The sequence below is a fragment of the Streptomyces sp. NPDC086787 genome (genome assembly GCF_044745865.1).
Classification (GTDB): Bacteria; Actinomycetota; Actinomycetes; order Streptomycetales; family Streptomycetaceae; genus Streptomyces.
Map to the genome: position 1 here is coordinate 454,593 of NZ_JBIVBC010000003.1, position 56,525 is coordinate 511,117.

The 56,525-nt window shown below is 71.5% G+C and carries 50 protein-coding genes and 1 tRNA gene (2 of these 51 cut by a window edge); 30 read left to right on the forward strand and 21 right to left on the reverse strand.

The window, feature by feature from the left end; genetic code table 11:
* The 3 genes from ACIPK3_RS11685 to ACIPK3_RS11695 all read left to right on the forward strand — a co-directional run.
* Positions 1 to 816 carry the 3' portion of a DNA polymerase III subunit delta' gene (locus tag ACIPK3_RS11685; protein WP_402568488.1) on the forward strand. Its footprint begins 390 nt before the window's first position, so only the last 816 of its 1,206 coding nucleotides appear in the window; its start codon lies beyond the left edge, outside the window; its stop codon occupies positions 814 to 816.
* A 90-nt stretch (positions 817 to 906) separates the two neighbouring features.
* Entirely contained in the window at positions 907 to 2,511 is a 1,605-nt protein-coding gene (locus ACIPK3_RS11690; protein WP_402568490.1) for an alpha/beta hydrolase, read from the forward strand.
* Positions 2,512 to 2,596: 85 nt separating this feature from the next.
* Positions 2,597 to 2,670 (forward strand) — tRNA-Thr (locus ACIPK3_RS11695).
* Between the two features lie 81 nt (positions 2,671 to 2,751).
* Here ACIPK3_RS11695 and ACIPK3_RS11700 read toward each other — a convergent pair.
* A complete protein-coding gene (locus ACIPK3_RS11700; RefSeq protein ID WP_402568492.1) occupies positions 2,752 to 3,036 on the reverse strand; it encodes a hypothetical protein in 285 nt (94 codons plus the stop codon).
* A 165-nt stretch (positions 3,037 to 3,201) separates the two neighbouring features.
* On the opposite strand from ACIPK3_RS11700, the gene ACIPK3_RS11705 reads away from it, so the two are divergent.
* From ACIPK3_RS11705 to ACIPK3_RS11715, 3 genes are all read left to right on the forward strand, one after another.
* Positions 3,202 to 3,825, forward strand: coding sequence for an ArsR/SmtB family transcription factor (locus ACIPK3_RS11705; RefSeq protein WP_402568494.1), 624 nt, complete (start codon positions 3,202 to 3,204; stop codon positions 3,823 to 3,825).
* 337 nt (positions 3,826 to 4,162) lie between these two features.
* Positions 4,163 to 5,056, forward strand: a complete 894-nt coding sequence (locus ACIPK3_RS11710) for a glycosyltransferase family 2 protein (RefSeq protein WP_402568496.1) — start codon at positions 4,163 to 4,165, stop codon at positions 5,054 to 5,056.
* Between the two features lie 417 nt (positions 5,057 to 5,473).
* Entirely contained in the window at positions 5,474 to 8,875 is a 3,402-nt protein-coding gene (locus ACIPK3_RS11715) for a BTAD domain-containing putative transcriptional regulator (protein ID WP_402568498.1), read from the forward strand.
* 43 nt (positions 8,876 to 8,918) lie between these two features.
* Here ACIPK3_RS11715 and ACIPK3_RS11720 read toward each other — a convergent pair whose 3' ends face one another.
* Positions 8,919 to 10,604 (reverse strand): bifunctional 3'-5' exonuclease/DNA polymerase, encoded by a 1,686-nt coding sequence (locus ACIPK3_RS11720; protein WP_402568500.1) that lies wholly within the window; start codon positions 10,602 to 10,604, stop codon positions 8,919 to 8,921.
* Between the two features lie 49 nt (positions 10,605 to 10,653).
* On the reverse strand, positions 10,654 to 11,403 hold the full coding sequence (locus ACIPK3_RS11725; RefSeq protein ID WP_402568502.1) for a Clp protease N-terminal domain-containing protein: 750 nt from the start codon (positions 11,401 to 11,403) through the stop codon (positions 10,654 to 10,656).
* Positions 11,404 to 11,561: 158 nt separating this feature from the next.
* Between ACIPK3_RS11725 and ACIPK3_RS11730 the strand changes: the two genes are divergently transcribed.
* Positions 11,562 to 12,743 carry a DUF2786 domain-containing protein gene (locus ACIPK3_RS11730; protein WP_402568504.1) on the forward strand — a complete coding sequence of 394 codons (1,182 nt, stop codon included), beginning with the start codon at positions 11,562 to 11,564 and terminating at the stop codon, positions 12,741 to 12,743.
* A 29-nt stretch (positions 12,744 to 12,772) separates the two neighbouring features.
* Here the strand turns inward: ACIPK3_RS11730 and ACIPK3_RS11735 are convergent, their stop codons facing one another.
* Both ACIPK3_RS11735 and ACIPK3_RS11740 read right to left on the reverse strand, forming a co-directional pair.
* Positions 12,773 to 13,300 carry a DUF4232 domain-containing protein gene (locus tag ACIPK3_RS11735; protein WP_402568506.1) on the reverse strand — a complete coding sequence of 176 codons (528 nt, stop codon included), beginning with the start codon at positions 13,298 to 13,300 and terminating at the stop codon, positions 12,773 to 12,775.
* Between the two features lie 223 nt (positions 13,301 to 13,523).
* Positions 13,524 to 14,027: a hypothetical protein gene (locus ACIPK3_RS11740; RefSeq protein ID WP_402568508.1), complete on the reverse strand. Its 504-nt coding sequence runs from the start codon at positions 14,025 to 14,027 to the stop codon at positions 13,524 to 13,526.
* A gap of 425 nt (positions 14,028 to 14,452) precedes the next feature.
* On the opposite strand from ACIPK3_RS11740, the gene ACIPK3_RS11745 reads away from it, so the two are divergent.
* Positions 14,453 to 14,671, forward strand: coding sequence for a DUF397 domain-containing protein (locus ACIPK3_RS11745; RefSeq protein WP_402568682.1), 219 nt, complete (start codon positions 14,453 to 14,455; stop codon positions 14,669 to 14,671).
* 135 nt (positions 14,672 to 14,806) lie between these two features.
* Here the strand turns inward: ACIPK3_RS11745 and ACIPK3_RS11750 are convergent, their stop codons facing one another.
* Positions 14,807 to 15,304: an ATP-binding protein gene (locus ACIPK3_RS11750; RefSeq protein WP_402568510.1), complete on the reverse strand. Its 498-nt coding sequence runs from the start codon at positions 15,302 to 15,304 to the stop codon at positions 14,807 to 14,809.
* A gap of 333 nt (positions 15,305 to 15,637) precedes the next feature.
* On the opposite strand from ACIPK3_RS11750, the gene ACIPK3_RS11755 reads away from it, so the two are divergent.
* From ACIPK3_RS11755 to ACIPK3_RS11765, 3 genes are all read left to right on the forward strand, one after another.
* Entirely contained in the window at positions 15,638 to 16,462 is an 825-nt protein-coding gene (locus tag ACIPK3_RS11755; RefSeq protein WP_402568512.1) for a helix-turn-helix domain-containing protein, read from the forward strand.
* A gap of 136 nt (positions 16,463 to 16,598) precedes the next feature.
* Complete coding sequence (locus ACIPK3_RS11760) at positions 16,599 to 18,059, forward strand: aldehyde dehydrogenase family protein (RefSeq protein WP_402568514.1); 1,461 nt, start codon at positions 16,599 to 16,601, stop codon at positions 18,057 to 18,059.
* Between the two features lie 119 nt (positions 18,060 to 18,178).
* Entirely contained in the window at positions 18,179 to 18,751 is a 573-nt protein-coding gene (locus ACIPK3_RS11765; protein WP_402568516.1) for a DinB family protein, read from the forward strand.
* 1 nt (position 18,752) lies between these two features.
* On the opposite strand, the gene ACIPK3_RS11770 is transcribed toward ACIPK3_RS11765, so the two are convergent.
* Together ACIPK3_RS11770 and ACIPK3_RS11775 are read right to left on the reverse strand one after the other, a co-directional pair.
* Positions 18,753 to 20,165: a glutamate decarboxylase gene (locus ACIPK3_RS11770; protein WP_402568518.1), complete on the reverse strand. Its 1,413-nt coding sequence runs from the start codon at positions 20,163 to 20,165 to the stop codon at positions 18,753 to 18,755.
* Between the two features lie 75 nt (positions 20,166 to 20,240).
* Positions 20,241 to 21,530: an ion channel protein gene (locus ACIPK3_RS11775; RefSeq protein ID WP_402568520.1), complete on the reverse strand. Its 1,290-nt coding sequence runs from the start codon at positions 21,528 to 21,530 to the stop codon at positions 20,241 to 20,243.
* Positions 21,531 to 21,690: 160 nt separating this feature from the next.
* Here ACIPK3_RS11775 and ACIPK3_RS11780 point away from each other — a divergent pair, with 160 nt between their 5' ends.
* Entirely contained in the window at positions 21,691 to 22,461 is a 771-nt protein-coding gene (locus ACIPK3_RS11780) for a MerR family transcriptional regulator (protein WP_402568522.1), read from the forward strand.
* 139 nt (positions 22,462 to 22,600) lie between these two features.
* Positions 22,601 to 23,533 carry a VTT domain-containing protein gene (locus ACIPK3_RS11785; RefSeq protein WP_402568524.1) on the forward strand — a complete coding sequence of 311 codons (933 nt, stop codon included), beginning with the start codon at positions 22,601 to 22,603 and terminating at the stop codon, positions 23,531 to 23,533.
* A 6-nt stretch (positions 23,534 to 23,539) separates the two neighbouring features.
* Here the strand turns inward: ACIPK3_RS11785 and ACIPK3_RS11790 are convergent, their stop codons facing one another.
* Positions 23,540 to 25,201: a threonine/serine exporter ThrE family protein gene (locus ACIPK3_RS11790; RefSeq protein WP_402568526.1), complete on the reverse strand. Its 1,662-nt coding sequence runs from the start codon at positions 25,199 to 25,201 to the stop codon at positions 23,540 to 23,542.
* Between the two features lie 113 nt (positions 25,202 to 25,314).
* Positions 25,315 to 25,806, reverse strand: a complete 492-nt coding sequence (locus ACIPK3_RS11795) for an inorganic diphosphatase (RefSeq protein ID WP_402568684.1) — start codon at positions 25,804 to 25,806, stop codon at positions 25,315 to 25,317.
* A 79-nt stretch (positions 25,807 to 25,885) separates the two neighbouring features.
* Between ACIPK3_RS11795 and dacB the strand changes: the two genes are divergently transcribed.
* The 6 genes from dacB to folE all read left to right on the forward strand — a co-directional run bounded on the left by dacB (position 25,886) and on the right by folE (position 33,518).
* Positions 25,886 to 27,433: a D-alanyl-D-alanine carboxypeptidase/D-alanyl-D-alanine-endopeptidase gene (gene dacB, locus ACIPK3_RS11800; protein WP_402568528.1), complete on the forward strand. Its 1,548-nt coding sequence runs from the start codon at positions 25,886 to 25,888 to the stop codon at positions 27,431 to 27,433.
* 118 nt (positions 27,434 to 27,551) lie between these two features.
* Positions 27,552 to 28,682 carry a zinc-dependent metalloprotease gene (locus ACIPK3_RS11805; RefSeq protein WP_402568530.1) on the forward strand — a complete coding sequence of 377 codons (1,131 nt, stop codon included), beginning with the start codon at positions 27,552 to 27,554 and terminating at the stop codon, positions 28,680 to 28,682.
* 192 nt (positions 28,683 to 28,874) lie between these two features.
* On the forward strand, positions 28,875 to 29,900 hold the full coding sequence (gene tilS, locus ACIPK3_RS11810) for a tRNA lysidine(34) synthetase TilS (protein ID WP_402568532.1): 1,026 nt from the start codon (positions 28,875 to 28,877) through the stop codon (positions 29,898 to 29,900).
* A gap of 97 nt (positions 29,901 to 29,997) precedes the next feature.
* Positions 29,998 to 30,558 carry a hypoxanthine phosphoribosyltransferase gene (gene hpt, locus ACIPK3_RS11815; RefSeq protein WP_402568685.1) on the forward strand — a complete coding sequence of 187 codons (561 nt, stop codon included), beginning with the start codon at positions 29,998 to 30,000 and terminating at the stop codon, positions 30,556 to 30,558.
* 187 nt (positions 30,559 to 30,745) lie between these two features.
* A complete protein-coding gene (ftsH, locus tag ACIPK3_RS11820; protein ID WP_402568534.1) occupies positions 30,746 to 32,785 on the forward strand; it encodes an ATP-dependent zinc metalloprotease FtsH in 2,040 nt (679 codons plus the stop codon).
* A gap of 127 nt (positions 32,786 to 32,912) precedes the next feature.
* Positions 32,913 to 33,518, forward strand: a complete 606-nt coding sequence (gene folE / locus ACIPK3_RS11825) for a GTP cyclohydrolase I FolE (protein ID WP_402568536.1) — start codon at positions 32,913 to 32,915, stop codon at positions 33,516 to 33,518.
* A gap of 3 nt (positions 33,519 to 33,521) precedes the next feature.
* Here folE and ACIPK3_RS11830 read toward each other — a convergent pair whose 3' ends face one another.
* The 6 genes from ACIPK3_RS11830 to ACIPK3_RS11855 form a co-directional block, all read right to left on the reverse strand.
* On the reverse strand, positions 33,522 to 34,010 hold the full coding sequence (locus tag ACIPK3_RS11830; RefSeq protein WP_402568538.1) for a DUF3180 domain-containing protein: 489 nt from the start codon (positions 34,008 to 34,010) through the stop codon (positions 33,522 to 33,524).
* Positions 34,011 to 34,080: 70 nt separating this feature from the next.
* Positions 34,081 to 34,692: a 2-amino-4-hydroxy-6-hydroxymethyldihydropteridine diphosphokinase gene (folK, locus tag ACIPK3_RS11835; RefSeq protein WP_402568539.1), complete on the reverse strand. Its 612-nt coding sequence runs from the start codon at positions 34,690 to 34,692 to the stop codon at positions 34,081 to 34,083.
* Positions 34,689 to 35,048 (reverse strand): dihydroneopterin aldolase, encoded by a 360-nt coding sequence (gene folB / locus ACIPK3_RS11840; protein WP_402568541.1) that lies wholly within the window; start codon positions 35,046 to 35,048, stop codon positions 34,689 to 34,691. Before folB ends, folK begins: the two co-directional genes overlap by 4 nt.
* A 247-nt stretch (positions 35,049 to 35,295) precedes the next feature.
* Positions 35,296 to 35,799 (reverse strand): nuclear transport factor 2 family protein, encoded by a 504-nt coding sequence (locus ACIPK3_RS11845; RefSeq protein WP_402568543.1) that lies wholly within the window; start codon positions 35,797 to 35,799, stop codon positions 35,296 to 35,298.
* A complete protein-coding gene (gene folP, locus ACIPK3_RS11850; protein WP_402568545.1) occupies positions 35,796 to 36,716 on the reverse strand; it encodes a dihydropteroate synthase in 921 nt (306 codons plus the stop codon). The genes ACIPK3_RS11845 and folP overlap by 4 nt, the downstream gene beginning before the upstream one ends.
* Before the next feature lie 52 nt (positions 36,717 to 36,768).
* Complete coding sequence (locus ACIPK3_RS11855) at positions 36,769 to 38,580, reverse strand: phosphatidylglycerol lysyltransferase domain-containing protein (RefSeq protein ID WP_402568547.1); 1,812 nt, start codon at positions 38,578 to 38,580, stop codon at positions 36,769 to 36,771.
* Positions 38,581 to 38,805: 225 nt separating this feature from the next.
* Between ACIPK3_RS11855 and ACIPK3_RS11860 the strand changes: the two genes are divergently transcribed.
* Both ACIPK3_RS11860 and ACIPK3_RS11865 read left to right on the forward strand, forming a co-directional pair.
* Entirely contained in the window at positions 38,806 to 39,930 is a 1,125-nt protein-coding gene (locus tag ACIPK3_RS11860; RefSeq protein WP_402568549.1) for an alpha/beta hydrolase, read from the forward strand.
* Positions 39,931 to 40,032: 102 nt separating this feature from the next.
* Positions 40,033 to 41,145: a hypothetical protein gene (locus tag ACIPK3_RS11865; protein ID WP_402568551.1), complete on the forward strand. Its 1,113-nt coding sequence runs from the start codon at positions 40,033 to 40,035 to the stop codon at positions 41,143 to 41,145.
* Positions 41,146 to 41,206: 61 nt separating this feature from the next.
* Here ACIPK3_RS11865 and ACIPK3_RS11870 read toward each other — a convergent pair whose 3' ends face one another.
* Together ACIPK3_RS11870 and ACIPK3_RS11875 are read right to left on the reverse strand one after the other, a co-directional pair.
* On the reverse strand, positions 41,207 to 42,541 hold the full coding sequence (locus tag ACIPK3_RS11870; RefSeq protein WP_402568553.1) for a PH domain-containing protein: 1,335 nt from the start codon (positions 42,539 to 42,541) through the stop codon (positions 41,207 to 41,209).
* Positions 42,538 to 43,047: a PH domain-containing protein gene (locus ACIPK3_RS11875; RefSeq protein WP_402568554.1), complete on the reverse strand. Its 510-nt coding sequence runs from the start codon at positions 43,045 to 43,047 to the stop codon at positions 42,538 to 42,540. Before ACIPK3_RS11875 ends, ACIPK3_RS11870 begins: the two co-directional genes overlap by 4 nt.
* Before the next feature lie 7 nt (positions 43,048 to 43,054).
* Here ACIPK3_RS11875 and ACIPK3_RS11880 point away from each other — a divergent pair, with 7 nt between their 5' ends.
* Positions 43,055 to 44,206, forward strand: a complete 1,152-nt coding sequence (locus ACIPK3_RS11880) for an NADH-quinone oxidoreductase subunit D (RefSeq protein WP_402568687.1) — start codon at positions 43,055 to 43,057, stop codon at positions 44,204 to 44,206.
* A 33-nt stretch (positions 44,207 to 44,239) separates the two neighbouring features.
* Here ACIPK3_RS11880 and ACIPK3_RS11885 read toward each other — a convergent pair whose 3' ends face one another.
* Positions 44,240 to 45,301, reverse strand: a complete 1,062-nt coding sequence (locus ACIPK3_RS11885) for an SAM-dependent methyltransferase (RefSeq protein WP_402568556.1) — start codon at positions 45,299 to 45,301, stop codon at positions 44,240 to 44,242.
* 118 nt (positions 45,302 to 45,419) lie between these two features.
* On the opposite strand from ACIPK3_RS11885, the gene ACIPK3_RS11890 reads away from it, so the two are divergent.
* Positions 45,420 to 46,625 carry a sensor histidine kinase gene (locus ACIPK3_RS11890; protein ID WP_402568557.1) on the forward strand — a complete coding sequence of 402 codons (1,206 nt, stop codon included), beginning with the start codon at positions 45,420 to 45,422 and terminating at the stop codon, positions 46,623 to 46,625.
* Between the two features lie 59 nt (positions 46,626 to 46,684).
* Positions 46,685 to 47,353, forward strand: coding sequence for a response regulator (locus ACIPK3_RS11895; protein ID WP_402568559.1), 669 nt, complete (start codon positions 46,685 to 46,687; stop codon positions 47,351 to 47,353).
* 34 nt (positions 47,354 to 47,387) lie between these two features.
* Here the strand turns inward: ACIPK3_RS11895 and ACIPK3_RS11900 are convergent, their stop codons facing one another.
* Together ACIPK3_RS11900 and ACIPK3_RS11905 are read right to left on the reverse strand one after the other, a co-directional pair.
* A complete protein-coding gene (locus ACIPK3_RS11900) occupies positions 47,388 to 49,058 on the reverse strand; it encodes an arylsulfotransferase family protein (RefSeq protein ID WP_402568561.1) in 1,671 nt (556 codons plus the stop codon).
* Between the two features lie 108 nt (positions 49,059 to 49,166).
* Positions 49,167 to 50,354, reverse strand: a complete 1,188-nt coding sequence (locus ACIPK3_RS11905; RefSeq protein WP_402568563.1) for a threonine aldolase family protein — start codon at positions 50,352 to 50,354, stop codon at positions 49,167 to 49,169.
* 171 nt (positions 50,355 to 50,525) lie between these two features.
* Between ACIPK3_RS11905 and ACIPK3_RS11910 the strand changes: the two genes are divergently transcribed.
* The 6 genes from ACIPK3_RS11910 to ACIPK3_RS11935 all read left to right on the forward strand — a co-directional run.
* Complete coding sequence (locus ACIPK3_RS11910) at positions 50,526 to 51,479, forward strand: Rossmann-like and DUF2520 domain-containing protein (RefSeq protein WP_402568565.1); 954 nt, start codon at positions 50,526 to 50,528, stop codon at positions 51,477 to 51,479.
* On the forward strand, positions 51,479 to 52,489 hold the full coding sequence (panC, locus tag ACIPK3_RS11915) for a pantoate--beta-alanine ligase (protein WP_402568567.1): 1,011 nt from the start codon (positions 51,479 to 51,481) through the stop codon (positions 52,487 to 52,489). The genes ACIPK3_RS11910 and panC overlap by 1 nt, the downstream gene beginning before the upstream one ends.
* Complete coding sequence (locus ACIPK3_RS11920; protein WP_402568569.1) at positions 52,486 to 54,216, forward strand: L-aspartate oxidase; 1,731 nt, start codon at positions 52,486 to 52,488, stop codon at positions 54,214 to 54,216. Before panC ends, ACIPK3_RS11920 begins: the two co-directional genes overlap by 4 nt.
* Complete coding sequence (gene nadC / locus ACIPK3_RS11925) at positions 54,213 to 55,214, forward strand: carboxylating nicotinate-nucleotide diphosphorylase (RefSeq protein WP_402568570.1); 1,002 nt, start codon at positions 54,213 to 54,215, stop codon at positions 55,212 to 55,214. Before ACIPK3_RS11920 ends, nadC begins: the two co-directional genes overlap by 4 nt.
* A gap of 5 nt (positions 55,215 to 55,219) precedes the next feature.
* The gene (locus ACIPK3_RS11930; RefSeq protein ID WP_402568572.1) at positions 55,220 to 56,017 is read left to right on the forward strand and encodes a type III pantothenate kinase; all 798 of its coding nucleotides are present in this window, start codon (positions 55,220 to 55,222) and stop codon (positions 56,015 to 56,017) included.
* A gap of 148 nt (positions 56,018 to 56,165) precedes the next feature.
* Positions 56,166 to 56,525 carry the 5' portion of a hypothetical protein gene (locus tag ACIPK3_RS11935; RefSeq protein WP_402568689.1) on the forward strand. The gene runs 267 nt beyond the window's last position, so only the first 360 of its 627 coding nucleotides appear in the window; the start codon lies at positions 56,166 to 56,168; its stop codon lies beyond the right edge, outside the window.

Genomic DNA, 56,525 nt, shown 5'->3' on the forward strand with positions numbered 1-56,525 from the left:
TGGCAGATCATCCTGGTCGAGGACGCCGAGCGGCTGAACGAGAAGTCCGCCAACGCGGTCCTCAAGGCAGTGGAGGAGCCCGCCCCCCGCACGGTCTGGCTGCTGTGCGCCCCCTCGCTCGAAGACGTGCTGCCCACCATCCGCTCCCGCTGCCGCCACCTCAACCTGCGCACGCCCTCGGTCGACGCCGTCGCCGACATGCTCGTACGACGCGAGGGCATCGAGCCCGCCGTGGCGGCCGCCGCCGCACGCGCCACCCAGGGGCACGTGGACCGGGCCCGCCGTCTCGCCACCGACCCGGCCGCCCGCGAGCGCCGCGCCGCCGTACTGAAACTGCCACTGCGCCTCGACGAGGTCGGCGCCTGCCTCCGGGCCGCCCAGGAGCTGGTCGACGCGGCCGGCGAGGACGCCAAGCAGCTCGCCGAGGAGATGGACGCCAGGGAGACCGAGGAACTGAAGGCAGCCCTTGGCGCGGCCCAGGGCGGACGTCTGCCGCGCGGCACGGCGGGCGTCATGAAGGATCTGGAGGACATGCAGAAGCGTCGTAGAACGCGTACGCAGCGCGACAGCCTCGATCTCGCCCTGACCGACCTCACGGCGTTCTACCGTGACGTCCTCGCCCTCCAGCTCGGCTCCCGCGTGGCCATCGCCAACATGGACGCCGAGGAAGCGCTGGAGCGGCTGGCGCACGGCAGCACCCCCGAGTCGACACTGCGCCGCATCGAGGCGATCTCCGACTGCCGGGAGGCCCTCGACCGCAACGTGGCCCCGCTGCTGGCGGTGGAGGCGATGACGATGGCACTGAGAGCGGGCTGAACGACCGCCCCAGGTTGACGGCGTCATCCGTACGGGCCGTGCGTGCGCACGCACGGCACCCGGCACGTCGCTCAACGTTAGGCTCGAACAATGCACACCAGGCGAACCCCGCGCCGGACGCGGTCCACGGCCCACGCCTCGGCGGCCTTCCTCGCGGCCGCCGCCCTGCTCGTCACCGGCTGCTCCGCGGAGAGCCCGGCCAGGACGACGGCGGCCACACGGGCCGGTGAGGCGGCGCAGGTCGCGCTGGCCGCGCTGCCAAACTCCACGCCCTCCGCGCTGGAGCCGTACTACCGGCAGAAGATCGCCTGGCGCGACTGCGGCGTCCCCGGCTTCGAGTGCGCGACGATGAAGGCCCCGCTCGACTACGGCAAACCGGGTGGGGGCGACGTCCGGCTCGCCGTCGCCCGCAAGAAGGCCACCGGCAAGGGCAGGCCGATCGGCTCGCTCCTGGTCAACCCGGGCGGACCGGGCGGCTCGGCGATCGCCTACCTCCAGCAGTACGCCGGAATCGGCTACCCGGCGGATGTCCGCGCCCACTACGACATGGTCGCGATGGACCCCCGGGGCGTCGCCCGCAGCGAGCCCGTCGAATGCCTCGACGGGCGCCAGATGGACACGTACACGCAGACGGACGTCACGCCCGACGACAAGAAGGAGACCGACGGCCTCGTCGCGGGGTACAAGAAGTTCGCGGAGTCGTGCGGGGCGCACTCGGCGGCTCTGCTCCGCCATGTCTCCACCGCCGAGGCGGCCCGGGACATGGACATCGCGCGAGCGGTCCTCGGCGACGCGAAGCTGAACTACGTCGGCGCGTCCTACGGGACGTTCCTGGGGGCGACGTACGCCGGGCTGTTCCCGAAGCGGGTGGGCCGTGTCGTCCTGGACGGCGCGCTGGACCCGTCGCTGGACGCCCGCAAGCTCAACCTGGACCAGACGGCGGGCTTCGAGACCGCCTTCCAGTCCTTCGCGAAGGACTGCGTCCGGCACACCGACTGCCCGCTCGGCGGCAAGGGCACGCCGCCCGCGCAGGTCGGCGACCGCCTCAAGGCGTTCTTCCGCAAGCTCGACGCCCACCCGATCCCGGCCGGCGACCAGGACGGCCGGAAACTCGGTGAGGCCCTCGCCACCACCGGGGTCATCGCGGCGATGTACGACGAGACGTCCTGGCCGCAGCTGCGTGGCGCGCTGTCGGCGGCGATGAAGAAGAACGACGGCGCTGGGCTGCTCGCGCTCTCCGACAGCTACTACGAGCGCGGCGGCAACGGCCACTACACGAACCTGATGTCGGCCAACGCCGCCGTGAACTGCCTGGACAACCCCCCGGCCTTCGCCACTCCCGACGGGGTGAAGAAGTCCCTGCCCGCCTTCGAGAAGGCGTCCCCCGTCTTCGGCGCAGGCCTGGCCTGGTCCTCCCTGAACTGCACCTACTGGCCGGTGGCCGCCACGGGCGAACCGCACCGCATCGAGGCGAAAGGGGCGGCCCCCATCGTGGTCGTCGGCACCACCCGCGACCCGGCCACCCCCTACAGCTGGGCCCAGTCCCTCTCCCGCCAGCTCTCCTCCGCCCGCCTCCTCACCTACGCCGGCGACGGCCACACCGCCTACGGCCGCGGCAGCGCTTGCATCGACACCGCGATCAACACCTACCTCCTGCACGTCACCCCACCGACCCAGGGAAAACGCTGCTCATAACGGCCCCTCGGGGCCTGGTCGGAGCACCACCAGAAACTGTGTAGACTTACCGACGTTGCCGACCGCACCCTAGTGTGATCGGCGCGCCGCCTTAGCTCAGATGGCCAGAGCAACGCACTCGTAATGCGTAGGTCTCGGGTTCGAATCCCGAAGGCGGCTCATCTGGAACCCCAGGTCACGCGATACGTGATCTGGGGTTTTCTGCTTCCTGAGATCAACAGGCGAGCGTGGGAGGCTCCTTCAGGAGCGCTTCAGGGGCTGCTGAGCGGTCAGCAGCCAAGCCACGTCAACGAAGGCGATGGCACCCCAGATCCAGCAGGCGACCGGGACCGTGTTCGGCGCCAAGGCCGTGGCGAGGACGCCCAGGCCGATCGTGCCGAGCACCAGCCACGCGCTGCGCCTGGCGGCCAGTGCGGTACGCAGGGGGCCCGGTTCGGTCAGGCGGTCCGCCAGGTACGCGTCGAGTGCCTCGGCGACCTGGTCGTCGATCTCGTCACGCATCCGCGCATTCAGTGAGTCAGACACGGCTGGCCCCCTCCAGTCCGAAAGCTGTCCAAGCGGTGGCCGCCAACTGCGGTGTGGCCGCAGCCGCGAGCACCCTCATCGCCTTCACCCTAATCATGGCAGAGAGTTTCTGCAAAAAATCTCTGCAAAGGTGCTGCAGAGAGTCTCTGCCGTAGGGTGGGCGGCATGCCTGAGCGTCCCGAGACGAGAGTGCTGACCGGCCCGGACCTCAAGGCCTTCTACAAGGCGTTGTCCAACCCGGTGCGCCGCGACATCCTGAGCTACCTCGGCGAGCACGGTGAAGCCAACTCCACCAGCGTCGCCAAGGCGCTTGGCGAGAGCACCGGCACGACCAGCTACCACCTGCGCAAACTCGCCGATCTCAATCTGATCGCGGAGATCGAGGAGCGCTCCCAAGGCCGGGAGCGCTGGTGGAAGTCGCTGATGACGGACATTTTCACGCCCCCGGGACTGGAGATGACAGCCGACGAACGCGAGGCCGCACTGAAGATCGGCGCGCTCAAGATGACGCAGGATCTGAGCCTGCTCGTCAAGGCGTATGCCGGGTACGACACTTCGGAGGGCTGGAACCAGATCTACCGTGCCGGCCTTTGGATGACGAAGGATCAGGTAGCTGCATTCGCGGAGGAATACCAGAGCTTGCTGCGCAAGTACGTGACGGAGCCGGGCGACCGCACCGCCGACGCTCGTCGCATGGCCGTACGTCTGGTTGCGGTGCCGGACGAGGGCTCCGGCCCGGCCCTGCCCGAGGACGCGGACACGCGGCAAGCCGGAGCCGATCCGGAGTGATCGCCTCCGCCGCATGAGCGGAGCCACGTCGACATCGCCCCGCGCGGAGATGTCGCGTTGCGTGGGATCATCCACCCACTCGGCGTGCCTGGTGCAAGGGTCGACGCCTCATCACCGTCGGGCGAGCCCGAACGTGAATCGGTGCTCGGTGGCCGTTGGCGCTCGCCTGGACGGAGCAGGTATGTATCCGACCTCTGTCGAACAAAACCGGAGCAAAGCTCCAACAAAGTGATCCGGCGCAACCGCAACCGGCCGGTCCGAAGCAACATCTTGGGGAACGGCGGGCGCCGCTCGGTAGGGACGTGGACGTCGCCGTACTCCGGATGAGGTGAGGGACTTGAGCCTGCCGAGGATCGCCGTCGCCGTGGTGACCATGGGGAACCGGCCCGCCGAGGTCGACGCGCTGCTGGAGTCCGTGGCCAAGCAGGACCTGGCCCCGGTCCGGATCGTGATCGTCGGCAACGGCTGCCGACTGCCCGAGTTCGCGCGGCGGCTGTCGCTGCCCGGCGACGTCACGGGCATCGACGTCGAGGAGAACCTCGGCTGCCCCGGCGGCCGCAACGTGGCCCTCGCCCGGCTCCGCGAGTTCGGCGACGTCGACGTCGTGGTGGAACTGGACGACGACGGGCTGCTGGTGGACCCCGATGTGCTGCGCCGCGTGGCGGATCTGTACGCCGCCGACCCGCGCCTCGGCATCGTCGGTTTCCGCATCGCCGACGAGTACGGGCAGACCCAGCAGCGGCACGTTCCCCGCGTCGGGTCCGCCGATCCCATGCGGGGCGGCTATGTGACCGGGTTCCTCGGTGGCGGGCACGCCCTGCGCATGGACATGCTGGCGGAAACGGGGGACTGGCCCGCCGAGTTCTTCTTCGCCCACGAGGAGACCGACCTGGCCTGGCGGGCAGCCGACGCCGACTGGAAGATCCTCTACGCGCCCGAGCTGCTGCTTCAGCACCCGAGGACCTCGCCCGCCCGGCACGCGATCTACCACCGGGTGACCGCCCGCAACCGGGTCTGGCTGGTCCGGCGCAGGCTGCCGCTGCCGCTGATCCCGGTCCACCTCGCGATCTGGACGCTGCTCACCCTCGCGCGCACCCGCTCGCTGGGCGGACTGCGGGCCTGGTTCGGCGGGTTCGCGGAAGGCGTCCGGGAGCGGGCCGGGGAGCGACGGCCCATGCGCTGGCGGACCGTGTGGCGGCTGACCCGACTCGGCCGGCCGCCCGTCATCTGACCCGCACGAGGGCCGCACGAAAGAGGAAGGGCACGAGAACCCCAGTCGTTCACCTCCGCCGACCGGGGTCCTCTTGCGCCCCCGAATCCGGCCCGCGGCGACACTCCCCCGAGTTGCGCGTCATACGCGCGCACCGTACGGCCAGATCCGATGCATTGATCACATCAGCCTGCGCCAACGGATCGCTAACATGTGGCCAACGGTTCTCCCGAGGATCGCGAGGCTGTTGGCGAGAAGCCGACGCAACCCGAGGGGAGTGGCCCGGAATCCAGCGGATTCCGGCCCGGACCGGCAAGGGCGAAGGTGGCGGGAAACCGCCTTGGACAGGGCGGGAACCCGCCAGGGACGGCGGTGGCAACCGTCGTGGAGCGAGGGCGGAAGGTAGGAAGGGGCCGTGCGGAAAGCCAGTGGAAGGGCATGACGCGGCGGTATGGACTGCGGTTCGGACTGCTGGGACCACCCGTTCTGTACGACCGGGCGAGGTACGGTACTTCGTACGACGGTGAGCACGTCGCGTACGACGGCGATCCGGATGACCGCGACGGACGCGAGGTCGTTGTCCGCACCATCGGCAGCCCCAAGGTGCGCACGCTGCTGGCCGCGCTGCTGCTGGAGGCCGGCCGGGTCGTCCCGGTCGAGTCGCTCAAGGACGCGCTGTGGGACGGCGCGCCGCCCGCGTCCGCGCGTGCCTCGCTGCACAACCACGTCACCCGGCTGCGCCGGCTCCTCGACGACCCCGAGCGGCTGCGGGCCGTACCGCCGGGGTATCTGCTGCGGGTCGACGACGGTGAACTGGACGTCCATGTCTTCGACACCCGGGTCGCCGAGGCGCGGACCGCGCACGCCCGCCGGGACTGGACCGGGGTACTGCACGCCTGCGCGGCGGCGCTCGCGCTGTGGCGTGGCTCGCCGCTGACCGGACTGCCCGTGGAGTTCGGCGGATACGCCTTCACGCAGCGTCTGGAGGAAGCGCGGCTGCTGCTCATCGAGTGGCGGTACGAAGCCGAACTCGCCGTCGCCGGAACCCGGCTGCCCGGTCTGGTGCCCGAACTGGCGGCGCTGGTGGCCGAGCATCCACTGCGCGAGGCGTACCACCGTCAGCTGATGCTCGCCCTGCACCGCACCGGGCGCCAGGCCGAGGCCCTCGCCGTCCACCGTGACCTGCGTACGCGACTGGTCGAGGAACTCGGCGTCGAACCCGGCCCGGCCGTCCGGCGGGCCCACGCCGAAGTGCTCCGCGGGGACCCGGCGGCGGTCGGCGAGGAGGCGGAGCGCGTGGCGGAGGCCCGGGCGCGGTCGTACGACGACTCCCCGGTGGACATGACCGGTCCCACCGGTCCAGGCAGGCGTTCCGGTCCTGCCGGGCCCACCGGTCCTGCCGGGCCCACCGGTCCTGCCGGGCCCACCGGTTCCGCCGGGCCCACCGGTTCCGCCAGGCCCAACGGCCCTGCCACGTACACCGGTCTCGCCAGGACTTCCGGCGAGGACGAATCCGGGGACGCGGGGGAGAGCTCCACCCGCGCGGACGCCGACGAGCACCCCCCGGCGCACGGCACCGGCACGCCCCCGCCCCCCGCCTCCACCCCGGTCCCGTCGGCCGGGCGCGGAACGGCCGCCCGGCGCCCCTCGCCCGCCCAGCTCCCCCCGCCGCCCGCGCACTTCATCGGCCGCGCCGCCGAACTGCACGACCTGCGCCGGAACCTCGCCGACGTGTGCACCCCGGCCGTCGCCGTGATCTCCGGCATGGCGGGCGTGGGCAAGAGCGCCCTGGCGCTGCACGCCGCGCACGAACTGCGAGAGTGCTTCCCCGACGGCCAGCTCTACGTCAACCTGCACGGCGCGACCCCCGGCGTGGCCCCGCTCGCCCCCGCCCAGGCGCTGGCCGCGCTGCTTCGCGACCTCGGTGTGGAACCCCGCAACATCCCCGACCAGCCGGACGAGGCCGCCGCGTTGCTGCGCTCCACGCTCGCGCCGACCCGCACCCTGATGGTCCTGGACGACGCCGCGAACGCCGCGCAGGTACGGCCGCTGCTGCCTGCCGGGGCCGGTTGCGCGGTGATCGTCACCAGCCGTTCGCCGCTGACCGCCCTCGACGGTGCCCGCCGCTTCCCGCTCGGCCCGCTCACCGGTGAGGACAGCGCGGCGCTGCTACGCGCGGTGAGTGGGCGCGCCGGGCTCGACGCCGGGCACCCGCTCATCGGTCTCACCGGCCGGCTGCCGCTCGCGCTGCGTGTGGTCGCCGCCCGGCTCGCCGCCCGCACCGCGCTCACCCCGGATGTGCTGGCCGTGCAGCTGACCGCGAGGGGCGGGCGGTTGCGCCAGCTGGAGTACGACGATCTGAGCGTCCGCAGCTCCCTGGCGGTCGCCCATGACGCGCTCGCCGCCTCCGAACGGCCGACCGACCGGGACGCGGCGCGCGCCCTGCGCCGCATCGGGGCGCTCGACCTCCCGGCCTACGGCGCACCCCTGATCGCCCGCCTCACCGGTACCGACGAGCGCCGAGCCGAGGCCGCCCTGGACCGTCTGGTCGACGTGGCGCTGCTGGAGGAGAGGTCGTACGGCCGTTACGCGCCGCACGACCTGGTCCGCGACTTCGCTCGCGAACTCGCCAGCACCGAGGCCGCCATCGGCACCGGCAGGCCCGACGGAACGGACGCCATCGTCGCCGCCCTGCGCTGGTACGCCGCCGTCGCCGACCGCGTCCTGACCGCGATCGTCGAACCCGGTCTCGACCAGGACGACCGCCGCCACCCGACGGAGGCGCAGCCGCCCGAGCACTCGGCAGCCGTCGCGTCCGTACCCCCCTTCGACTGCTCCGAGTACGCCTTCGCCTGGGCCGACGCGGAACTGGCCAACATCGTCGCCCTGGTCGAGCGGTGCGCGGACGCGCCCGAGCCGACGCGGTCGGCCGACCGCGCGTCCGGTGACCGCCTGGCCGCTCATCTCTCCACGCTCGTCCGCCTCCTCTTCCCGTACGTCAAGCGCAGCGGCCGCGTCGCCGAGATGGAGGCACTCGGCCGGGCCGCCCTGGACGCGGCGCGGCGCCTCGGGGACCGGGCCGCCGAGGCATACGCGCTGGGCGACCTCGCGGCACTGCACTTCATGACCGGCCGGCAGAGCGACGCGTTCACGTTCAACGACCAGGCGCTGGCGATCTGGCGGCGGCTCGGCAGAGCGTCCTGGATCCGCCGCTGCCTCAACAACCGGGGCCTGCTCCTTCAGGGGCTCGGACGGCACGCCGAGTCCGAGGAGGCCCTGCGCTACAGCCTCGACTACTCGCGGCAGCTGGACGACCCCTACGGCGAGGCCGTCACCCACAGCCACCTGGGCAACCTCTACGAGCACACCGACCCGCGTGCCGCCATCGAGCAGCACCGGCGCTCGCTGGCGATCGGGAACGAGATCGGCGCCCGCATCCTGCGGTACTCGGCGCACTGCAACATCGGTTACGCCCATCTCACCCTTGGTGAACCGGCCGCCGCCGCCACCCACTTCGAGGAGAGCCTGCGCGTCCTCGGCGGTCACGGCGACTGGCACGGCGAGTCCCAGACCCGGCTGGGCCTGGTCCGCGCGCTGCGGCAGCTGGGCCGTGCCGAGCGCGCCGGGCTCGAGTGCGCTGAGCTGCTGCGCCGTGCGGACGACCGCGCCGACGGCTACATGGGTGCTCTCGCCCGCCACCAGCACGGGCTCCTGCTGCGCGAGTGGGCGCGGCCCGAGGAGGCTCGTACGCAGTGGCGCGCCGCCCTCGCCGCGCTGGACGGCACGGACGACAAGGCGGTCGTGGCGGAGCTGCGCGAACTGCTCGGCGAGAGCCGCTGACCGCGAGGACCGGCCTGCCGAGGGGAGCAGCCTGCCCCGGGGGTCACTTGGCGTCCGCGTAGCACTTCACCACCGCCGTGGTGAACGGGAACCGGACCGGGGTCTCTCCGAAGGTCAGCCGTCCCGCCAGGCCGGACGCCTCACGGATGGCCGCCACCACGGCCTCGGCCTCCTCCGCCGGACAGTGCACGATCACCTCGTCATGCTGGAAGAACACCAGTTCGGCCGCCATGTCCGCGCAGGTCCGGCGCAGCGCGGCGAGCAGCAGCAGGGCCCAGTCGGCGGCGCTGCCCTGGACGACGAAGTTACGTGCGAAACGCCCCCGGGCGCGTGCGTTGGTGGAGGCGTAGCCGGGAGTCCAGCCCTGGGCGTCGGGCTCGCCGTCCCCGGAGGGGATGCCGGCCTCCTCCGTCGCGTCCTCGCCGGCGCCCGCCGCCGGGGGGCAGGTCCGCCCCAGCCAGGTTCTGACGAGCCGTCCCTCCTCTCCGGCCCGCGCGGCCTCGTCGACATACGCCACCGCCTGCGGGAAGCGGCGTCTGAGCGCGGCGAGGTTCTTCAGTCCGTCGCCGGAGGTCTGGCCGTAGACCGCGCCGAGGACGGCGAGCTTGGCCTGGGCGCGGTCGCCGGAGAAGGCGCGGTCGGAGACGGACTGGTACAGGTCGGTCTCCCGGCCGGCCACCTCCATCAGCCCGGGGTCACGGGAGATCGCGGCCAGCACACGCGGCTCCATCTGATCGGCGTCGGCCACCACCAGCCGCCAGCCGGGGTCGGCGACCACGGCCCGCCGGATCACTTTGGGGATCTGCAACGCGCCCCCGCCGTTGGTCACCCAGCGCCCGGTGACCGTCCCGCCCGCGAGGAACTCCGGCCGGAACCGGCCGTCCCGGACCCAGTCCTGGAGCCAGGACCAGCCGTGCGCGACCCAGATCCGGTACAGCTTCTTGTACTCGAGGAGTGGTTCGACGGCCGGATGTTCGATGGAGGCGATTTCCCAGCGGCGGGTGGACTTCACCTTGATCCCGGCCTGGGCGAAGGCCTTGACCACGTCGGCGGGCAGATCGGGCCGCACCCGGCGGCCGAACGCGGCCGACACCTCGTCCGCGAGCTCGGCAAGCCGACGGGGTTCGCCGCCGCCCGCATAACGCTCGCCGAGGAGTTCGCGCAGCAGACTCCGGTGGAGGTCCGCGCTCCAGGGCAGGCCCGCGCGGTTCATCTCGGCGGCCACCAGCATCCCCGCCGACTCGGCGGCGGTCAGCAGCCGCATCCGGTCGGGGTGGGCGGTCGCGTCGTGCCGCCGCTGTTGGTCGGCGTAGACCGCGAGCAGGTCGGTGAGCGGCAGCCGGGAACCCGACGGCTCGAACAGCGGGGACTGCGCGCCCGGTTCGGCGGAGCGCGGCGGCGGGTCGGGCGGTACGGGGCCGTTGCGCAGCCGGGCCAGGGCGGCGGCGGCCGAGCGTGGCTCGCCGTGCCGCCCCTCGTGGCCCAGCAGGAGTGTCTCGGCGTCCTCGATGTCGTAGCACCGCTCCACTCGCACCCCCGTGGCGAGCAGACGCGGGTAGACCTCGGGGGTCGACCGCCACACCCAGCGCGTCACCTCCGGTCGGCTCCGCACCGCCCCGGCGAGATCGTCCTCCCGCCGCACCGGACCGACGGGCAGCCCGTCCGGGCCGAGGGGGGCGAGCTCCGCGCCGCCGTCCTCGGCCGGGGCGAGTGCCCAGCGGTCGGTCATGGTCGCGAGTGTGGCAGGCACCACTGACAATCCACGCCGACCTGCGCTTTCAGTCCCCCGACTGCTCCGGCGCCCGGGTCGGTGTGAACTGCGCGAGCACCTCGGTGACGTACCGCTCGGTGTCCGCCTTGCCGACGCCCAGACCGCTGAGGACGCCCTCGCCGTTCTCGTATTCCAGCAGCGCGAGCAGGAGATGCTCGGTGCCGACGTAGTTGTGGCCCAGGCGCAGGGCCTCGCGGAAGGTGAGTTCCAGGGGCTTCTTGGCGGCGGCGCCGTACGGGATCAGCTCGGGAACGTCCTCGGCTGCCGTCGGCGGCGGCAGCGCGGCTCCGGCGGCGGCGCGGACGGCGTCGAAGGAGACGCCCTGGGCGGCGAGTGCCTTCGCGGCGAGGCTCTCGGGCTCGGCGAGCAGGCCCAGGACGAGGTGGTCGGGCAGTACTTCGGTGTTGCGGGCGGCCTTGGCCTCCTGGTGCGCGGCCATGACCACGTTCTGCGCGCGCGGCGTGTAGCGGCTGAATCCCTGAGCGGGGTCGAGGTCGACGGACTCCTTGGGCACGAAGCGCTTCTGCGCCGCCTGCCGGGTGACCCCCATGCTTTTGCCGATGTCCGTCCAGGAGGCCCCCGAGCGCCGCGCCTGATCCACGAAGTGGCCGATCAGGTGGTCGGCGACGTCGCCCAGGTGATCGGCGGCGATCACCGCGTCCTGAAGCTGGTCGAGCGGCTCGTGGTGCACCTTCTTGATGGCGTGGATGAGGTCGTCGAGGCGTACGGATGCCGTTCCGGGAGAGTTCGTCGTCATGTGTCAACCGTAGGTTGACAAGGGGAGGGTGTCAACCGGGAGTTGACATCCGAGGCGCCCTGAAAGGTCCTCACTGCGGCCGCAAGGGTCGAAAGAGTTTGTCCACAGGCTGTGGACAACTTTCCGTGACTGTCGGCGGTCCATGGCACGATCGACGGGTGAGCACCACCAGCACTGTCGAGCGGGCTTTCCGGGCCGCCCTCTACAACGACACCGACACCGGCCTCGATGCGGGTGCGTCCCTGCTCGCCGCCGATTCCGCCGCCGACGCCGAACTCGCGTGGCGCGGCCAGGAGTTCACGGCGGCCGCCTGGCGGCGCGGCTGGCAGCCGGCCGACGTGGTCCGGCTCGTGCGGCGCGAGTTGGACGGCGTGCACGTGCAGCTCGCGGCGGAACTGATCCGGGCACAGGCGCCGCAGGACCGTCCGCGCGGCCCCCGCTGGGCCGCCCAGTTGGGCGACCTCCCCGCACCGGACGGCGCCGCGCGCGCGGCAGACCGCTTCTCGCACGCGACCGCCGTACTGGAGCTCTACCGCCTGCTGCTGCGGCTGCCCGCGCTGGAGCCCCTGGAGGACGCGCCGCGGGAGGCGGGCCGGGGGACGGGACGGGGGACGGCGCAGGGGGCAGGGTCGGGGGCGGGGCCAGGGGTGAGCAAGGAGCACCGGTCCGAGGCCTCCCGCATGCTCAACCGCATTCGCGCGCTGCTGGCCAAGGCGGAGGCCACCGGCTACCCGGAGGAGGCGGAGGCGTTGAGCGCCAAGGCGCAGGAGCTGATGGCCCGGCACAGCATCGACGAGGCACTGCTCGCGGCCGACGCTCCCGCGCCGGACGCGCCCGGCGCCTGCCGGATCGGGGTCGAGCCGCCGTACGAGCAGGCGAAGGCGGTCCTGCTGGACGCGGTCGCCACCGCCAACCACTGCCGCGCCGTGTGGAACGAACCTCTGGGCTTCACCACGGTCGTCGGCTTCGAGCCCGACCTGGAGGTGGTCGAGCTCCTCTACACCTCGCTGCTGGTGCAGGCCACGCACGCGATGGCGAAGGCCGAGGCGGCGCAGCGCGCGGGCGGCCGCAAGCGGACCAAGACTTTCCGGCAGTCCTTCCTGGCGGCTTACGCCCACCGCGTGGGCGACCGGCTCGCGACCGCCGCCGGAACCCAGGTCACCCGGGAGCTGCTCCCGGTCCTCGCCACCCGGGACATAGCCGTGGCCGGACGCCTGGAGCGGATGTTCCCGCAGACGACGACCACCCGGCTGCGCGGGGTGAGCGACGAGGCCGGCTGGACGGAGGGCGCCCGTGCGGCGGACCGGGCGCAGGTCGGGACCCGGCCCCGGCTCGGCTGAAGCCCGTCGGCGCGTCGCCCGGCCGCCGGTCAGTCGCCGGCCTGCTGGAAGCCGCTGACCGAGGCGTCGGGTCCACTGCCGCCGCCCTTCGCGGCGATGGGACCGTACTTCCAGGGGAAGCTCTGGGAGGTGCCGGAGCCGGGCAGCCCGATCTTCACGGACTGTGCCGCCAGCCCCGCCGTGTCGCCGTCCTTGCCTCGCACATAGCTGATGGTGAAGGACGCCGAGTCGCCCTTGGCGAGCTTCAGCTTCTGCCCCGTGGCGCCCTCCAGCGCGGGAACCTTCTCCGAGGTGCCGTCCGCCCGGAGCTCGACACCGGCGAAACCGTCCAGGGTGCAGGCGGCGCTCTGATTGGTGATGCTGACGGGCACCTCGCCGCTGTCCCCGGCGGCCGGGGCCATGCTCGCCGACCCGATCTGCACGGAGACCTCGCCGATCCGGCAGGCCGAGCTGTTCGTGCTCTTGTCGCCGCCGGTGCCGCCACCACCGCCGTCGTCGCAGGCGGTCAGGGCGAGGGCGGCGGCGACCGCGGTGACGGTGAGCGTGATGGCGCGCATGAGTGGATCCTGTCGAGGTCGGGTCGGTGCCCCAGCATCATCCCGCCCGGCGCGGGCGAGTCGTCGCGCGCCCCTCCGCTCGGGCGTGCCGTTGCCGTTCGTCGCCCTTTCAGCAGCCGGGGCGTGCCGTTGCCGTCCGTCGCCTTTTCAGGACTCGGGGCGTGCCGTTGCCGTCCGTCGCCTTTTCAGTAGCCGAGGCCCGCCGTTGCCGTCCGGCGTCCCTTCAGGACCCGAGGCCCGCCGTCGGCAGACCCGACGGCAGCTTTCCGCCCTCGGCCTTGGTGTAGGTCTCCTGGCCCGCCTTGCCCGACCAGGTCACCTTCATCTCCGTCTTACTGACCGGGCCGACCATCCCGGTGCCCCGGTCCTTGTTGCCGTCGGTGCAGGTCAGATGGATCATCTGCATGCCCGACTCCTCGCCCGCGGTGCCGCTGCACACGGTCCCGCCGGTCTCGAAGAGCGCGGCCCGCTTGTCGGTGACGACCAAGGCGACGGCTTTGCCGTCGGTCGTGGCGAGCCAGCTCCCCTGGAGCGAGCCGGAGGACGACGTGACGCCGCCCGTTCCACCGCCGCCCGCCGACGGTGCGGCGGAGGCGGAGGTGCTCGGGCCGGAGGACGAGTCGTCCGTGGATCCGCCACTGCACGCGGTCAGCGCGAGCACGCCCGCCAGTCCCGCGGCCGCCGTGGCCGTGATCCGCACCCTCGTAGTCGCCGAAGCCGAAGTCACTGGAAGCTCCCAAGCTGTAGCCGGTCGGCCGTCCGGATTGGCCGCAACGCCCGCAGCAAGCTACCAGCACCCCCTTTGTGCGCTCAGGGCCTGTCGTCGCCTGTCGTTTGGATCACGTCTGGATCGCGCCGCGGACCCGGGGTCCAAGTGTCCGGGGATGTTCAGGCGGAAGACGGAACATCGAAGCCCTGCCGTACGTCTGTCTCCAGTGAGGGGTATTTCGGCAGAGCGGTCGCCGGAGGCTGTAACCGGAGAACCACCCCGCGTGCACGTGCATCTGCTCATGCAGCTGCACGTGAACAGGGCTATGATCCGGGACAGTTGACCACAGCATCTATGGCCACACCAGCCAGTGCACCAACGGGGAGCGACCTGTGGACCGCGACTTTGATGGCGTGTGCGGGGGGTACGACGTGTACAACGGCATGGCTGCCGCGCAGCTGGACGGAGTGGCCTGGCAGAAGAGCAGGCACAGCAATTCGCAGGGCACCTGCGTGGAGTTCGCCCGGCTCCCGGGCGGTGACGTGGCCGTACGCAACTCGCGCTTTCCGGACGGTCCCGCCCTCGTCTACACCAGGGCGGAGATCGAGGCCATGCTCCTCGGGGTCAAGGACGGCGAGTTCGACCACCTGATCGCGAGCTGACGCCACCGCCCCGCGCGCACCGCGGGGTGGCGGCGGACCTCACTCATGCGCAACGCGCGTAGACCCCGCTCGGGAACGCACGGAAACGGTTCGCAATGCGCGTAGACGAGCGGCGTCGGACGACGCCGCTCGCCGTCATTCGGCGGTTCGGAGCCGGAACAGCGCCCAGACGACCTTGCCGCTGAGGGTCCCCGCGAGCGGGTGCCAGCCCCAGCTGTCGCTGAAGGAGTCGACCAGGAACAGCCCCCGGCCGGACTCCGCCGAGAAGTCGTCCGCGTCGCGGGTGACCGGGGTGTCGTGGCTGGGGTCGCGCACCGCGCACACCAGCCGCTCGGTCCACCGCATCAGGTGCAGCCGTACGGCCGGATGCGGTTCCGCGCCGCGGCAGGTGTCGTTCGGCAGCGCGTGCCGCAGGGCGTTCGTGACGAGTTCCGAGACGACCAGGCATATGTCGTCGAAGCGGTCACCCACATCCCACTGGTCCAGCGTGCCGCGGGTGAACAGGCGGGCCTCGCGCACCGCTTCGTACCGGGCCGGCAGGGCGCAGGAGGCCGCGTTCGACACGGCCGAGGGGTCCAGTGGTGGAAGGCCCTGCCGTAACGGCTTGAGCATGGTCGATCCATTCGTCCCCATGCGAGGCACTCCCGGGAATTCGCGGTCGTTGCGATGCAGCGGTGGCGCGAGACCATGCTTTCGGATGCGTACAGCAGATGCAAGGGCAGATGCACGTGCAGCCGACCGAATTGCGCACTCCCGTACCGCTTCTTGGTCATTTTTTCCGCCAACTCCGGCTTCCCCGTTCCTCGTTGGCTTGCGTGTTCCTGTGCGGAATCTTTGGCCTCTTTCCGTTTCCGTAACCGGACGAGTACTGCTCGAAGTGATTTAGTGGCAGACTGCGGCCCCTGAAGACGGTTGGGGAGGCTGGCGAACGTGAGCGCGGGAGAGCCCGGATCGGTGGTGCGACGCATGCTGCTTGGCTCGCAACTCAGGCGACTGCGAGAATCACGGGGGATCACGCGTGAGGCGGCGGGCTATTCGATCCGCGCCTCCGAATCGAAGATCAGCCGGATGGAGCTGGGCCGGGTGAGCTTCAAGACGCGAGACGTCGAAGACCTGTTGACGCTCTACGGCATCACGGACGAGACCGAGCGCCAATCGCTGCTGTCCCTCGCCCGGGAGGCCAATGTCGCGGGTTGGTGGCACAGTTACTCGGACGTGCTGCCCAGCTGGTTCCCCACATATGTGGGGTTGGAGGGCGCGGCCTCGCTGATCCGGGCGTACGAGGTGCAGTTCGTGCACGGACTGCTCCAGACCGAGAACTACGCCCGCGCGGTCGTCCGGCGCGGCATGAGGGGCGCGAGCGTCGCCGACGTGGAACGGCGCGTGGCGCTGCGCCTGGAGCGGCAGAAACACCTCGTGTCCGAGAACGCGCCGGAATTCCACGTCGTCCTCGACGAAGCCGCCCTGCGCCGCCCGTACGGCGACCGTGAGGTGATGCGCGAGCAGCTCCAGCACCTCATCGAGATCTCCGAGCGGCCCAATGTGCGGCTCCAGGTGGTGCCGTTCAGTCTCGGCGGCCACTCCGGGGAGAGCGGGGCCTTCACCATTCTCGGCTTCCCGGAGTCCGACCTGTCCGACGTGGTCTATCTGGAGCAGCTCACCAGCGCGCTGTACCTGGACAAGCGCGAGGACGTCGCCCAGTACGAGCACGCCCTCAAGGAACTCCAGCAGGACAGCCCGGGCCCGGACGAGAGCCGGGATCTGCTGCGCGGGTTGCTCCAGCTCTCCTGACCCAACTCATCGTCAACACAAGTACGATGACGCATGATCAGTCCTAACCGGACCGATCGGTACGTGAATCGATCGGGTGTCCGTCTCGACTGCTTCGGCAGCAAGGGGATCGAGAGCAAGGGGATCGAGGGATCACATGTTGTCCGGCTTCACCGACCTGGCTCAGCAGTACATCGACGGTGAGTGGCGCCCGGGTACGGGGTCCTGGGACATCATCGACTTCAACCCGTACGACGGCGAGAAGCTGGCCTCGATCACCATCGCCACCGTCGACGAGGTCGACGACGCCTACCGGGCGGCCGCCCGCGCCCAGCGCGAGTGGGCCGAGACCAACCCCTACACCCGCCGTGCGCTCTTCGAGAAGGTCCTGCGTCTGGTCGAGGAGCGGGAGGGCGAGATCACCGAGATGATCATCGCCGAGCTCGGCGGCACGCGCATGAAGGCCGGGCTGGAGCTGCGGCTCGCCAAGGAGTTCCTGCGCGAGGCCGCCCACCTGGCGCTGAGCTCCGAGGGCAGGTTCCTCCCCTCACCGGTCGACGGCAAGGAGAACCGCCTCTACCGCGTCCCGGTGGGCGTGGTGGGCGTGATCAGCCCCTTCAACTTCCCGTTCCTGCTGTCGGTCAAGCCGGTCGCCGCGGCCCTCGCCCTCGGTAACGCGGTCGTGCTCAAGCCCCACCAGGACACCCCGGTCTGCGGCGGCACGCTGATCGCGAAGCTCTTCGAGGACGCGGGACTGCCGGCCGGCCTGCTGAACGTCGTACTCACCGACATCGCCGAGATAGGCGATGCCTTCATCGAGCACCCGGTCCCGAGGCTCATCTCCTTCACCGGCTCCGACAAGGTCGGTCGGCACATCGCCACCGTCTGCGCCGCGCAGCTCAAGCGCACGGTCCTCGAACTGGGCGGCAACAGCGCGCTGGTGGTGCTCGACGACGCGGACGTCGACTACGCGGTCGACGCGGCCGTCTTCAGCCGGTACGCCGACCAGGGCCAGGTCTGCATGGGCGCCAACCGGGTCCTGGTGGACCGCTCGGTCGCGGACGAGTTCACCGAGAAGTTCGTGGCGAAGGTCAGGACGCTGAAGACCGGCGACCCGAGCGACCCGCACACGGTCATCGGGCCGGTCATCAACTCCCTTCAGGCGAACACCATCTCGGCGGTCATCGAGCAGGCGGTGTCGGAGGGGGCGACGGTGCTCGTGCGCGGTGCGACGGCCGACAACCTGGTCGAGCCGTCCGTCCTGACGGATGTGCCGGCCGGATCCTCCCTGCTGCACCGGGAGATCTTCGGTCCCGTCGCGCTGCTGGTCCCGTTCGACGGCGAGGAGGAGGCCGTACGCATCGTCAACGACACCCCGTACGGTCTGAGCGGTGCCGTGCACACCACCGACATCGAGCGGGGCGTGGCCTTCGCCAAGCGGGTCGACACCGGCATGTTCCACGTGAACGACGGCACCATCCACGACGAGCCGCTGGTCCCGTTCGGCGGTGAGAAGCACTCCGGCATCGGCCGCCTCAACGGCGAGACCACCCTGGACGCCTTCACCACGCTGAAGTGGATCTCGGTACAGCACGGCAGGACGGCGTTCCCTTTCTGATTCCGACGCCCTTCCGGATCCCGGACAGGATCCGATCCGCATCGCGGACAGGATCCGACCTAATTCGCCCGTAGCGTCGTTGGTGTCGGAGAAACGGAACCGCTGGAAAGGGGCCGATCATGGTCACTCACGTACGAGCCGAGGCGCGGGGCGACGAGCGGGGGGCGCTGCTGGCCTTCCTCGCGGAGCAGCGCGGCGGTATCCGGCGGGCGGTGCTGGGGCTGACGCAGGAGCAGGCCGTCGCCCGGCCCAGCGCCAGCGGACTCTCCCTGGGCGGACTGCTCAAGCACGTCGCCGAGGTCGAGCAGGGCTGGCTGGCCCGTGCCAAGGGTGAGCAGCCGCCCGTCCGGCGGGACGAGTCGAACTGGCACGAGTGCTTCGAACTGGCCGCGGGCGAGACGGTCGCCCAGCAACTCGCCCACTGGGAACAGGTGGCCGCCGAGACGGAGAAGTTCATCCGCTCCGCCCCCGGCCTCGACGACACCTTTCCCCTCCCGAACGACCCCTGGTTCCCGCCGGACGAGGCCGTTTCCCTGCGCTGGCTCCTGCTGCACCTGATCCGTGAGACGGCCCGCCACGCGGGTCACGCCGACATCATCCGGGAGTCCCTGGACGGGAAGACGGCGTTCGAGCTGGTGGCTCTCGCGGACGCGGAGAAGGATCAGGAGCAGGACGGGCAGCAGCCGGCCTGACTCAGTGGTGGAAGCTCGTCGCCGCCTGCTTGTCGTGAGTGAGCGGATGCGACTGGCGGCGCAGGTCCGGGAGGAGGCGGCCGAGGTCCTCCACGAACAGGTCGGCGAGGTCCAGTGAGAAGCCGTTGCGGCAGACCACCCGGAGCACCGACAGGTCCTCCCGGTTCGGCGGGAAGGTGTACGCGGGGACCAGCCAGCCGCTCTCGCGCAGGCGCCGGGAGACGTCGAAGACGTCGTACGACGTGACGTCCGGGGCGGTGGTGAAGGCGAACACCGGTAGCTCGTCGCCCTGGGTCAGCAGCCGGAAGTCGCCCAGTTCCTCGATCCGTTTGGCCAGCCCGGTCGCCACGTCCCGCGTGGTCTGCTGTACGGCCCGGTAGCCGTCGCGGCCCAGCCGCAGGAACGTGTAGTACTGGGCGACCACCTGCGCGCCCGGCCGGGAGAAGTTCAGCGCGAAGGTCGGCATGTCGCCGCCCAGGTAGTTGACCCGGAAGACGAGTTCCTCGGGCAGCGCCTCCTTGTTCCGCCACAGTGCCCAGCCGACCCCCGGGTAGACCAGGCCGTACTTGTGGCCGGAGGTGTTGATCGAGGCCACCCGCGGCAGCCGGAAGTCCCAGACCAGGTCCTCGTCCAGGAAGGGCGCGACCATGGCGCCGGACGCGCCGTCCACATGCACCGGGACGTCGATGCCCGTGCGCTGTTGGAGGTCGTCCAGCGCCGCGCACAGGTCCGCGATCGGCTCGTACGACCCGTCGAAGGTGGAGCCGAGGATGCCCACCACGCCGATGGTGTTCTCGTCGCAGAGTTCGGCCGCCGCCTGCGGATCGAGGTGGTACCGCTCGCCGTCCATCGGGACCAGCCTCGGCTCCACCTCCCAGAAGTTGCAGAACTTGTCCCAGCACACCTGGACGTTGACGCCCATGACGAGGTTGGGCCGCACGTCGCGTGAGGGGTAGCGGTCGGCGTTGCGCTGCATCCAGCGCCGCTTGAGCGCCATTCCGGACAGCATGCACGCCTCGCTGGAACCGGTCGTGGAACAGCCCACGGTGGCCGCCGGGTCGGGTGCCTTCCACAGGTCGGCGAGCATCGCCACACAGCGCTTCTCGAGTTCGGCGGTGCGCGGGTACTCGTCCTTGTCGATCATGTTCTTGTCACGGCACTCGGCCATCAGCACGCCGGCCTGCGGCTCCATCCAGGTGGTGACGAACGTGGCCAGGTTCAGCCGGGAGTTGCCGTCCAGCATCAGCTCGTCGTGCACCAGCTGGTACGCCGTGTTCGGCGGCAACGGGTTCTCCGGCAGCCGGTGCGTGGGCGGCGCCTCGGTCATGCCGACGACCGGATTGGCCTCCCCGTAGAACGGGTTGATGGACGCGGTCCGGCCGTCCTGCTTCTGCGAACCCTTGTGCAGCGGCATGGTCTTCACTCCTCGGGAGGTGGATGGCAGCAAGGGGAACAACAAGGGGGCAGGGGGTGGGCGACGGACGGCCGCTCATCGGACCGCCGTCCCGTCCGGCCGCACCTGCATCTTCGGCCGCCCCGTCACCAGCAGCCAGGCCGGCAGCGAGGCCATGCACATCAGGGCGAGGATCGAGGGCGAGGCGACCAAGACCGCGGCGGTGAACAGGCTCACCCAGCCCTGCCGGGTGATCGCCAGGAGCATGCCCAGCACCCCCGACGCCACGCCCACGGCGGGCGGGATCCCGGGCACCAGGGCGTGGGCGCACAGGCCGAGCGCGGAGCCCACGAACACCGAGGGGAAGATCCGGCCGCCGCGGAAGCCGCAGGACGCGGCGACGAGCAGGGCGGCCAGCTTCACCACCGTCATCGTGGCGAACTGCCCGGCCGACCAGCCGTCCGGGTCGCCCGCCAGCTCCGAGACCTCGTTCAGGCCCTTGAAGAGCGTCAGCGGGCCGCCCAGCACCCCCAGTGCCCCGAGTACGGCCCCGCCCGCGGGAAGCATCAGCATCGGGTGGCGCAACTGCCGGAAGGCGCGATGGACGTACGGGAAGGCGTAGACGGCGCAGATGCCGAGCAGCGCGCCGACACTGGCCACGGCGAGCGACCCCACCACGTCGACCACGCCCGGCCGGCCGATCGGCGCCAGGTGGAGGTCGAAGGAGGCGTGGTGGACCAGGTCGGTCGTGAGGGCACCGGCCGCGGCGGCGGCCAGCGGCGCGAAGAGGTGGTCCCAGAGCAGCACCCCTCTGATCCGCTGCCCGGCCAGCGCCTCCGAGATCGCCAGGGCCGCGCCGACCGGAGTGCCGAACAGCGCGCCGAGCGTCGCCGCCTCCGCGAGCTCCTTCCACTGCTCGCCCTCCAGCCGGGCGTAACACCGGCCGCCCAGCCACACCGCCAGCCCGGCGTTCACGGCGATGAGTGGATTCTCCGGGCCGAGGCTCGGGCCGCCCGCGAGCATCAGGGCGGCCGCCAGCAGCAGGCCCGGCAGGACGACCGGTGGCATCACGGGTGCGCTCAGGCCCATGGAGGCCGGGTCGGGGCCCGCGTGGCCCGGCACCTTCCACACCACGAGGCCAACCGCCACGCCGGTCGCGATCAGCACGGTGAAGATCCATGGCGCGGAGTACCGGCCGATCCCCAGCGCGTCCGGCAGGTTCTGCCACAGCACGCCCTGGAGCTTCTCGGCCGCCACGCTCACCCCGACGAACAGCAGGCTCGACACCACGCCGACCAGGAGAGCGGGCAGGATCAGCGGCAGCAGGGCGCGCGCGGGGGCCGCGTGAGCGGTGGTGGGCGCCTGCTGCGCGGAGTCCTCGGCCACGGGCTCACCATAAGCTGACCAAGCGGACTAAACGGGCGCAACATCCAAAGTGGGGCGAAGCGGTGCACCGGGAAAACGGGCGTGCACGGGCGGGTACGGGCTTGCACCTCACGCCGCGTGAGGGGGCACCGTGGACGGCGTACCGACAGAAGGAGCGGAAGTGAGCTACTCGGTGGGGCAGGTCGCCGGCTTCGCCGGAGTGACCGTGCGCACCCTGCACCACTACGACGAGATAGGCCTGCTCGCCCCGGGCGAGCGCAGCCACGCGGGCCACCGGCGCTACAGCGACGCCGACCTCGACCGGCTGCAGCAGATCCTGTTCTACCGGGAGCTCGGCTTTCCGCTCGACGAGGTCGCGGTCCTGCTCGACGACCCGGACGCGGATCCGCGCAGCCACCTGCGCCGTCAGCACGAACTGCTGACCGCCCGGATCGAGAGGCTCCAGAGGATGGCCGCGGCCGTGGAGCACGCCATGGAGGCACGCACGATGGGCATCAACCTCACCCCCGAGGAACGGTTCGAGGTCTTCGGGGAGAACGACCCCGAGCAGTACGCCGAGGAGGCCGAGCGGCGCTGGGGCGGCACCGCCGCCCACGCCGAGTCCCGGCGCCGGGCCGCCCGCTACACCAAGGAGGACTGGCAGCGCCTCCAGGACGAGGTGGCCGACTGGACCCGGCGCTACGTCGCCCTGCTGACCGCCGGTGAGCAGCCGACCGGCGAGCCGGCCATGAACCTGGCCGAGGAACACCGCCGTCACATCACCAGGTGGTTCTACGACTGTCCCCACCCCATGCACCGCTGCCTCGGTGACATGTATGTCGCCGACGAACGATTCAGGGCCCACTACGACACGGCACACCCCGGCTTCGCCGAACACCTGAGCGCGGCGATAGCGGCGAACGCGGACCGGCACGGGGAGCACGGGGAGTAGGGATCACAGCTTTGTGCGGGACGGCTCACAGTGCATCCTGGAGAACCGGTGGAACCTGGGTCGGACACTTCGCGTTGATAGCTTTGTGCGGCCGTGCACAGGACGCCGTACCGCCTTCACCCCTCAGGAGCCCGGAACCGTGACGACCCTCGCCCTCGGCCCGAGCTGGCTGGACCCGCAGTATCTGCTCGACACGTACAGCATCTGGGGCCTGCTCCTGATCGTCTTCGCCGAGTCGGGCCTGCTCATCGGGTTCTTCCTGCCGGGTGACTCGCTGCTGTTCACATGTGGTCTGCTGATCACCTCCGGGAAGCTGGACTTCCCGCTGTGGGGCGCGATCGTCCTGATCTGCGTCGCCGCGATCCTCGGCGACCAGGCGGGCTACATGTTCGGCAAGAAGGTCGGCCCGTCGCTGTTCAACCGCCCGGACTCCCGCCTCTTCAAGCAGGAGAACGTCGCCAAGGCGCACGAGTTCTTCGAGAAGTACGGCCCGAAGTCCCTGGTCCTGGCCCGCTTCGTGCCCATCGTGCGCACGTTCACGCCGATCATCGCCGGTGTCAGCGGCATGCGGTACCGCTCTTTCCTGACCTTCAACGTGATCGGCGGCGTCCTGTGGGGCGCGGGCGTCACCCTGCTGGGCTCCTGGCTGGGCAACATCGGCGTCGTCAACAGGAACATCGAGGCGATCCTCATCCTGATCGTCCTCATCTCGGTGGTCCCGATCGCCATCGAGTTCCTGCGGGCCCGCGCCAAGGACAAGAAGACCCCGCCCGCCGACCCGCCGGCCCAGCAGCAGTTCCCGGTGCCTCCGGTCATGGACGACGCCACGACCCAGCTGCGCCGCATAGAGCCGACGTACGAGCAGCCGTACCAGCAGCCCTATGAGCAGCCGTACGAGCAGCCGTACGAGAACTACCAGCAGCCCCACCAGCCCCAGCAGGGTTACCAGGGCCACGACAACCAGTACTACGCCCCGCAGCAGCAGTACCCGTACGACCAGAGCCAGGGCAGCCACAACCAGGGCAGCTACGACCAGGGCAACCAGAACCAGGGAAACCACCGGGCTCCCTGACGCCCCTCAGAAGCCCCTCGTCCGCTTCGCGGCCCGCCGCTTGCCGGCGGAACCGAACCGCAGGAACATCCGCGAGATCTCCGACCCCAGGTTCACCCCGATGGCGATCGCCATGGCCAGCGAAGCGGCGGTGGCAAGCGACACGAGCCCCCGGTCGAAGTCGTTCTGCGCGATGGACAGCAGCCCGAAGTAGGTCGCCGAACCCGGCAGCAGTGGCCCGACGGCCGCGGTGGTGTACGGCAGCGCGGACGCGAACCGGTACCGCGACAGCAGCTGCCCGAACAGCCCGACCAGCCCCGCCGCCACCGCCGTGGACAGCACCGGCGAGATGCCCCCGGCGAAGCGCATCGCGCCGTACACCGACCAGGCGACGCCCCCGTTGAGGGTCACCGCCAGCACGGTGGACCGCTCCTGCTGGAGCAGCACGGCGAAGGTCAGCGACAGCAGCATCGACGCGCCGATCTGGATCAGCGGCCGGTGGGAGGCCTGGATCGCGGCCTCCGGGTTGAGCGGGCCGCCCAGCTTCACACCGAAATACAGCACGAGCAGCACACCGATGACGATGCCGACGAAGAAGTACATCACCTCCAGCAGGCGCGCGGCCGCGGTGATGTAGAAGCCCGTCAGCCCGTCCTGCACGCCCGCCACCAGCGCCCGCCCGGGCAGCAGCGCGAACAGCCCACCGGTGATCACCGCGGACGCCTTCACGTCGACGTGTGCCAGCGTGAGCGCCACACCGATCGCCGCGGGCGGTGTCGCGGCCACCGTGAACTGGTAGAACTCCGGCAGCCCGCGACCCGCGCACAGCCAGGCGAGCCGGTCGCCGAGCATCGCGCCCAGCGCGGCCGCCACGAACACGAGCAGGTCACCGCCGACCAGCACGGAGGCCGCACCGGCCAGCAGCCCGTTCGCCCCGGTCAGGACCCAGCCCGGGTAGGGGTGACGGTTACGGCGGATCTCGGCGAGGCGCCGGTAGGCCTCCTCCAGGGAGACATGGGTCTCCGGGTCGGTCAGGTCGTCCACCAGCTGGAAGACGGCCGCGAGCCGCGTGTAGTCGGTACCCCTGCGGCGTACCGTCCGGGAGGCCGTCACCGGGTCGTCCACCAGGGACGGCTGGTGCGAGATCGACAGCAGCGTGAAGGTGACGTTCGGCTCGCAGCGGTCCAGCCCGTACGACCGGCAGACCGCGAACATCGCGGCCTCCACGTCCTCCGCGCCCTCGCCGCCGGCCAGCAGCAGCTCGCCGATACGCAGCGTGAGGTCGAGCACGCGCGGCACGGCGGGTCCGGCCTCGTCCGCCTTCTGCACCGGCTCCAGCGCGGGCCGCTCCGCCACCGGCATGCGCAGCATCGCGCGCATTCGGTCCTGCCAGGGCGCGTCCTTGGTCAGGCTGACGACCGGTATGCCCGTGGGCGGGGTGAAGGCGGCCGAGACCTGCCTGGCGTTGTAGGTGTTCGGCAGGCTGAACGCCGAACCCTCCGGCTCGGCGCCGGGCGCCTGCGGGGCGCCCATGCCTTCCGGCACGGCGAATTCGGAGGTCGTCTCCGGGTCACCGGAGGTTCTGAGGACAGCCAGCCCCTCCGGGATGGCGAACTCGGACGTGATCTCGGGGTCGTACGCGCTCCTCGCCTCGTCCGACTGCGGCTTGCGGTCCTCCGCGTCCGTCACTGCCAGCACTCCCTGAACGGCACTCCGACACGCCTCAGTATGCGCACAGGGCACACGAATGCGAACGGGCCGCACACTCGCGCGTGCGGCCCGTTCGTACGGCGAGGGGGGGGTCAGTGACCGCCCTCCTCCTCGAAGCGCTTGTACGACCGGACGATCTCTTCCTCGGCCTCGACGCGGCCCACCCAGTTGGCGCCCTCGACCGACTTGCCCGGCTCCAGGTCCTTGTAGACCTCGAAGAAGTGCTGGATCTCCAGACGGTCGAACTCCGACACGTGGTGGATGTCACGCAGGTGCTCCACACGCGGGTCGGTGGCCGGCACGCACAGCAGCTTGTCGTCGCCGCCCGCCTCGTCCGTCATACGGAACATGCCGATCGCGCGGCACTTGATCAGGCAACCCGGGAAGGTCGGCTCGTCCAGGATGACCAGCGCGTCCAGCGGGTCGCCGTCTTCGCCGAGGGTGTTCTCGACGAAGCCGTAGTCGGTCGGGTAGGCGGTCGAGGTGAAGAGGCGACGGTCCAGGCGGATCCGACCGGTCTCGTGGTCCACCTCGTACTTGTTCCGCGAACCCTTCGGGATCTCGATCGTGACGTCGAACTCCACCGGTGGCTCCTCCATGATCAGCACATAGTTCTGGTGATTAAGTGTCCCTCACGCAGGTGTGTGATCGCGAAAGGGGCTGGTGGTTGTGCCAGAACTGAAGCCTTGGCGCGCCGCGGTGCCGCATGTGCAGCGGATCGCGGGCGCCGTACGGCCATGCCTGGCACGGCTTGCGGCAGTCGCACGGACTTCCGGCTCGCGGCCCGTGAAAACCTGGCAGTTCAGCGCGGGCGCGGCCCTCGCCGGGCTGGCGCTGGCCTCTGGTGTGGCGGCCACCGCCGGGCCGTGGGAGGGCAACGGTCAGCGTACGGCCGAGCGCGAGCGGGCCGCCGGGCAGGAGGGGTCGGGTGGCGCAGATCACGCCGACGGCCGCGCCGCGCGGCACGAGGGACCGAGGCCCGCGCCGAGCGCCGTGCCCGTCCTGACCGGTCTGGACGGCGCCGCCCAGACCGTGATCACCAAGAACGACCCACCCGGCGAGCAGCCCCTCGCGGACGTCCTGGCCCCGCTCCTCGACGTCCCGGAACTCGGTGGCTCCCACACCGCGGCGGTGGTCGACGTGGCCACCGGCAGGCGGCTGTACGACGCGGGCGGCGCCACGGCCCGCACACCCGCCTCCACCACGAAGATCGCCACCGCCGTCGCCGCTCTCTCGGCCCTGGGCCCCGACCACCGCCTCACCACCCGCGCCGCCCTGGAACCCGACACCAGGGAACTCGTCCTGGTCGGCGGCGGCGATCCGACGCTCACCGCGCACCGGACGACGGGCGGCTGGGCCGGGCTGCGGGCCCTCGCGGACCGTACCGCCGCCGCCCTGAAGAAGCGCGGGATCCGGCAGGTCACCCTGTCCTACGACACCACCCTGTACACCGGCCCGGCGCTGCACCCCATCGGCGTCAACGACAACATCGCCCCGGTCAGCGCCCTGATGGCCGACGAGGGCCGCACCGACGGCTCGACCAGCGGCCCGGTGACCCGGGTGGCCGATCCCGCGGCCGACGCGACCGCGAAGTTCGCCGGCTTCCTCGCCGACTCCGGCATCAGGACGACGGCCCCCGGCCCCTCCAAGGCCACCAAGCGCTCGATCACCCTCGCCAGCGTCTCCTCGCCCCCGCTGTCCGCCCTGGTCGAACGCATGCTGACCAACAGCGACAACGACATCGCCGAGGCCCTGGCCCGCCACACGGCCCTCGCGAGCGGTGAGCGGGCGAGCTTCGAGGGCGGCGGCAGGGCGATCGGCGCCCGGCTGCGGAAGCTGGGTCTGCCGACGGCCGGTGCGAGCTTCCGCGACGGCAGCGGCCTGGACCGCGCGGACCGGCTCACGGCGGACCTGCTGACCTCCCTGCTCGGCGAGGCCGGCTCGGCACGCCGCCCCGGCCTGCGCCCGGTGCTCACCGGACTCCCGGTGGCGGGCTTCACCGGCACCCTCGCCGCCCGCTACACCGACGGCGCGGCGGGTGTCGTACGGGCCAAGACGGGCACCCTGACCGGCGTCAACACGCTGGCCGGCACGGTGGTCGACAAGCACGGCCGGCTCCTCGCCTTCGCCTTCCTGGCCTCGGACACCACCAGCCCCCTGGACGCCCAGGCGGCGCTGGACCGAGCGGCGACGGCGCTGGCGGACTGGTGACCCGGTTCGCCGCCGCCGTCGCCTCCGTCCCCGACGTCCACGCGGGCAGTCACACAGTCACAGGGCACGCCCAGCGCACGCCCTGCCCCAAGTGGGAACGCTCACGTACGGTTGACGCATGACGAGCATCGGTGGCGCTGCTTCTGGGATGGTCGACTGGAACCTCGCGGTGGCGACCGCGACCCGGCTCGTGCGGCCGGGGCCGGAGGTGAGCCGTGACGAGGCGCGCGCCATCGTCGCGGAACTGCGCCGGCACGCCAAGGCCTCGGAGGAGCACGTCCGCGGCTTCACCCGGATGGGCACCGACGGGGTCCACGACACCCCGGTGCTCGTCGTCGACCGGCCGGGCTGGGTCCGGGCCAACGTCGCCGGATTCCGGGAGATCCTCAAACCGCTGCTCGACAAGATGCAGGAGCGACGCGGCGGCACCCCCGGCGGCGCGGTCCTCGGCGCCGTGGGCGGCAAGGTGACCGGCGTCGAACTCGGCATGCTGCTGTCGTTCCTCGCCTCCCGCGTCCTCGGCCAGTACGAGACCTTCGCTCCGGCCGGCCGGGAACTGCCGACCGGGGAGAACGGCGGCGGACGGCTGCTGCTGGTCGCGCCCAACATCGTCCACGTGGAGCGCGAACTCGACGTGGAGCCCCACGACTTCCGGCTGTGGGTCTGCCTGCACGAGGAGACGCACCGTACGCAGTTCACCGCGGTGCCCTGGCTGCGCGACCACCTGGAGGGCGAGATCCAGTCCTTCCTCGCGGAGACCGACGTCGACCCCATGACCGTCCTCGAACGCCTCCGAGACGCCGCCCAGTCGCTCGCCGGGGGCCGCCCCGAGTCGGACGCGGACGACGGCGGACGGTCCTTCGTGGAACTCGTGCAGACCCCGGCCCAGCGCGAGATCCTCGGCCGACTCACCGCCGTGATGTCCCTCCTCGAGGGTCACGCCGACTTCGTGATGGACGGAGTCGGCCCGGACGTCGTACCGAGCGTCGCGGAGATCCGCGAGAAGTTCCAGCAGCGCCGCGCCAAGGGCGCCTCCCGCCTGGACATGACGCTGCGCAGACTCCTCGGCCTGGACGCCAAGCTCAAGCAGTACCGGGACGGCGAACGGTTCGTGCGGGCCGTCGTCGGCCAGGTCGGTATGGACGGCTTCAACCGGGTGTGGACCTCCCCGAACACTCTGCCGACCAAGGCCGAGATCGCCAAGCCGACGGACTGGATCGCACGGGTGCACCGCAGGACAGAGCCCTGAGGCGCCGCGAACCCATGAACCGAAACCGGCCGACGGCAGGAGAACGCCCCGCCAATCACCCGTCCGAGGGACCGTGAGCCATGGGTAGGCGTGCGATGCTCGGGGTACGGCCCGTTTCTGTCACCATTTACACACTCTGAGTGACCGAGCTCGGGTTCACCTCCCGACAACTTCATTGAAGGGAACCGGACAATGGGTCCCCATCCCGCGGTCGCGGCGATACGCCTGGCGGTCCGCCGCGTCCTCCATGACATCCTCAACACAGAACACCCCGGCCACGCCGGTCCCGGCCACGAGCGTTCCCCGTCCCCGCTCGTGCTGGTGGCGTGCTCCGGCGGCGCCGACTCCATGGCGCTCGCCTCCGCCCTCGCCTTCGAGGCGCCCAAGCTCGGCATCCGTGCCGGCGGCGTCACCATCGACCACGGCCTTCAGCCCGGCTCCGACCTGCGTGCCGACGAGGTCGTCCAGCGGCTCGGCGAACTCGGCCTCGCCCCGGTCGAGTCCGTGGCCGTCACCGTGGGCCGGGAGGGCGGCCCCGAGGCCGCCGCCCGTGACGCACGCTACGCGGCCCTCGACGCGGCGGCGATCCGGCACGGCGCCCTCGCCGTCCTGCTCGGCCACACCCGTGACGACCAGGCCGAAACCGTCCTGCTCGGCCTCGCCCGCGGCTCCGGCATCCGCTCACTGTCCGGTATGGCCGCGGTCTCAGGGGCCGGCGGCCGCTACCGGCGTCCCTTCCTCCAGCTCGACCGGCAGACCGCCCGCAAGGCCTGTATGGCCCAGTCGCTCCCGGTGTGGGACGACCCCCACAACGCCGACCCGGCCTACACCCGCTCCCGGCTCCGCCACGAGGGCCTGCCCGCCCTGGAGAAGGCCCTCGGCAAGGGTGTCGTCGAAGCCCTCGCCCGGACGGCCCAGCTCTCCCGCGACGACGCCGACGCCCTCGACGCCTGGGCCGGCCAGGCCGAGTCCACCGTGTGCGACGCCACCGGGCTGCTCGAGTGCGCCAAGCTCTACGCGCTGCCGCCCGCCGTGCGGCGCCGTGTCCTGCGCCGTGCGGCCATCAGGGCGGGTGCTCCGGCCGGTTCGCTGTTCGCCCGGCACATCGAGGAAATCGACCGGCTGATCACCGGCTGGCGCGGCCAGGGAGCGATCAATCTCCCGGGCAGGGTCGTCGCTCAGCGGCAGGGTGGCAGACTGGTGATCCGGCAAGGCTGAATCCGAACCTCCCACCGGACCCGGTAACACGGGTCGCACGCCCTCGAGCCGGGGGCGCGGTGGTGGCCCGGACCGGCCGGTGGGACGACCGAAAGTGATGCGGGTGGACGCGAACGACATGGGTGCCGACCTCAAGCAGGTACTCATCAGCAAAGAAGAGATCGACGCGAAGCTGGCCGAGCTGGCCGCGAAGATCGACACGGCGTACGCGGGCAAGGACCTGCTGATCGTCGGCGTGCTCAAGGGCGCGGTGATGGTCATGGCGGATCTCGCGCGGGCGCTGTCCACCCCCGTCACCATGGACTGGATGGCCGTGTCGTCGTACGGCGCGGGTACCCAGTCCTCCGGTGTCGTGCGGATCCTCAAGGACCTCGACACCGACATCAAGGGCAAGCACGTCCTGATCGTCGAGGACATCATCGACTCCGGCCTGACCCTGTCCTGGCTGCTCAGCAACCTCGGCTCGCGCGAGCCCGCCTCCCTGAAGGTGTGCACGCTGCTGCGCAAGCCCGACGCCGCCAAGGTCGCCATCGACGTGGAGTGGGTCGGCTTCGACATCCCCAACGAGTTCGTCGTGGGCTACGGCCTCGACTACGCCGAGAAGTACCGCAACCTCCCGTTCGTCGGTACGCTCGCGCCCCACGTCTACGGCGGTTGAGCCCAGCGGGGCGAAGCTTGCCCGATGACCGGGAACCCCAGCGGGTTTCGCGCCGTTGGAGCATGCAGAGACGGGATTGGCAGCGGTCCTGTGCGGCTTCGCGCAACAATGCTGGGGTACCGTCAGAAGAACTGTCTTATCAAACTCACTATGGCAGGAGGGACGGAGCGGGCTCCGCTCCGTATGGATGGACGTGAAGCGATACTTCCGTGGGCCGGTCATGTGGATCGTGCTGGCCGTCCTTGCCGTGGTCGTGTTGATGCAGGTCGTCGGCTCGTCCGGCGGCTACAAGACGGTGGACACCGGCGAGGTCGTTGCAGCGATCAACGACAACAAGGTCGAGTCGGCCAAGCTCACCACCGGTGACGAGCAGAACATCAAGGTCACGCTGAAGGACGGCGTGAAGGTCGACGGCAGCTCGAAGATCCAGGCGAGCTACATCGGCGACCAGGGCGTGACCATCGCCAACACGCTGCAGACCAAGTACCAGGACAAGCAGATCACCAAGGGGTACACCGTCTCCCCGACGAAGCAGAACGCTTTCGTCGGAGTGCTGCTGTCCCTGCTGCCCTTCGTCCTCATCGTGGTCGTCTTCCTGTTTCTGATGAACCAGATGCAGGGCGGCGGCTCCCGGGTGATGAACTTCGGCAAGTCGAAGGCGAAGCTCATCACCAAGGACACCCCGAAGACGACCTTCTCGGACGTCGCGGGCTGTGACGAGGCCGTCGAGGAACTCCAGGAGATCAAGGAGTTCCTCCAGGAGCCCGCGAAGTTCCAGGCCGTCGGAGCCAAGATCCCCAAGGGCGTACTGCTGTACGGCCGCCCCGGCACCGGCAAGACGCTGCTGGCGCGCGCCGTCGCCGGCGAGGCCGGAGTGCCCTTCTACTCGATCTCGGGCTCCGACTTCGTCGAGATGTTCGTCGGCGTCGGTGCCTCCCGAGTCCGCGACCTGTTCGAGCAGGCCAAGGCGAACGCCCCGGCGATCGTCTTCGTGGACGAGATCGACGCGGTCGGCCGTCATCGCGGCGCCGGCCTCGGCGGTGGTCACGACGAGCGCGAGCAGACCCTGAACCAGCTGCTGGTCGAGATGGACGGCTTCGACGTCAAGGGCGGCGTGATCCTCATCGCCGCCACGAACCGTCCCGACATCCTCGACCCCGCCCTGCTGCGCCCGGGCCGCTTCGACCGCCAGATCGCGGTCGACCCGCCGGACCTCCAGGGCCGTCTGGAGATCCTCAAGGTCCACCAGAAGGGCAAGCCGGTCGCCCCGGACGTCGACCTCGCGGCCGTCGCCCGCCGCACCCCGGGCTTCACCGGCGCGGACCTGAGCAACGTCCTCAACGAGGCCGCGCTGCTCACCGCCCGCAGCGACAAGAAGCTGATCGACAACAGCATGCTGGACGAGGCGATCGACCGCGTCGTGGCGGGCCCGCAGAAGCGGACCCGGATCATGTCGGACAAGGAAAAGAAGATCACCGCGTACCACGAGGGCGGACACGCCCTGGTCGCGGCGGCCTCCCCGAACTCCGACCCGGTCCACAAGATCACGATCCTGTCCAGAGGTCGCGCCCTCGGCTACACGATGGTGCTTCCGGACGAGGACAAGTACTCAACCACGCGCAACGAGATGCTCGACCAGCTGGCTTACATGCTGGGCGGCCGCGCGGCCGAGGAACTGGTCTTCCACGACCCGACCACGGGTGCCGCGAACGACATCGAGAAGGCCACCGCCACCGCCCGCGCGATGGTCACCCAGTACGGCATGACCGAGCGCCTGGGTGCCATCAAGTTCGGCGGCGACAACACCGAGCCGTTCCTCGGCCGTGAGATGGCCCACCAGCGCGACTACTCGGAAGAGGTCGCCGCCCTGGTGGACGAGGAAGTCAAGAAGCTCATCGAGAACGCGCACAACGAGGCCTGGGAAATCCTGGTCGAGAACCGCGACGTCCTCGACAACCTCGTCCTCGCCCTGCTGGAGAAGGAGACGCTCGGCAAGGAGGAGATCGCCGAGGTCTTCGCCCAGATCGTCAAGCGCCCGGCCCGGCCCGCCTGGACCGGTTCCTCCCGCCGTACGCCGTCCACCCGGCCGCCGGTGCTCTCCCCGAAGGAGCTGGCACTGACGAACGGCGCGAACGGCGCGGCCCCGGCGATCACCACCGTGAAGTCCACGGCCGCCGAGTCCGCCCCGGTGACGGAGCAGGCCCCGGAGGACCGTCCGGAGAGCTGACCGGCGAGCAGCCGACCCGCGGAATGGATGCCGCGCCCCACTAGGTTCTAGCCTGGGGGGCGCGGCATTTCGTATGTACGCACGTGAGACGCGGATGTCCGCACGCAACACAGGAACGAGGCATCAGATGATCGACCCCGTGACGCTCGACGGCGAGGGTGCCATCGGCGAGTTCGACGAGGAACGCGCCGCGAAGGCGGTACGCGAGCTTCTGATAGCGGTCGGCGAGAACCCGGACCGCGAGGGACTGAAGGAGACACCGGGGCGGGTCGCGCGGGCTTACCGGGAGCTTCTGGCGGGGCTTCGGCAGCAGCCCGAGGAGGTGCTGACGACGACGTTCGACCTGGGTCACGACGAGATGGTCCTGGTGAAGGACATCGAGATCGTGTCCCTGTGCGAGCACCATCTGCTGCCGTTCCACGGGGTCGCCCACGTGGGCTACATCCCGGCCGAGAGCGGCAAGATCACGGGCCTGTCCAAGCTGGCCCGGCTGGTGGAGGTCTACGCGCGCCGTCCGCAGGTGCAGGAACGGCTGACCACTCAGATCGCGGACTCGCTCATGCGGATCCTGGAGGCGCGGGGCGCCATCGTGGTGGTGGAGGCGGAGCACATGTGCATGTCGGTGCGGGGCATCCGCAAGCCGGGCGCGAAGACCACGACGTCCGCCGTGCGGGGCCAGCTCAGGGACGCCACGACCCGTGCCGAGGCGATGAGCCTGATACTGGCCCGCTGAGGCTCACGCGGCGGGTTCCGCCCTCGGGCGGTCGCGGTCCTCGTCGTCCGGGAGCTTGCAGACGCGCTCCAGGAACAGGGCGGCCGCTATGACGGCGAGAGCCGCCAGGACCGAGGCGCCGGCGTAGATGGCCTGGTCGCGGCGGGCCGGTATGTCGAGCTGTTCCAGCAGGAAGACGCCCGTGCCGCCGTACATACCCGCGACCAGCGCGGCGACGAGGGCGCTGGCCTGGCCGAAGACGACCGCGCGGGCGGCCATCATGGGGTCGACGCCCTTGGCGCCGGGGCGGCGCTCGCGCTGGGCCTTGAGCCGGGCGCGCAGCGAGACCGCGGTGGCGAGCAGCACCGCGGCGATCAGCGCGAGGACGACCGGGGCGGCCAGGGGGACGCTGGGAAGGGTCCCGATCGAGTTCCAGAGGCGGGCGCCCGCCCAGGACAGGATCCCGGCGACGACGAACACGCCGACCAGCACCCTGATGCGCAGCTCTCTCACGGTGTTCCTTCAGCTCCCCCGCGGTATGTGTGGCCGGGCCGGTGATCGTCCCGGCCCATGACCTTAACGACTACTCGGGCAGTCGGAGTTCCAGGTCCTTGCGTGCTTCGACACCCTGAAGGGTCACCATGTCGAGCAGACCGGCCACCGGACCGCGTCCGGGAAGCTGCGCCTCGGGGTCCACGTCGTGCCAGGGGGCGAGGACGAAGGCCCGCTCATGGGCGCGCGGGTGGGGCAGCGTGAGGGACGGGTCGGCGGAGACCACGTCGGCGTACGACACGATGTCGACGTCGAGCGTGCGGGGGCCCCAGTGCTCCTCGCGCACCCGGTTGAACGCCTCCTCCACGGCGTGCGCCCGCTCCAGCAGGGAGGACGGGGGCAGCGTGGTCTTCAGGACCACGACCGCGTTGTAGTACGACGGCTGGCTGCCGGGCTCCACGCCCCACGGCTCCGTCTCGTACACCGGGGAGACGGCCTTGATCCGGACGCCCGGGGTGTCCTCCAGCGCGTCGACGGCGCCCTGGAGGGTCTCCAGGCGGTTGCCGAGGTTGGCACCGAGGGAGATCACGGCCCGTTTGGGGTTGCTCAGCGTCGTGTCGGCGGCGTCGACCTGTTCGACGACGGAGGCGGGTACCGGCTGTACGGTCGGGTCGCTGGGGCCCTGGGTGAAGAATGCGGTCATACTCGGCTCCGGGTGATGGTGACGGTCACATCGTCGAAGGGGACGGTGATGGGCGCGTCCGGCTTGTGCACGCGGACCTCGACCTCCATGACCCCTTCGTGCTTCAGGCACGCCTGGGCGATGCGCTCGGCGAGCGTCTCGATGAGGTTCACCGGTTCGCCCTCGACCACGGCCACGATCTCTTCGGCCACGACGCCGTAGTGCACGGTCTTCGCCAGGTCGTCGTCGGCCGCGGCCGGCCGGGTGTCCAGACCAAGGACGAGGTCCACGATGAAGGTCTGGCCCTCCTCGCGCTCCTTGGGGAACACGCCGTGGTGCCCGCGGGCCCTCAGGCCGCGCAGCGCGACACGATCCACGCGAATCACTCCTGCAATCGTCGGTAACGGCCGGTCCGTGCCGTGTGTGGACGGCACACCGGCCTCAGACGAATCTACCTGCGGGCACTGACAGAACCGGGCCTCGGGGGCGAGACCGGCGGCCGGGGCCGGGAGGGTTCATCCTGCGTTTCCCCCGGGGAACCCGGTGGCTCATGGGTTGGTAGCCCCACCTACCCGCGAGTTCGTGATTCCAACCACTTCTTGGTCTCTTGGGGCGCCTACCCGCTCAGGCCGGAGTGGTGTCCTCGTCGTCCGTGTCGGTTTCGGCCAGAACCGGTGAGGCGTGGTGGGACCAGAGCTTCCAGCCGTCCGGGGTGCGCCGGAACACGTTCGTGGCGACGACCAGCTGCCCCACGAGGGGACCGAGCTCCTCGCCGCCCTCGGGGGCGGGGCCGCCGCTGAGGATGTTCTCGGTACAGGTCACCAGGGCGGTGTCACCGGTGACCGAGACATGGACGTCGGTGAGGAAGAACTGGATGTAGTCCGTGTTCGCCATGATCAGCGCGTACGACCGCAGGACCTCGCCGCGGCCGGTGAGTACCGGCCAGCCCGGGTGCACGCAGGAGACGACGCCGGTGTCCGCCGGGTCGTGGTACTCCTCGTCCACGCCGAGGTCCGACGGGGAGAGCCAGAGCGAGGCCAGTTCGTCGAAGTCGCCCCGTTCCATCGCCTCGTAGAAGGCGGTGTTGGCGCGTTCGACCTGCTCGACATCGGTGTGCGGGGCGCTCACCGGGCTCCCTTGCCCGCGCGGTCGGCGCCGGGCGCGCAGTTGGTTGTGCAGTTGGTCGTGCGCGCTCCTTCCACGGCGCGCGCGACCCGTACCGCGTCCGCCGTCGCGCGCACCTCGTGCACGCGCACCGCCCACGCCCCGGCCTCTGCGGCGAGTGCCGAGACGGCCGCCGTGGCGGCGTCCCGCTCGCGGGCCGGCGGGGGTGCCCCCTCGGGGCCGGCCAGGACCCGGCCGAGGAAGCGCTTGCGGGAGGCGGCGACGAGCAGCGGGTACCCGAGGGCGTGCAGCCGGTCGAGGCGGGCGAGCAGGGTCAGGTCGTGCTCGGCCTCCTTGGAGAAGCCGAGGCCGGGGTCGACCACGATCCGGTCGGGGGCCACGCCTCCGCTCAGCACCGCCTCCACGCGCGCCTGGAGTTCGTCCATGACCTCGGTGACCACGTCGTCGTACGCGCCCTCGACGTTCGCGCCCGCCAGGAAGCCGCGCCAGTGCATGACCACGAACGGGGCTCCGGCGGCGGCCACGACCGGGATCATCGCGGGGTCGGCGAGTCCGCCGCTGACGTCGTTGACGAGCGCGGCGCCGGCCGCGAGGGCCTGCTCGGCCACCGAGGCGCGCATGGTGTCGACGGAGACGACGGCGCCCTCCGAGGCGAGGCCGCGCACCACGGGGACCACCCGCCGCAGTTCCTCGGCCTCGTCCACGCGGGTCGCGCCGGGCCGGGTGGACTCGCCGCCGACGTCGATGAGGTCGGCGCCCTCGGCGACCAGGTCCAGGCCGTGCTTGACGGCGGACGTCGTGTCGAACCAGCGGCCGCCGTCGGAGAAGGAGTCGGGGGTCACGTTCACGACCCCCATGACCGCACAGCGGTCCCATATCGGAAGCCCCGCGACCCTGCCGCGCCCGCTGTGGTTGCTCATATGTTCAGCGTAGGCCCAGGAACCGGGCGCCCGGTTCCTGGGCCCTGCCCGGTCATGCCGCCCTGACGTCCCGCTCGGCCGACCCGTGGGCGCACGGGCGCGCGACCGGTGTGCGGCGGCGCAGGAAGCGGGGCAGCGGCAGGGCGAGGCTGACGAAGCCCTCGGCCTGCATGGCGGCGAAGCCGATGCGGGGCAGGTCGCCGGAGGCCCGGTAGACGACGAAGCGCGGCTCCCAGCGCGGCTGGAACTTCGCGTTGAACTTGTACAGCGACTCGATCTGGAACCAGCGGGACAGGAACACCAGCAGGCCGCGCCAGGCGCGCAGCACGGGTCCGGCGCCGATCTTCTCGCCGCGTGCCAGCGCGGAGCGGAACATCGCGAAGTTCAGCGACACGCGCGTGACGCCGAACTTCGGGGCGGCCTGCAGCGCGGCGACGATCAGCAGCTCGTTCATGCCGGGGTCGGCCGCGCGGTCGCGGCGCATCAGGTCCAGGGACGCGCCGTCCGGGCCCCACGGCACGAAGTGCAGGATCGCCTTCAGATCGCCGTAGGGGCCGGGCTCCTCGTCGGCCTTGTGGGCGGTGGCGACCAGGCAGTCACCGTCGGCCGCGTCGCCGATCCGGCCGAGGGCCATGGAGAAGCCGCGCTCGGTGTCGGTGCCGCGCCAGTCCTCGGCGGCCCGCCGGATGCGGTCCAGTTCGGCCTCGCCCAGGTCACGGATGCGCCGTACGCGGGTTTCGTAGCCGGCCCGCTCGATGCGCTTGACCATCTGGCGCACGTTGCGCATCGCGCGTCCGGCGAGCGAGAAATCCGCGACGTCGACCACCGCCTCGTCGCCGAGTTCGAGCGCGTCCAGACCGGTCTCCCGGGTCCACACCTCGCCGCCGGTCTCGGAACAGCCCATGACGGCGGGCGTCCAGGAGTGTGCCTTGGCCTCGTCCATGAAGCGCTCGATGGCGCCCGGCCAGGCCTCGACGTCGCCGATGGGGTCGCCGCTGGCGAGCATCACGCCGGACACGACGCGGTACGTCACCGCCGCCTTGCCGCTGGGCGAGAACACGACCGCCTTGTCGCGGCGCAGGGCGAAGTGGCCGAGCGAGTCGCGGCGGCCGTGCTTGGCGAGCAGCTCCCGCAGCTGGGACTCGTCCTTCTCGGTCAGCTGCGCGGCCGGGTGCTCGGGCCGGAAGGCCAGGTAGATGGTGGTGATCGCGGTGATCCAGCCGAGGGCGCCCAGCGAGAAGGCCACCGTCCAGGAGGTGTTGCCCTGGTAGTCCACCGGGCCCTCGAAGCCGAACAGGCCGTACAGGACGTGCGTCAGACGGTCCGCGATGCTCGGGTCGCCCACGGTGCGGTCCGGGTGGGCGCTGACGATGACCAGGCCGAGGAAGACCGAACCGGCGCCCATGAGGACGAAGTTGGCGAGCGCGCGCCACCGGCTGCGCGGGTCGGGCAGGGCCGCGAACTCGTTGCGGTGGCGCAGCAGCGGCACCAGCAGCGCCACCGAGATGAGCGCGCCCACGATCGAGTGCCGGTACGCGAACTGGGCGATCGCGCCCGCCGGCAGCAGTGCCACGGCGGCCCGCCACGCGCGTCGCTTGCGCCGCTTGAGCCCGTGGGCGAGCAGCAGCAACAGCACGCCGGTGCTCAGCGAGAGCGCCGCGGCGAACGGGCCCAGCGAGCCCGGCAGTACCTCGGCCAGGGTGTGCATCCGGCTGTGCCGGAAGCGCGGGAACACACCCGCCGCGATGTCCAGGACGCCGACGAGCGCGCACGCCCTGCCGATGAGCGAAGGGACGGCCTCGGGACGAGGACCGTGGAACTTGCGCCGCGCCGTGCTTGATCGGCTCGGAACCCCGTCCGACATTTCCCCATCTATCCTTACAGACATCGCATCCCGTAGTTCTGCGAGAGACCGTGAACCCTGTGCCGATCGGGCATCAGGCGACATTGCGTCCTCTAGGACGGTGTCTAGGGGAGAGAGGTTCACTCCTCGACGGAAAGCTGGTTCAAAGGTCAGGAAAAGCCTGGGGCAAGCCCGCGCCAACAAAGCGCCGGTGCGCCCGGGCGGGAAGCGCGGGCAGGACAGAGCATGGGTCTCACGAGCAACAAGGTGCTGCTGCTGGCGGTCGTACTCGCCGTGCTGCTGTTCGTCGGCACGGTGTGGCTGTGGCCGCGGCTGGCCCGGCGCAACTGGCGGGCCGTCAGCGGGCGCGTCGGGGTGCTGCTGGCGACCCAGCTGGCGCTCTTCGCCTGCATCGGCATCTTCGTCAACCAGGCCTTCGGCTTCTACGCCAGCTGGGCCGACCTGTTCGGCAAGGAGACGGAACAGGGCGTCGTCGTCGACCACTCGCTGTCCGGCGGCGCCGGTCCGCTCCGGCTGGTGGACACGGCGAAGGTGCCCGGGGTGACCGGATCGCGGCCGCAGATGGTCGGACAGATCCAGAAGGTCGACATCGAGGGGCGTACGACACATATCGCCACACCCGCGTACGTGTACCTGCCGCCGGAGTACTTCCAGGCGCAGTACCGCACGCGCACCTTCCCCGCCGCCGTCGTCCTCACCGGCTACCCCGGCACCGCGCAGGCCCTGGTGAACAAGCTGCACTACCCGCGTACGGCCCAGAAGCTGGCCAAGGACGGACAGGCGCAGCCGATGATCCTGGTCATGATGCGGCCGACGGTGGCACCGCCGCGCGACACGGAGTGCGTGGACATCCCGCACGGCCCACAGACCGAGACGTTCTTCGCGAAGGACCTGCCCGACGCCATCACGGCCCACTACCGGGTCGGCAAGAAGCCGGGCAGCTGGGGGATCGTCGGCGACTCCACCGGCGGCTACTGCGCGCTGAAGCTCGCCATGCACCACCCGGAGGTCTACGCGGCGGGCGCCGGCCTCTCGCCGTACTACAAGGCACCCATCGACCCCACGACCGGCGATCTCTTCCACGGCAACAAGCGGCTGCGCGACCGCGCCGACCTGCGGTGGTTCATCAAGCACGAGCCCGCGCCGAGCACTTCGCTGCTCGTCACCAGCAGCCGGGCCGGCGAGACCAACTACCGGGAGACGCTCAAGTTCATCGACCAGGTGAAGGCCACCAACCGGACCCGTATCTCCTCGATCATCCTGGACAGCGGCGGTCACAACTTCAACACCTGGCGGCGCGAGATCCCCGCGACGCTCCAGTGGATGAGCGGTCGCCTCAGCGATCGCTGAAAACCGTCTTGCCGAATGCGGCATCGTGTGTTTTCGGCCTGCGCCCCCAGTTTTTGGCATGCGGCACCGCATGATTCCTCTACGCGCGGTAAGTTTCTGGCCATGCCACGTGGACGTCACCGCCATTCCCCTCCACTGCACCGGCTGTTGCCGCCCTCGGCGATCGCAGGCGTCTCTCTCGTCTGCGCGTTCGGGCCCTGGGTGTTCACGGATCCGGGTGTGCTGCGCGTCGTCGCCGCGACCGCCGCGGCGACCGCGGTCGTCGGCGCCGCCGTCATGCGCCGCTGGGACGCGCACGCGGGCAAGCAGGTCGCCGACCTGGCCCGTGGGCGGGCGAGCGACGAGTGGCGCCACGAGGAGCGGGTCGCCGAACTGGAGACCGACCTGGAGGAGTCGCGCGAACTGCGCGCCAAACTGGACCGGCGGCTGCGCGCGAAGCGGGCCGAGCTGGCCGGGCTGCGCAATGAGCACGCCGCGCTGCTCCGGCGCTACGCCACCGCGGAGACCGAGCGGGCGAGCGCCCTGGAGGGCCGTCGGCTGCTGGAGATAGAGGCGGCGGAGCCGTCCCGCGCGCTGCCGCCCGCACCGCTGCCCGAGGCCGCCGCCGAGGAAGCCGAGGAGGAGAAGCCCGGGCGCCCCACGGCTCCCGGAGTGTTCTCACCCGACGGCTCCCGTCTGTTCCTGCGCGCCCAGGCGGCGCTGGCCAGACTCGACGACGACCGTGAGCCGCCCGCCGTCCCCGCCCCGCGATCGGAGGCCGAGCGGGAGACCGGTCGGGAGCACGGTACGGAGGACGACGAGGAGCAGGGGCAGCCCGGGGCGGCCGACGGGCACGAGCCCGCGGCCGCCGACACCACCGCGGAGCCGGACCGGACCGCGGCCCCCGAGCAGCCGTCCGGCGGACACTTCACGGTGCCGACCGCGGTGGCGGTCCTGCCGGCCGTGTCCATGCCGCGCCCGCTGGTCACGGGCGGGTTCGACTTCTTCGGCATGCAGAAGGACGAGTCGTCCACCGCGCTGGACGCCGTACAGAACGAGGACCTCGCCGACGTGGTCGGCCCGGAGGCGCTCGCCCTCCACAAGGCGGAGACCGAGGCGTCGTTCAAGCCCGCCGGACCGCAGCAGTCGCCCCCCGTGAGCCAGGTCATCGACCTGACCGCGCACGACGAGACCGAGCAGATCGACATGCAGGGCCTGCGCAGCGCGGTGTCCTGAGAAGCGGTGTCCCGGGAAGCGGTGTCCCGGGAAGCCGGGTGCCGCGGGACGCTCGGAACGCTCAGGTCATCCAGCGGTCCGGCCGGGCGTCCCTGCGGCCCGTCCGCGATCGTTCGGCCTGGTCGCGGAGCAGCTCCGCCGCCTCCCGGGCGTCCCTCAGCCGGGCCGTCACGGTCTTCCCGGCTCCCGTGTCCACGTGCACGTCGGCGAGCCGCCACAGACGCTCCCAGGGGCCCTGGGTGAGCCGTACGCTCTGCACCTTGGCGTGCGGGACGAGGGCCAGGTGACGGCGCAACAGGCCACGCCGGGCGGCGAAGACGGCGCCGGTGACCGCGAAGCCGCGGCCGCGCCACCACAGCGGCAGACACCGCCAGGCCCGCCGCGGCGGACGGGACAGCGACGCGTACGGCGGCACGGTCACCCCGGGCAGCACCCGGGCCACCACCGACTCGGCCACCGCGCGCGGGGCGACCGGTATCAGAAGCGAGTTGGTGGAACCGGCCACCTCCAGTTCCACCCGCACCCACCCGCGCCGCCGCCACAGCAGCGGCTCCACGATCCGCACGGTCTGCACCCGCCCCGGCGGCACCGTCTCGTGCGTGCGGTCGAGCAGCCCGTGGTCGATGCGCAGTCCGTCCGGGGACTCGCCGACCGTCCAGTCGTACTCCGCGACGAACCGCCCCACGCTGCTCGCGCCCGCCGCGCCGAGCAGCGGCAGGCCGGTGGCGAGGACCGTCACCACGCTGTGCGTGGCCAGCCAGAGCACCGGCGGCACGACCAGGGCGGCGGCCAGGGAACCCCAGGTGGAGCCGGTCAGCAGCAGGGCGATCGCCAGGTTGCGCGGGGACAGCCGCATCAGCTCGCGGGCCGGTGCCTCACCGACCTCGTGGGCCGTCTCCGGCGCGAATCCGGCCGCGCGCGCGAGGAGTTCGGCGCGCAGCGCGCGGGCCTCGTCCTCGCCGAGGAACGCCAGCTCGTCCTTCTTCTCGGCGCCGACCACGTCTATCCGCAGCTTCGCGACCCCCGCGACGCGCGCGAGCAGCGGCCGGGTCACGTCGACGGCCTGGATCCGCTCCAGCCGGATGTGCGCGGTGCGCCGGAACACCAGGCCCGTGCGGATGCGCAACTCGCTGTCGGTCACCGAGAAGTGCGTGAACCACCAGGACAGGAAGCCGTAGAGGGAGGCCGCCGGGACCAGCACGGCGAGCCCGACGAGGAGCATGGTGCCGGTCAGCCGGGTCAGCTGCTCCTGCGCCTGGTCGGGGTCGTGCACCGCCCATCCGGCGAGCACCGCGACGGGCGCCCACGCGCGCCGGAACGGCGTCACGGGATGCAGCCGCCGCTCGTTCGCGGCCGGCCCGCGCGGTACGTCCCCGCCGGGGCCCGGCGTCGTCACAGCCCCGCCGACCGTGCCTCGCCCAGCTCGGTGAGCCGGTCGCGCAGCCGCTCCGCCTCGGCCGGGTCCAGGCCGGGGATGGTCGCGTCGGTGGCGGCGGCCGCGGTGTGCAGCTGCACACCGGCCAGCCCGAAGTGCCGCTCGACGGGACCGGATCTGACCTCCACGAGCTGCATCCGCCCGTACGGCACGACGGTCTCCTCGCGCCACAGCACCCCGCGGCTGATCAGCAGGTCGTCGGCGCGCTCGGCGTACCGCCAGGAGCGCCAGTTGCGGCCGAGCAGCACCCAGCCCCAGGCCATCAGCGCCAGTGGCAGCAGCGCGAAGGCGGCCCAGGCGGGACCGGCCAGCAGACCCAGCGGCAGCCCGACGGCGAGGGCGGCCGCCCCCAGCCAGACCACCAGCAGCAGCCGTCTCATGGTCAGCAGGCCAGGCGGCAGCCCGGTCCAGACCGGTTCGCTCCCCGTCTCCATGAGGCCAGCGTACGTAGGGGAGACTGTGCCCATGACTCCCATGACGGAGACCACGGAGACGACGGTCGGGATCGGCGGCGCCGCCGAGAGCACCGACATGGTGCTGAACATCGGCCCGCAGCACCCCTCCACGCACGGCGTGCTGCGGCTGCGGCTCGTGTTGGACGGCGAGCGCATCGTGCACGCGGAGCCGGTGATCGGCTATATGCACCGCGGCGCGGAGAAGCTTTTCGAGGCCCGCGACTACCGTCAGATCATCATGCTCGCCAACCGCCACGACTGGCTGTCGGCGTTCTCCAACGAGCTGGGCGTGGTGCTCGCCGTGGAGCGGATGCTCGGCATGGAGGTGCCCGAGCGCGCGGTGTGGACACGCACACTGCTCGCCGAGCTGAACCGGGTGCTGAACCATCTGATGTTCCTCGGGTCCTACCCGCTGGAGCTGGGCGGCATCACCCCGGTGTTCTACGCGTTCCGGGAGCGCGAAGTCCTCCAGAACGTGATGGAGGAGGTCTCCGGCGGGCGCATGCACTACATGTTCAACCGCGTCGGCGGCCTGAAGGAGGACATCCCCGCCGGATGGGCCACCCGCGCGCGCGAGGCCGTCGCCGCGGTGCGCTCGCGCATGGACGTCTACGACGACCTGGTCCTCGGCAACGAGATCTTCCGCGGACGCACCCGGGGCGTGGGCGCGCTCACCCCGAGGGCCGTGCACGCGTACGGCGTGAGCGGGCCGATCGCGCGTGCCTCGGGTGTCGACTTCGACCTGCGGCGCGACGAGCCCTACCTGGCGTACGGGGAACTCCAGGACACCCTCAAGGTGGTGACCCGTACCGAGGGCGACTGCCTGGCCCGTTTCGAGTGCCTCCTGGAGCAGACGCACAACGCCCTCGACCTGGCCGACGTCTGCCTGGCCCGGCTCGCCGAGCTGCCCCCGGGACCGATCAACCAGCGGCTCCCGAAGGTCCTCAAGGCACCCGAGGGCCACACCTACGCCTGGACCGAGAACCCGCTCGGCATCAACGGCTACTACCTGGTCAGCAAGGGCGAGAAGACGCCGTACCGGCTGAAGCTGCGGTCGGCGTCGTACAACAACATCCAGGTCCTGACCGAGCTGCTGCCGGGCACGCTGATCGCGGACATGGTGGCGATCCTGGGGTCGATGTTCTTCGTGGTGGGCGACATCGACAAGTGAGGCCAAGTAATGCCAAGTGATGGCAAGTGACCGTCACCGGACGAGCGCGTCCGGGATCCCGACGGGCTGGAGGAGCCAGCCGAAGCCGCCGAGGCCGTCCGGTGCGGTGAGTTCGGCGGCCTCGCCGACCCCCGCGAGGGCGCGCAGGTAGCCCCGCGGGTCGCTGGTGGCGAGCGTGAGCGGGGGGCGTACGGCGGTGATGCCCAGGGCGTGCAGCGCGTCGCGTTGGGTGAGCAGGCGTGCGGGGGGCAGCGTGCGCGCCGTGGGAGCAGCCGCGCAGGCGTCCAGTGCGACGTGCGCGGTGATGTCGCACGAGCCGTCCGGCACGGGCGCCGTCTCCCGTCCCTCCCGAAAGCCGGTGAGCGTCCCGAACGGCGGGCGCGCGCCAAGGGAGTGCGCGTAGTCCACGGCCACCGCGAGCCCCCGCGCGACGCGCGAGACCGCCGCCGCCCACGCGATGTCGCGGGGCAGCCCGATCTCCGCGCGCAGCCCCTCCGCCTGTTCGGCCTCCTCGGCCTCCGCCGCCAGCGGCCACCACCGGCCGAGCCACTCGGCCGCCGCCCCCGACACGGGCGCCCCGAGCCGCTCGGTGCCGTCGTCCCGCACGAGCACCAGCCGCGGGACGCCCGCGGAGTCGACCTCGGCGACGTCCACGGGCACGTTGTCCAGCCACTCGTTGGCGAAGAGCAGCCCGGTGACGTCCTCGGGAGGCTCACTCAGCCAGGTGATCCGTCCGTCGAGCCCCTCGGGGCGGCCGACCAGCTCGACGGCGTACCCGCGCGCGCGGGCGGCCACCTCGGCGGGAAGCGCGGCGAGTACTCCGGTCACCAGCTCGCCCCGTCCGGCGCCCATGTCCACGAAGTCCAGCGTGGCGGGCCGGCCCAGCGCCTCGTCCACCCGGCACAGCAGCTCGGCGACGGCGCGGGCGTACAGCGCGGAGGCGTGCACGGAGGTGCGGAAGTGTCCGGCGGGGCCCTCGGGGCGCCGGTAGAAGCCGCCGGGACCGTAGAGGGCGGTCTCGGCCGCCGCGCGCCAGCCTCGCCGGCCGTCCCGCGCGGTGTCCCCGGTGGCGTCCCCCGTGGTGTCTTCCGTCACTGGAACAGACTAGGCGCACAGGTGATCAGGTCCTCCACCTTGGGGAGTAGGCGCCCGGGGCGTGGATCGGCCCTCCGGTTGACCCCGGCACGCTTTCCGCTTCCCTACGCTGGGTTACGTGCAGCGCCTTTATGACTTCCTCCGCAGGCACCCGACATGGGTCGACACCTTCTGGGCCGTCGTCCTCTTCGGGCTCTCCGGCGTGAGCGTGGTGAGTGTCAGCGGGGAGCGCGCGCAGCACATGCCGGTCGTCCCGGGGCTGGTGGCGTCCGCCGTCCTGTGCGTCGTCGTGGCGCTGCGCCGCCGCTTCCCCGAGCGGATGCTGCTGCTGGCGCTCGCGACCGGACTGGCCCAGCTGATCCTGGACGTCGAGACGACCGTCGCCGACTTCGCGATGCTGGTGATCACCTACACGGTCGCCACGATGGGCGCCCGCTGGGCCTCCCGGCTGGCGCTCACGGTGAGCCTGTGTGCTGCCGCCCTGGCACAGCTGCGCTGGCCGGACCCCGCGGCCGGGATGTTCGGGCAGCTGGCGATCGTCGTGTTCCAGACCGTGCCGTTCGCCCTCGCCTGGGTGCTCGGCGACTCCATGCGCACCCGCCGCGCCTACTTCGCGCAGCTGGAGGAGCGGGCCGCCCGGCTGGAGAAGGAGCGCGAGGCCCAGGCCAAGGTCGCGGTGGCCGCCGAGCGCGCCCGGATCGCGCGGGAGCTGCACGACGTGGTCGCGCACAATGTGTCCGTGATGGTGGTACAGGCCGACGGCGCCGCCTACGTCCTCGACGCGGCCCCCGACCAGGCGAAGAAGGCCCTGGAGACGATCTCCTCCACCGGCCGCCAGGCCCTCGCCGAGATGCGCCGCCTGCTGGGCGTGCTGCGCACCGGTGAGCACCAGGAGGTCGGCGAGTACGTCCCGCAGCCCGACGTGAACCAGATCGACGACCTGGTCGAGCAGTGCCGCAGCGCCGGCCTGCCCGTCGACTTCAAGGTCGAGGGCAATCCGCGCCCGCTGCCCAGCGGCCTCGAACTCACCGCGTACCGCATCGTGCAGGAGGCGCTGACCAACACGCGCAAGCACGGCGGGCCCAACGCGGGCGCCAGCGTCCGCCTCGTCTACTTCGACGACGGCCTCGGCCTCCTCGTCGAGGACGACGGCAAGGGCGCCCCGCACGAGCTCTACGAGGAAGGCGGCGCCGACGGCCAGGGCCACGGCCTGATCGGCATGCGCGAACGCGTGGGCATGGTGGGCGGCACCCTCGACGCGGGCCCGCGCCCCGGGGGAGGCTTCCGCATCAGCGTCCTGCTGCCGCTCAAACCGGCGCACTGACGCCGCGCGCCCCCCGAGATCCACCAAGCAGTCGCAATGACGGAACGGAAGATGCCCCGATGACGATCCGCGTGATGCTCGTCGACGACCAGGTCCTGCTACGCACCGGTTTCCGGATGGTGCTCGACGCGCAGCCCGACATGGAGGTCGTCGCCGAGGCGGGTGACGGGGTCGAGGCCCTTCAGGTGCTGCGGTCCACCGCCGTGGACGTCGTGCTGATGGACGTCCGCATGCCGAAGCTGGACGGGGTCGAGACCACTCGCCGTGTCTGCGCCGAGCCCAACCCTCCGAAGGTGCTGATCCTGACCACCTTCGACCTGGACGAGTACGCGTTCTCGGGGCTCAAGGCGGGCGCGTCCGGGTTCATGCTCAAGGACGTGCCGCCCGGCGAACTCCTGACCGCGATCCGCTCGGTGCACAGCGGGGACGCCGTCGTCGCCCCGTCCACCACCCGCCGCCTCCTGGACCGCTTCGCCCCGATGCTGCCCGCCACCGGCGGGGAACCCCGGCAGAAGGAGCTGGAGCGGCTCACCGAACGCGAGCGCGAGGTCATGATCCTCGTCGCCCAGGGTCTGTCCAACGGCGAGATCGCGGCCCGGCTGGTGCTGTCCGAGGCGACCGTGAAGACCCACGTCGGCCGCATCCTGACCAAGCTCGGCCTGCGCGACCGCGTCCAGGTGGTGGTCCTGGCGTACGAGACGGGGCTGGTCCGGGCGGGCGGCCGCTGACCCAGGCGCCCGCCCGCGTGGGCCTCCGCGGGCTTCAGTGGGACGCGGTCACGACGCCCGAGGACTTGAGGACGCGGCCCTTCTCGTCCAGCGCCTGGACCTGGAAGTACGGTCCCGGCGCGGCCGTCGGGACCGCTGTCTCGAACCCCGTCCGCACGGCGTGCCGTACCACCACCGACAGGGACTTGGGGCTCGGTCCCGCGAGCACCCGCCACGCCCTGGTCTGCGTCGAGCCGTTCCAGGAGGCGTAGACGACGGTGTTTCCGGCGCCCGTCCTGGCCGCGGCGCTCGGCGGATAGTAGGGCTTGCCGGTCCACTCGTTCCGGAAGGCCCGGTACGAGATGTTCGAGCCCGGTGTCCTCGCGTCGTAGAGCAGGTTCTCCAGTCCGCTGCCCTGTGTGTTTCCCGCGTTGGCGTACTCCGAGTAGTACGAGTTCTGACCCCATCCGATGAACTTGTCGCCGTTCTTCAGGGCCTGGGTGTTGCCCTGGGACGCCGAGAAGAGCGGCGGCTCGTGGTAGTAGGTCCGCGCGGTGGTCGCGTGGTGGTCGGTGAAGTCCAGGTTCAGGACCAGGCCGTGCGACTCCTGTTCCGGTGCGCTGTCCGACTGGCCGCAGCAGCCGTCGTCGAACATGCTGATCTTGTGGTCCGGGCCGTACCGCGCGTCGTGCTGCCAGTAGAAGTCGGCCCGGGGACCGAAGGTGAAGTCGCTCTTCTTGCCGCCCAGTTGCCAGTGGGTCTTCCCGGTCTTCCTGGAGATCTCGTAGATCGCCCAGAAGTTCCGGAGCGAGATCAGCAGTTCCCCGTCGGGTCCCTCGTCGAGCGAGTTCAGGTGGTAGGCGTCCCACACCCCGCCGGACGTCGCCGCGTCGGAGGCCGGCACCTCGGACTCGGCGGGGTCCAGGTGATCCAGCAGGTCCCAGGAGAAGACCAGTCTTCCGGTCTTCAGGTCGACTTCCTGGATCTCGCTGTCCAGGATGGCCCCGTCCCTGGGACCCCCGTAGCGGGTGAGGTCCATGGGGACGGGCTTGGTCGCGATGAAGAGCGCGGTCCCCCTGCGCGTCAGGAGGAACTCGTGCTCGTCCGGGTAGAAGCCGTGATGCGCGAAGACCGTCCTGAGCAGGCGGTAGTGATCGTCGTAGATGTAGTAGCACCCGCCCGGCTCCGGAGCGCCGCCCGGCAGGTTCGTATAGGCGGGCGGGATGGCGATGGAGCCCTGCCACCAGGTCAGCACCGGCTGTGCCTTGCCGGTTTTGGGATCGCGATACGTCTGGACCTTGAAGTCCGTGTTCTGGAGGTCGGGGGAGGACAGGGGACGGAACCACACCGGATCGCCGGAGTTCTCGGACATCAGCGCCCCCGTCTGACCGAACACCGAGGTGCCGATGGCGTAGGGGCCGACGAAGATCCTGCCGCGAGCTGTCCCGGGCCTGTCGGCGGTCACCGTCACCCGCTGGGGGTGAAGGCCCGGCTCGGAGACGAAGCTCCATACGCCGGGGCCCGAAAGGATCGGCGGCGGGGTGGGTTCACTGCCGGACGGGGGAGCGGGCTCCGTCGCGCACAGGCGTGGCCGGTCGGGATGCGAACTCGCGGCGGCCGGGGACGGGCAGCTCGCGAAGGCGAACCCGACCGCCACCGCGCAGGCCCCCGCGGTGCGGCTCAGCCCTCTTCCGGTACCGCGAGCCCCTGGCCGGCGTTCCGTCATGTTCGGTCTCCTCACGGCTCTCCGCCTGCGACGCCAGAGCTGTCGCCCCGCTGGCGACGGTAGGTGTCATCGCGGGTCCGCGCCTGTGCGGTGGGCCATTCGGACGGATCACCTTCCCGGGTGCGGCTCCTGACGCCCCGGCAGCCGGGCCGCGAACTCCCGCACCGCCGCGCGCACGTCGTCCGCCGTCCAGTCCAGTCCCGCCGCGCTCACGGTCACTTCCGTGTAGGACAGATCCGGGCCGCCGCGGTTCCACCAGCCGGTGAAGAGGTACGTCCCCGTTTCCTCGGCCTGCCGTACCGCCGCCTCGGTGAGCACGTCGGAGTCGTACGGCAGCCAGACCTGGAACTGGTGGGTGTGCGGCTCGGCCGGGTGCAGCCGGGCCCACGGCAGCCCGGCTTCGGCGAACCCGTCCCGCAGCGCGTCGGCCACCACGCGCGCGTGGCGCACGTGGTCGGGCAGCCGGGGCAGCTCCCGGTCCAGCCCCACGAGTGCCGACAGCACGGTCGGGAACTGCTGGAAGAGCTTCCCGCCGTACCGGTGCTGCCAGGCCCTCGCCTCCTCCGTGAGCGTCCTCGGTCCCGCGAGCACGGCGCCGCCGAAGCCTTCGAGGGACTTGTAGAACGAGACGTAGACGCTGTCCGCGAGACCCGCGATCTCCGTCAGGGGGCGGCCGAAGTGGACGGTGGTCTCCCACAGGCGCGCCCCGTCGAAGTGCACGACCGCGTCCCGCTCCCGAGCCGCCTCGACGGCCGAGGTGAGCTCCTCCCAGGACGGCAGCACGAAACCCGCCTCCCTGAGCGGCAGTTCCAGCATCAGCGTCCCGAAGGGCTCCTCGAAGTCACGGATCTCGGCGGCAGTGGGAAGCCGGTGCGCCGCGCCGATCCGGACCGGGCGCAGACCGCTGACCTGGTCGAGGGCGTCCCGCTCATGGACCATGGGGTGGGCCAGCGGGTGCAGGGCGACCGCGCGGTCCCCGGTCCGGCCCGCCCAGCAGCGCAGCGCCACCTGCTGGGCCATCGTGCCGGTCGGGAAGAACACGGCGGCCTCCATGCCGAGGAGCGCGGCGACCCGCTCCTCCAGGGCCGTCACGACCCCGTTGCCGTAGACGTCAGCCTGCTGGTCGAGGTCGTACACCTCGTCCGCCGCGTCCAGCACCGCGAGCCGCTCGCGGAGCGTGCCGCGTAGGCCCTGGCGCTCCAGCGTCCGGTCCGCCCGCGCGAAGGCGGCGGCCCGCCGTGCCCGCATCCGTTCCTCGGCCGACTGCTCGTCGCTCTGATCCGCCGTATCGCTCATGCCCGGGATCATCCCGCGCCCCACTGCCCCGAACACCTGATTTTCGTACCGCGACGACGTGGGGAAACCCACAGCCTGTGGACGGCGCGATCGCCCCTCCGGCGAATAGCGTTAACATGACGAGAAATCGTCCGGTACCCCGAGCGGACTGGAACGGAAGGCCACCCTCGCGTGAGTACAGACCAACAGCCAGTCCCCAGGGACCGCCCCGCGCGGCTCACCGTCGGCGTCGTCGGCGCCGGCCGGGTGGGTCCGGTGCTGGCCGCGTCCCTGCAACTCGCCGGGCACCGTCCGGTGGCCGTCTCCGGGGTCTCCGACGCCTCCCGGCGGCGGGCCGCGCAACTGCTGCCCGACGTCCCGCTCATGCCGCCCGCCGAGGTCCTCCGCAGCGCCGACCTGGTCCTGCTCACGGTTCCCGACGACACCCTGCCCGGCCTGGTCACCGGCCTCGCCGAGACCGGCGCCGTGCGCCCCGGGCAGCTCCTCGTGCACACCTCCGGCCGGTACGGCGCGAAGGTACTCGACGCCGCCCTGCGCGCGGGCGCGCTGCCGCTGGCCCTGCACCCGGCGATGACCTTCACCGGCACCCCGGTCGACGTCCAGCGGCTCGCCGGCTGCTCCTTCGGCGTCACCGCCCCCGACGAGCTGCGACTGGCCGCCGAGGCGCTGGTCATCGAGATGGGCGGCGAGCCCGAGTGGATCGCCGAGGAGATGCGCCCGCTCTACCACGCGGCACTCGCCCTCGGCTCCAACCATCTGGTGACCCTGGTGGCCCAGTCCATGGAGCTGCTGCGCACCGCCGGTGTCGAGGCGCCCGACCGGATGCTCGGCCCGCTGCTCGGCGCCTCCCTGGACAACGCCCTGCGCTCCGGCGACGCGGCGCTCACCGGGCCCGTCGCACGTGGTGACGCGGGCACGGTCGCCGCGCACGTCGCCGAGCTGCGCAGGCACTCCCCGGGGACCGTCGCGGGCTACCTGGCGATGGCCCGTACGACCGCCGACCGCGCCCTCGCGCACGGACTGCTCAAACCGGAACTCGCCGAGAGCCTCCTCGGCGTACTGGCCGACGCGTCCACCGGAGCCACCGGCACCGGCGGCACGGGCGGCACCGAGGGGAACGACTGATGACCATCGCCCTGCTGAGCACCGCCGACGAGCTGAACGCGCGCGCACGCGAAGGCCGCCGCGCCGTCGTGATGACCATGGGCGCCCTGCACGAGGGCCACGCCACGCTGATCCGCACCGCGCGGGAGCTCGCCGGAGCGGACGGCGAGGTCGTCGTCACCGTCTTCGTCAACCCGCTCCAGTTCGGCGCGGGCGAGGACCTCGACCGCTACCCGCGCACGCTCGAAGCCGACCTGAAGATCGCCGAACAGTCGGGCGCCGACGCCGTGTTCGCCCCGTCCGTGGACGAGGTGTACCCGGGCGGCGAACCCGAGGTGCGGATCACCGCCGGCCCCATGGGCCGCCGGCTGGAGGGCGGCTCACGGCCCGGGCACTTCGACGGCATGCTCACCGTGGTCGCCAAGCTGCTCCACCTCACCCACCCCGACGCGGCCCTCTACGGCCAGAAGGACGCCCAGCAACTGGCCCTGATCCGGCGCATGGTGCGGGACCTGAACTTCGGCGTCGAGATCGTCGGCGTACCGACCGTGCGCGAGGCGGACGGCCTGGCCCTGTCCAGCCGCAACCGCTATCTCTCGCCCCGCGAACGGCAGACCGCGCTCTCGCTGTCCCAGGCACTGTTCGCGGGCCGTGACCGGCACGCGGCACAGGAGGCGCTGCGCGCGCGGGCCCGTGAGGTGCCTTCCACGCGCGCGCGTGCCGAGGCGCTCAGCGCCATAGGGGAGTCCCGCGCGGCCGCCGACGCGCACGCCGTCGCCAAGGCCGCCCCCGGGTCCGCCGCGGCCGTCCGGGCCGCCGCCCGCCTGGTCCTGGACGAGGCCGCCCGCCTGGAACCGCCCCTCGCACTCGACTACCTCGCCCTGGTCGACCCGTCCGACTTCACCGAGATCGACGACGACTTCACCGGCGAGGCCGTCCTCGCCGTCGCCGCCCGGGTCGGCAGCACCCGGCTGATCGACAACCTGCCCCTCACTTTCGGAACCCGCGAGACCTTCGGAGCCGCCTCGTGACCAGCACAGGCACCAGCACAGGCATACGACTGCACGCACCCTCCCCCGGCTGGTCCATCGCCGCGGACGTGGTCGTCGTCGGCTCCGGAGTGGCCGGTCTGACCGCGGCCCTGCGCTGCGAGGCCGCCGGCCTGCGGACGGTCGTCGTCACCAAGGCCCGACTGGACGACGGCTCCACCCGCTGGGCGCAGGGCGGCATCGCCGCGGCCCTCGGCGACGGCGACACCCCCGAACAGCACCTGGACGACACCCTGGTGGCGGGCGCGGGACTGTGCGACGAGGAGGCCGTACGGATCCTCGTCACCGAGGGCCCCGACGCCGTGCGCCGACTCATCGACACCGGGGCGCACTTCGACGAGTCCTCCGAAGGACGCCTGGAGCTCACCCGGGAGGGCGGCCACCACCGCCGGCGCATCGCGCACGCCGGAGGCGACGCCACCGGCGCGGAGATCTCCCGGGCGCTGGTCGAGGCGGTCCGCGCGCGCGGGCTGCGCACGATCGAGAACGCGCTGGTCCTCGACCTGCTCACCGACGCCGACGGCCGCACCGCCGGCATCACCCTGCACGTCATGGGCGAGGGCCAGCACGACGGCGTCGGCGCCGTGCACGCGCCCGCCGTGGTCCTCGCGACCGGCGGCATGGGCCAGGTCTTCTCCGCGACCACCAACCCGTCCGTGTCCACCGGCGACGGCGTGGCGCTCGCGCTGCGTGCCGGCGCGGAGGTCTCCGACCTGGAGTTCGTGCAGTTCCACCCCACCGTGCTGTTCCTCGGCGCCGACGCGGAGGGGCAGCAGCCGCTGGTCTCCGAGGCGGTGCGCGGCGAGGGCGCCCACCTGGTCGACGGCGACGGCGTGCGCTTCATGGCCGGTCAGCACGAGCTGGCCGAGCTGGCGCCCCGGGACATCGTCGCCAAGGCCATCATGCGGCGCATGCAGGAGCAGGACGCCGAGCACATGTTCCTCGACGCCCGGCACTTCGGCGCCGACATGTGGGAGCACCGCTTCCCGACCATCCTGGCCGCCTGCCGCGCCCACGGCATCGACCCGGTCACCGAGCCCATCCCGATCGCCCCGGCCGCCCACTACGCGTCCGGCGGCGTGCGCACCGACGCCCGCGGCCGCACCACGGTCCCGGGACTGTACGCGTGCGGCGAGGTGGCCTGCACCGGCGTGCACGGCGCGAACCGGCTCGCCTCCAACTCCCTCCTCGAAGGGCTCGTCTACGCCGAGCGGATCGCCGCCGACATCGCGGCGCGCCACGCCGGGGACGGGCTGCACGCGCGCGTGCCCGAACCGGTCGGGCAGCCGGAGACGCCCGCCCACCCGCTGCTGGCCCCCGAGGCCCGGTTCGCCATCCAGCGGATCATGACCGACGGCGCGGGTGTGCTCCGCTCCGACGCCTCCCTGACCAGGGCCGCCGACCAGCTCCAGCAGCTGCACGCCGAGGCCCGTGACGCCCTCGACGAGAACGGCAAGACCGCCGAGCCGGGAGTCGACACCTGGGAGGCCACCAACCTCATGTACGTGGCCCGGGTCCTGATCGCCGCGGCCCTGCTGCGCGAGGAGACCCGAGGCTGCCACTGGCGCGAGGACCGGTCCGGCCGTGACGACGCCGCATGGCGCCGCCACATCGTCGTACGGCTGAATCCGGACCGGTCGCTGGCCCTGCGCACCACCGACACCGCAGACTTCCCCCCGACCCGACAGCACCGTCCCCAGGAGCAGTGACAGAAGTGAGCACCGACGGCACCGACGACCTCCCTCTCGCCTCGAACGGCGGCTGCGGCGACGGCTGCGCCTGCGGGGAGGGAGGCGCCGAAGCAGACGTGTACCTCGAGTGCGGGCTCGACCCCGCGCTCGCCGGGCTGCTGGCCGACGCCGGACTCGACCCCGTGGAGGTCGAGGACATCGCGAACGTCGCCATCCAGGAGGACCTGGCGGGCGGCGTCGACGTGACGACCGTCTCTACCATCCCCGAGGACGCGGTGGCCACCGGCGACTTCACCGCCCGCGAGGCGGGCGTGGTGGCCGGTCTGCGGGTCGCCGAGGCCGTGCTCTCGGTGGTCTGCACCGACGAGTTCGAGGTCGAGCGGCACGTGGAGGACGGCGACCGGGTGGAGGCGGGACAGAAGCTCCTCACGGTCGCCACCCGCGCGCGAGACCTGCTGACCGCGGAGCGCAGCGCGCTCAACCTGCTGTGCCGCATGTCGGGCATCGCGACGGCCACCCGCGCGTGGGCGGACGCGCTGGAGGGCTCCAAGACCCGGGTCCGCGACACCCGCAAGACGACGCCCGGTCTGCGCTCGCTGGAGAAGTTCGCGGTGCGCTGCGGCGGCGGCGTCAACCACCGTATGTCGCTCTCCGACGCGGCCCTGGTGAAGGACAACCACGTCGTCGCCGCGGGCGGTGTCGCGCAGGCCTTCGAGGCCGTACGGGCGGCCTTCCCGGAGGTGCCGATCGAGGTCGAGGTCGACACCCTGCACCAGCTGCGCGAGGTCGTGGACGCGGGCGCCGACCTGATCCTGCTCGACAACTTCACGCCCATGGAGTGCGAGGAGGCCGTGGGCATCGTCGACGGCCGGGCGCTGTTGGAGGCCTCCGGCCGCCTGACTCTGGAGAACGCCGGGACGTACGCGGCCACCGGCGTGGACTTCCTGGCCGTCGGCGCCCTGACCCACTCCTCGCCGATCCTGGACATCGGCCTGGACCTGCGCGAGTCGGAGTAACGGCCATGCTGCTCACGATCGACGTCGGCAACACGCACACCGTCCTGGGCCTGTTCGACGGCGCGGACATCGTCGAGCACTGGCGCGTCTCCACGGACCCGCGCCGCACGGCGGACGAGATGGCGGTGCTGCTCCAGGGCCTGATGGGCATGCACCCGCTGCTCGGTGACGAGCTCGGGGACGGCATCGACGGCATCGCGATCGCCGCGACCGTGCCGTCCGTGCTGCACGAGCTGCGCGAGGTGACCCGGCGGTACTACGGCGACGTGCCCGCGGTGCTGGTGGAGCCCGGCGTGAAGACGGGTGTGCCGATCCAGTTCGACAACCCCAAGGAGGTCGGCGCCGACCGCATCGTCAACGCGGTGGCGGCCGTCGAGCTGTACGGCGGTCCGGCGATCGTCGTGGACCTCGGCACCGCGACCACCTTCGACGCGATCTCCGCGCGCGGGGAGTACGTCGGCGGGGTCATCGCCCCTGGCATCGAGATCTCGGTGGAGGCGCTGGGCGTCAGGGCCGCGCAGCTGCGGAAGATCGAGCTGGCCCGGCCCCGGAACGTGATCGGCAAGACCACGGTCGAGGCCATGCAGTCGGGCATCGTGTACGGGTTCGCCGGCCAGGTCGACGGGGTGGTGGGCCGGATGGCGCGCGAGCTGGCCGACGATCCGGACGACGTGACCGTGATCGCGACCGGCGGGCTGGCGCCGACGGTCCTCGGGGAGTCGTCCGTCATCGACGAGCACGAGCCGTGGCTGACGCTGATCGGACTGCGACTGGTGTACGAGCGGAACGTGTCGCGGATGTGAGCGCGTCCCACCGGCGGAACGTGGGACACGGCGTCCAGGCGAGTGGATCTCGCGCCACACCCACCCGTTAAGTCGTCTGTTATGTCGGGTTTGTCTGATTAGCGCGTATCTTCGGTGCATGCCCACGCCCTACGGATCCCGCGGCGGCATGGCGTTCGGCGCGACGGAGCTGCGAGTGCTCCGCCGCGCTCTCGCCCTCGCCCTCCATCCCGGCCCCGCCTCGGCCGAGGACGTCCAGGACTGCCTTCGCCTCGCCGATTCGCTCGACGAGGCGGTCCGCGAGGGCGCCCGGCTGCGCGCCTTCCTGGTGACCGACCTCGCCCGGTACCGCGCCGCGCTGCCCGGAACCGTCGCCGGGTACCTCACACTGCTGCGCGAGGCGCTGGGCGCCGGTTACCAGCCCGTGGCGGCCGACCTCGCGGCGCTCGGGGCGCTGCGCGGGAACCCCGCCGCCGCGAGCCTGCTGGAGCGCTGCCGGGCCCTGGCCGGCGGCGTGCGGAGTGCGCGA

Bases quoted from the DNA above. Each gene is read 5' to 3' on its own strand.
- ACIPK3_RS11690 (WP_402568490.1), top strand. From the start codon at position 907: ATGCACACCAGGCGAACCCCGCGCCGGACGCGGTCCACGGCCCACGCC.
- ACIPK3_RS11705 (WP_402568494.1), top strand. From the start codon at position 3,202: ATGCCTGAGCGTCCCGAGACGAGAGTGCTGACCGGCCCGGACCTCAAG.
- ACIPK3_RS11715 (WP_402568498.1), top strand. From the start codon at position 5,474: ATGACGCGGCGGTATGGACTGCGGTTCGGACTGCTGGGACCACCCGTT.
- ACIPK3_RS11720 (WP_402568500.1), bottom strand. From the start codon at position 10,604: ATGACCGACCGCTGGGCACTCGCCCCGGCCGAGGACGGCGGCGCGGAG.
- ACIPK3_RS11725 (WP_402568502.1), bottom strand. From the start codon at position 11,403: ATGACGACGAACTCTCCCGGAACGGCATCCGTACGCCTCGACGACCTC.
- ACIPK3_RS11735 (WP_402568506.1), bottom strand. From the start codon at position 13,300: ATGCGCGCCATCACGCTCACCGTCACCGCGGTCGCCGCCGCCCTCGCC.
- ACIPK3_RS11745 (WP_402568682.1), top strand. From the start codon at position 14,453: ATGGCTGCCGCGCAGCTGGACGGAGTGGCCTGGCAGAAGAGCAGGCAC.
- ACIPK3_RS11750 (WP_402568510.1), bottom strand. From the start codon at position 15,304: ATGGGGACGAATGGATCGACCATGCTCAAGCCGTTACGGCAGGGCCTT.
- ACIPK3_RS11755 (WP_402568512.1), top strand. From the start codon at position 15,638: ATGCTGCTTGGCTCGCAACTCAGGCGACTGCGAGAATCACGGGGGATC.
- ACIPK3_RS11760 (WP_402568514.1), top strand. From the start codon at position 16,599: ATGTTGTCCGGCTTCACCGACCTGGCTCAGCAGTACATCGACGGTGAG.
- ACIPK3_RS11765 (WP_402568516.1), top strand. From the start codon at position 18,179: ATGGTCACTCACGTACGAGCCGAGGCGCGGGGCGACGAGCGGGGGGCG.
- ACIPK3_RS11770 (WP_402568518.1), bottom strand. From the start codon at position 20,165: ATGCCGCTGCACAAGGGTTCGCAGAAGCAGGACGGCCGGACCGCGTCC.
- ACIPK3_RS11805 (WP_402568530.1), top strand. From the start codon at position 27,552: ATGACGAGCATCGGTGGCGCTGCTTCTGGGATGGTCGACTGGAACCTC.
- tilS (WP_402568532.1), top strand. From the start codon at position 28,875: ATGGGTCCCCATCCCGCGGTCGCGGCGATACGCCTGGCGGTCCGCCGC.
- hpt (WP_402568685.1), top strand. From the start codon at position 29,998: ATGCGGGTGGACGCGAACGACATGGGTGCCGACCTCAAGCAGGTACTC.
- ftsH (WP_402568534.1), top strand. From the start codon at position 30,746: ATGGACGTGAAGCGATACTTCCGTGGGCCGGTCATGTGGATCGTGCTG.
- folE (WP_402568536.1), top strand. From the start codon at position 32,913: ATGATCGACCCCGTGACGCTCGACGGCGAGGGTGCCATCGGCGAGTTC.
- folK (WP_402568539.1), bottom strand. From the start codon at position 34,692: ATGACCGCATTCTTCACCCAGGGCCCCAGCGACCCGACCGTACAGCCG.
- folP (WP_402568545.1), bottom strand. From the start codon at position 36,716: ATGAGCAACCACAGCGGGCGCGGCAGGGTCGCGGGGCTTCCGATATGG.
- ACIPK3_RS11855 (WP_402568547.1), bottom strand. From the start codon at position 38,580: ATGTCGGACGGGGTTCCGAGCCGATCAAGCACGGCGCGGCGCAAGTTC.
- ACIPK3_RS11860 (WP_402568549.1), top strand. From the start codon at position 38,806: ATGGGTCTCACGAGCAACAAGGTGCTGCTGCTGGCGGTCGTACTCGCC.
- ACIPK3_RS11865 (WP_402568551.1), top strand. From the start codon at position 40,033: ATGCCACGTGGACGTCACCGCCATTCCCCTCCACTGCACCGGCTGTTG.
- ACIPK3_RS11875 (WP_402568554.1), bottom strand. From the start codon at position 43,047: ATGGGCACAGTCTCCCCTACGTACGCTGGCCTCATGGAGACGGGGAGC.
- ACIPK3_RS11880 (WP_402568687.1), top strand. From the start codon at position 43,055: ATGACGGAGACCACGGAGACGACGGTCGGGATCGGCGGCGCCGCCGAG.
- ACIPK3_RS11895 (WP_402568559.1), top strand. From the start codon at position 46,685: ATGACGATCCGCGTGATGCTCGTCGACGACCAGGTCCTGCTACGCACC.
- ACIPK3_RS11900 (WP_402568561.1), bottom strand. From the start codon at position 49,058: ATGACGGAACGCCGGCCAGGGGCTCGCGGTACCGGAAGAGGGCTGAGC.
- ACIPK3_RS11905 (WP_402568563.1), bottom strand. From the start codon at position 50,354: ATGAGCGATACGGCGGATCAGAGCGACGAGCAGTCGGCCGAGGAACGG.
- panC (WP_402568567.1), top strand. From the start codon at position 51,479: ATGACCATCGCCCTGCTGAGCACCGCCGACGAGCTGAACGCGCGCGCA.
- ACIPK3_RS11930 (WP_402568572.1), top strand. From the start codon at position 55,220: ATGCTGCTCACGATCGACGTCGGCAACACGCACACCGTCCTGGGCCTG.